Annotated in this window: 54 protein-coding genes (2 of these 54 running past the window's edge); 39 read left to right on the top strand and 15 right to left on the bottom strand. The window is 74.0% G+C overall.

Translation table 11 applies throughout. The features are described from left to right. The 25 genes from EYB28_RS11215 to EYB28_RS11095 all read left to right on the top strand — a co-directional run. On the top strand, positions 1–250 hold the 3' portion of the coding sequence (locus tag EYB28_RS11215) for a type II 3-dehydroquinate dehydratase (RefSeq protein ID WP_166847796.1). The gene continues 197 nt to the left of window position 1, outside the view; 250 of the gene's 447 nt are visible here — the last part of the coding sequence; the start codon falls outside the window, past its left edge; its stop codon occupies positions 248–250. An 84-nt stretch (positions 251–334) separates the two neighbouring features. Continuing rightward, on the top strand, positions 335–1,087 hold the full coding sequence (locus tag EYB28_RS11210) for a hypothetical protein (protein ID WP_166847794.1): 753 nt from the start codon (positions 335–337) through the stop codon (positions 1,085–1,087). A 112-nt stretch (positions 1,088–1,199) separates the two neighbouring features. Next, complete coding sequence (efp, locus tag EYB28_RS11205) at positions 1,200–1,763, top strand: elongation factor P (RefSeq protein WP_166847791.1); 564 nt, start codon at positions 1,200–1,202, stop codon at positions 1,761–1,763. A 16-nt stretch (positions 1,764–1,779) separates the two neighbouring features. Beyond that, positions 1,780–2,196, top strand: coding sequence for a transcription antitermination factor NusB (nusB, locus tag EYB28_RS11200; protein ID WP_166847789.1), 417 nt, complete (start codon positions 1,780–1,782; stop codon positions 2,194–2,196). 261 nt (positions 2,197–2,457) lie between these two features. Further along, positions 2,458–3,075: a bifunctional pyr operon transcriptional regulator/uracil phosphoribosyltransferase PyrR gene (pyrR, locus tag EYB28_RS11195; protein WP_166847787.1), complete on the top strand. Its 618-nt coding sequence runs from the start codon at positions 2,458–2,460 to the stop codon at positions 3,073–3,075. Next, entirely contained in the window at positions 3,072–4,124 is a 1,053-nt protein-coding gene (locus tag EYB28_RS11190; RefSeq protein WP_166847783.1) for an aspartate carbamoyltransferase catalytic subunit, read from the top strand. The genes pyrR and EYB28_RS11190 overlap by 4 nt, the downstream gene beginning before the upstream one ends. Next, complete coding sequence (locus EYB28_RS11185) at positions 4,121–5,455, top strand: dihydroorotase (RefSeq protein WP_166847780.1); 1,335 nt, start codon at positions 4,121–4,123, stop codon at positions 5,453–5,455. Before EYB28_RS11190 ends, EYB28_RS11185 begins: the two co-directional genes overlap by 4 nt. Beyond that, positions 5,452–6,003, top strand: a complete 552-nt coding sequence (locus tag EYB28_RS11180) for a hypothetical protein (RefSeq protein ID WP_166847777.1) — start codon at positions 5,452–5,454, stop codon at positions 6,001–6,003. Before EYB28_RS11185 ends, EYB28_RS11180 begins: the two co-directional genes overlap by 4 nt. Further along, a complete protein-coding gene (gene carA / locus EYB28_RS11175) occupies positions 6,000–7,286 on the top strand; it encodes a glutamine-hydrolyzing carbamoyl-phosphate synthase small subunit (protein WP_166847774.1) in 1,287 nt (428 codons plus the stop codon). The genes EYB28_RS11180 and carA overlap by 4 nt, the downstream gene beginning before the upstream one ends. After that, entirely contained in the window at positions 7,286–10,696 is a 3,411-nt protein-coding gene (gene carB / locus EYB28_RS11170; protein ID WP_166847771.1) for a carbamoyl-phosphate synthase large subunit, read from the top strand. Before carA ends, carB begins: the two co-directional genes overlap by 1 nt. Beyond that, a complete protein-coding gene (gene pyrF, locus EYB28_RS11165; RefSeq protein ID WP_255461510.1) occupies positions 10,693–11,589 on the top strand; it encodes an orotidine-5'-phosphate decarboxylase in 897 nt (298 codons plus the stop codon). Before carB ends, pyrF begins: the two co-directional genes overlap by 4 nt. 254 nt (positions 11,590–11,843) lie before the next feature. Further along, on the top strand, positions 11,844–12,155 hold the full coding sequence (gene mihF / locus EYB28_RS11160) for an integration host factor, actinobacterial type (RefSeq protein ID WP_166847768.1): 312 nt from the start codon (positions 11,844–11,846) through the stop codon (positions 12,153–12,155). Beyond that, positions 12,148–12,786: a guanylate kinase gene (gene gmk / locus EYB28_RS11155; protein ID WP_166847765.1), complete on the top strand. Its 639-nt coding sequence runs from the start codon at positions 12,148–12,150 to the stop codon at positions 12,784–12,786. The genes mihF and gmk overlap by 8 nt, the downstream gene beginning before the upstream one ends. A gap of 68 nt (positions 12,787–12,854) precedes the next feature. Continuing rightward, the gene (gene rpoZ, locus EYB28_RS11150; protein WP_240930509.1) at positions 12,855–13,214 is read left to right on the top strand and encodes a DNA-directed RNA polymerase subunit omega; all 360 of its coding nucleotides are present in this window, start codon (positions 12,855–12,857) and stop codon (positions 13,212–13,214) included. 16 nt (positions 13,215–13,230) lie between these two features. Then, a complete protein-coding gene (coaBC, locus tag EYB28_RS11145) occupies positions 13,231–14,475 on the top strand; it encodes a bifunctional phosphopantothenoylcysteine decarboxylase/phosphopantothenate--cysteine ligase CoaBC (protein WP_166847762.1) in 1,245 nt (414 codons plus the stop codon). Between the two features lie 76 nt (positions 14,476–14,551). After that, positions 14,552–15,757, top strand: coding sequence for a methionine adenosyltransferase (metK, locus tag EYB28_RS11140; RefSeq protein ID WP_166847757.1), 1,206 nt, complete (start codon positions 14,552–14,554; stop codon positions 15,755–15,757). Between the two features lie 205 nt (positions 15,758–15,962). After that, the gene (locus EYB28_RS11135; protein WP_166847755.1) at positions 15,963–18,344 is read left to right on the top strand and encodes a primosomal protein N'; all 2,382 of its coding nucleotides are present in this window, start codon (positions 15,963–15,965) and stop codon (positions 18,342–18,344) included. A gap of 1 nt (position 18,345) precedes the next feature. Next, positions 18,346–19,008, top strand: coding sequence for an HAD family phosphatase (locus tag EYB28_RS11130; protein WP_166847753.1), 663 nt, complete (start codon positions 18,346–18,348; stop codon positions 19,006–19,008). Between the two features lie 94 nt (positions 19,009–19,102). Continuing rightward, the gene (locus tag EYB28_RS11125; protein ID WP_166847752.1) at positions 19,103–19,621 is read left to right on the top strand and encodes a DUF1203 domain-containing protein; all 519 of its coding nucleotides are present in this window, start codon (positions 19,103–19,105) and stop codon (positions 19,619–19,621) included. Between the two features lie 129 nt (positions 19,622–19,750). Beyond that, positions 19,751–20,710 carry a methionyl-tRNA formyltransferase gene (gene fmt, locus EYB28_RS11120; protein WP_166847750.1) on the top strand — a complete coding sequence of 320 codons (960 nt, stop codon included), beginning with the start codon at positions 19,751–19,753 and terminating at the stop codon, positions 20,708–20,710. After that, positions 20,707–22,269: an RsmB/NOP family class I SAM-dependent RNA methyltransferase gene (locus EYB28_RS11115; RefSeq protein WP_166847749.1), complete on the top strand. Its 1,563-nt coding sequence runs from the start codon at positions 20,707–20,709 to the stop codon at positions 22,267–22,269. Before fmt ends, EYB28_RS11115 begins: the two co-directional genes overlap by 4 nt. A 92-nt stretch (positions 22,270–22,361) precedes the next feature. Then, on the top strand, positions 22,362–22,889 hold the full coding sequence (locus EYB28_RS11110) for a hypothetical protein (RefSeq protein ID WP_166847748.1): 528 nt from the start codon (positions 22,362–22,364) through the stop codon (positions 22,887–22,889). Positions 22,890–23,000: 111 nt separating this feature from the next. Beyond that, positions 23,001–23,264: a helix-turn-helix transcriptional regulator gene (locus EYB28_RS11105; RefSeq protein WP_166847746.1), complete on the top strand. Its 264-nt coding sequence runs from the start codon at positions 23,001–23,003 to the stop codon at positions 23,262–23,264. Continuing rightward, entirely contained in the window at positions 23,245–24,528 is a 1,284-nt protein-coding gene (locus EYB28_RS11100; protein ID WP_166847745.1) for a HipA domain-containing protein, read from the top strand. The genes EYB28_RS11105 and EYB28_RS11100 overlap by 20 nt, the downstream gene beginning before the upstream one ends. 168 nt (positions 24,529–24,696) lie before the next feature. After that, a complete protein-coding gene (locus EYB28_RS11095) occupies positions 24,697–25,662 on the top strand; it encodes an endo-beta-N-acetylglucosaminidase H (protein WP_166847744.1) in 966 nt (321 codons plus the stop codon). A 100-nt stretch (positions 25,663–25,762) separates the two neighbouring features. Here EYB28_RS11095 and EYB28_RS11090 read toward each other — a convergent pair whose 3' ends face one another. From EYB28_RS11090 to EYB28_RS11070, 5 genes are all read right to left on the bottom strand, one after another. Then, positions 25,763–28,933 carry a glycoside hydrolase domain-containing protein gene (locus tag EYB28_RS11090; RefSeq protein ID WP_205710893.1) on the bottom strand — a complete coding sequence of 1,057 codons (3,171 nt, stop codon included), beginning with the start codon at positions 28,931–28,933 and terminating at the stop codon, positions 25,763–25,765. Further along, positions 28,930–29,883 carry a carbohydrate ABC transporter permease gene (locus tag EYB28_RS11085; protein ID WP_166847741.1) on the bottom strand — a complete coding sequence of 318 codons (954 nt, stop codon included), beginning with the start codon at positions 29,881–29,883 and terminating at the stop codon, positions 28,930–28,932. Before EYB28_RS11085 ends, EYB28_RS11090 begins: the two co-directional genes overlap by 4 nt. Beyond that, complete coding sequence (locus EYB28_RS11080; RefSeq protein ID WP_166847739.1) at positions 29,880–30,770, bottom strand: carbohydrate ABC transporter permease; 891 nt, start codon at positions 30,768–30,770, stop codon at positions 29,880–29,882. Before EYB28_RS11080 ends, EYB28_RS11085 begins: the two co-directional genes overlap by 4 nt. A 45-nt stretch (positions 30,771–30,815) precedes the next feature. After that, the gene (locus EYB28_RS11075) at positions 30,816–32,120 is read right to left on the bottom strand and encodes an ABC transporter substrate-binding protein (RefSeq protein WP_166847736.1); all 1,305 of its coding nucleotides are present in this window, start codon (positions 32,118–32,120) and stop codon (positions 30,816–30,818) included. 258 nt (positions 32,121–32,378) lie between these two features. Further along, positions 32,379–33,425 carry a LacI family DNA-binding transcriptional regulator gene (locus tag EYB28_RS11070; RefSeq protein WP_166847733.1) on the bottom strand — a complete coding sequence of 349 codons (1,047 nt, stop codon included), beginning with the start codon at positions 33,423–33,425 and terminating at the stop codon, positions 32,379–32,381. A 142-nt stretch (positions 33,426–33,567) separates the two neighbouring features. Here EYB28_RS11070 and EYB28_RS11065 point away from each other — a divergent pair, with 142 nt between their 5' ends. Together EYB28_RS11065 and EYB28_RS11060 are read left to right on the top strand one after the other, a co-directional pair. Beyond that, positions 33,568–34,776: a cellulase family glycosylhydrolase gene (locus tag EYB28_RS11065; protein ID WP_166847731.1), complete on the top strand. Its 1,209-nt coding sequence runs from the start codon at positions 33,568–33,570 to the stop codon at positions 34,774–34,776. Further along, positions 34,769–37,801: a glycoside hydrolase family 38 C-terminal domain-containing protein gene (locus EYB28_RS11060; protein WP_166847730.1), complete on the top strand. Its 3,033-nt coding sequence runs from the start codon at positions 34,769–34,771 to the stop codon at positions 37,799–37,801. Before EYB28_RS11065 ends, EYB28_RS11060 begins: the two co-directional genes overlap by 8 nt. Positions 37,802–37,889: 88 nt before the next feature. Here the strand turns inward: EYB28_RS11060 and EYB28_RS11055 are convergent, their stop codons facing one another. After that, positions 37,890–38,441, bottom strand: a complete 552-nt coding sequence (locus EYB28_RS11055) for a GNAT family N-acetyltransferase (RefSeq protein WP_240930508.1) — start codon at positions 38,439–38,441, stop codon at positions 37,890–37,892. Positions 38,442–38,496: 55 nt separating this feature from the next. Here EYB28_RS11055 and rpe point away from each other — a divergent pair, with 55 nt between their 5' ends. The 4 genes from rpe to EYB28_RS11035 all read left to right on the top strand — a co-directional run bounded on the left by rpe (position 38,497) and on the right by EYB28_RS11035 (position 41,060). Further along, a complete protein-coding gene (rpe, locus tag EYB28_RS11050) occupies positions 38,497–39,159 on the top strand; it encodes a ribulose-phosphate 3-epimerase (protein ID WP_166847728.1) in 663 nt (220 codons plus the stop codon). A gap of 154 nt (positions 39,160–39,313) precedes the next feature. Beyond that, a complete protein-coding gene (locus EYB28_RS11045; protein ID WP_166847727.1) occupies positions 39,314–39,577 on the top strand; it encodes a phosphoribosyl-ATP diphosphatase in 264 nt (87 codons plus the stop codon). A 114-nt stretch (positions 39,578–39,691) separates the two neighbouring features. Next, positions 39,692–40,540: an ATP phosphoribosyltransferase gene (gene hisG / locus EYB28_RS11040; protein WP_166847726.1), complete on the top strand. Its 849-nt coding sequence runs from the start codon at positions 39,692–39,694 to the stop codon at positions 40,538–40,540. Positions 40,541–40,595: 55 nt separating this feature from the next. Continuing rightward, positions 40,596–41,060: a PH domain-containing protein gene (locus tag EYB28_RS11035; protein WP_166847724.1), complete on the top strand. Its 465-nt coding sequence runs from the start codon at positions 40,596–40,598 to the stop codon at positions 41,058–41,060. Positions 41,061–41,164: 104 nt separating this feature from the next. Here EYB28_RS11035 and EYB28_RS11030 read toward each other — a convergent pair whose 3' ends face one another. Next, positions 41,165–43,063: a DEAD/DEAH box helicase gene (locus EYB28_RS11030; RefSeq protein WP_370459469.1), complete on the bottom strand. Its 1,899-nt coding sequence runs from the start codon at positions 43,061–43,063 to the stop codon at positions 41,165–41,167. 264 nt (positions 43,064–43,327) lie between these two features. Here EYB28_RS11030 and EYB28_RS11025 point away from each other — a divergent pair, with 264 nt between their 5' ends. The 8 genes from EYB28_RS11025 to EYB28_RS10990 all read left to right on the top strand — a co-directional run bounded on the left by EYB28_RS11025 (position 43,328) and on the right by EYB28_RS10990 (position 49,504). Beyond that, positions 43,328–43,933 (top strand): CDP-alcohol phosphatidyltransferase family protein, encoded by a 606-nt coding sequence (locus tag EYB28_RS11025; protein WP_166847723.1) that lies wholly within the window; start codon positions 43,328–43,330, stop codon positions 43,931–43,933. Beyond that, positions 43,930–44,808: a DUF881 domain-containing protein gene (locus EYB28_RS11020; RefSeq protein ID WP_166847722.1), complete on the top strand. Its 879-nt coding sequence runs from the start codon at positions 43,930–43,932 to the stop codon at positions 44,806–44,808. Before EYB28_RS11025 ends, EYB28_RS11020 begins: the two co-directional genes overlap by 4 nt. Then, positions 44,805–45,137: a small basic family protein gene (locus EYB28_RS11015; RefSeq protein ID WP_166847720.1), complete on the top strand. Its 333-nt coding sequence runs from the start codon at positions 44,805–44,807 to the stop codon at positions 45,135–45,137. The genes EYB28_RS11020 and EYB28_RS11015 overlap by 4 nt, the downstream gene beginning before the upstream one ends. A 10-nt stretch (positions 45,138–45,147) precedes the next feature. Continuing rightward, positions 45,148–46,656 carry a DUF881 domain-containing protein gene (locus EYB28_RS11010; RefSeq protein ID WP_240930507.1) on the top strand — a complete coding sequence of 503 codons (1,509 nt, stop codon included), beginning with the start codon at positions 45,148–45,150 and terminating at the stop codon, positions 46,654–46,656. A gap of 164 nt (positions 46,657–46,820) precedes the next feature. Next, positions 46,821–47,297, top strand: a complete 477-nt coding sequence (locus EYB28_RS11005; RefSeq protein WP_166847719.1) for an FHA domain-containing protein — start codon at positions 46,821–46,823, stop codon at positions 47,295–47,297. Then, positions 47,294–48,043, top strand: coding sequence for a MerR family transcriptional regulator (locus EYB28_RS11000; protein WP_166847716.1), 750 nt, complete (start codon positions 47,294–47,296; stop codon positions 48,041–48,043). The genes EYB28_RS11005 and EYB28_RS11000 overlap by 4 nt, the downstream gene beginning before the upstream one ends. Before the next feature lie 90 nt (positions 48,044–48,133). After that, complete coding sequence (locus EYB28_RS10995; protein ID WP_166852196.1) at positions 48,134–48,667, top strand: bifunctional nuclease family protein; 534 nt, start codon at positions 48,134–48,136, stop codon at positions 48,665–48,667. Positions 48,668–48,910: 243 nt separating this feature from the next. Next, complete coding sequence (locus EYB28_RS10990; RefSeq protein ID WP_166847714.1) at positions 48,911–49,504, top strand: MerR family transcriptional regulator; 594 nt, start codon at positions 48,911–48,913, stop codon at positions 49,502–49,504. Positions 49,505–49,563: 59 nt separating this feature from the next. Here the strand turns inward: EYB28_RS10990 and EYB28_RS10985 are convergent, their stop codons facing one another. The 8 genes from EYB28_RS10985 to EYB28_RS10945 form a co-directional block, all read right to left on the bottom strand. Continuing rightward, entirely contained in the window at positions 49,564–50,856 is a 1,293-nt protein-coding gene (locus EYB28_RS10985) for a phosphatidylserine/phosphatidylglycerophosphate/cardiolipin synthase family protein (RefSeq protein ID WP_240930506.1), read from the bottom strand. Between the two features lie 4 nt (positions 50,857–50,860). After that, positions 50,861–52,075: a tyrosine-type recombinase/integrase gene (locus EYB28_RS10980; protein ID WP_166847712.1), complete on the bottom strand. Its 1,215-nt coding sequence runs from the start codon at positions 52,073–52,075 to the stop codon at positions 50,861–50,863. 136 nt (positions 52,076–52,211) lie between these two features. Beyond that, complete coding sequence (locus EYB28_RS10975; protein WP_166847710.1) at positions 52,212–52,763, bottom strand: methylated-DNA--[protein]-cysteine S-methyltransferase; 552 nt, start codon at positions 52,761–52,763, stop codon at positions 52,212–52,214. Between the two features lie 690 nt (positions 52,764–53,453). Next, positions 53,454–53,930 carry a hypothetical protein gene (locus EYB28_RS10970; RefSeq protein ID WP_166847707.1) on the bottom strand — a complete coding sequence of 159 codons (477 nt, stop codon included), beginning with the start codon at positions 53,928–53,930 and terminating at the stop codon, positions 53,454–53,456. Between the two features lie 70 nt (positions 53,931–54,000). Next, on the bottom strand, positions 54,001–54,516 hold the full coding sequence (locus EYB28_RS10965) for a putative immunity protein (RefSeq protein WP_166852190.1): 516 nt from the start codon (positions 54,514–54,516) through the stop codon (positions 54,001–54,003). 185 nt (positions 54,517–54,701) lie between these two features. Beyond that, positions 54,702–55,115 (bottom strand): VOC family protein, encoded by a 414-nt coding sequence (locus EYB28_RS10955; RefSeq protein ID WP_166847704.1) that lies wholly within the window; start codon positions 55,113–55,115, stop codon positions 54,702–54,704. A gap of 45 nt (positions 55,116–55,160) precedes the next feature. Beyond that, positions 55,161–55,937, bottom strand: coding sequence for an SDR family NAD(P)-dependent oxidoreductase (locus EYB28_RS10950; protein ID WP_166847701.1), 777 nt, complete (start codon positions 55,935–55,937; stop codon positions 55,161–55,163). Positions 55,938–55,941: 4 nt separating this feature from the next. Further along, positions 55,942–56,640: the end of an excinuclease ABC subunit UvrA gene (locus tag EYB28_RS10945; RefSeq protein WP_166847698.1), read on the bottom strand. The gene runs 1,698 nt beyond the window's last position; the window shows 699 of its 2,397 coding nt (coding positions 1,699–2,397); its start codon lies off the right edge, out of view; the stop codon is at positions 55,942–55,944.

Genomic DNA, 56,640 nt, shown 5'->3' with positions numbered 1-56,640 from the left:
CGCCCGCGCCCACGTGGTGCTGAACCCGGCGGCCTTCACCCACTACAGCTACGCGCTGCGCGACGCCGCGGCCCATGTGACGACGTCCGGGCTGCTGCTGGTGGAGGTGCACCTGTCGAACCCGGCGGCGCGCGAGTCGTTCCGGCACTACTCGGTGGTCGCGGGGATCGCGACCGGCACGGTCGCGGGCTTCGGGTTCGACTCGTACCGGCTGGCCCTGGAGGCCGTGGCGCACAAGCTCAGGGGCTAGACCGTGGTCCGCCAGCGATCCTGGAGCGGTGACGATCAAGGGCGGGATACCGGGATGGATCGATCAAGGCGCTAGCCTTGAGAAATGATCGTCATGGCAGCGGCCGCACGTTCGTCCGGCGGGGCCGACCTCGTTCCCGGCACGCTCCGGCGCCTGGCCGGGCCCGGCGAGGTCACCGACCTCGACGACGCCCCGCGCGAAGACCCCGGCGTCGTGGGCGGCGCCCCGCGCCCCGGCCTGGTCGTCGGCTTCGAACGTGCCGTCGGCGCGGAGATCCAGGGCGTGCTCGCCCCGGACGAGGACGGCGCGCGCCTCGCGGTGGACCTCACGCTCGACCTGCTGCGGGCCGACGCGTGGGCCGTGGGGATCGGGCTCGGCGCCGTCGACCTGCCGCTGCCGGACCACGCCAGGGCCGGCACCGGACCGGCCTTCACGCGGGCCCGCGGCGCACTTCGCCGGGCGCAGGGCCGCGGCCTCGCCGCGCCCGTCGTCGTCGAGGGCGAGCCTGCTGAGCCCTACGGCACCGTGGCCGGCGACGCGCAGGCGCTGCTGCGGCTGCTCGGCGCGGTGCTGTCCCGCCGGTCGGCCTCCGGCTGGGAGGCGGTCGACGCGGTCGCGGCCCGGCCGGACGACGGTGCCCCGCAGCGGTCGGCCGCGGGCGCCCTCGGCGTGAGCGAGCAGGCCGTCAGCCAGCGGTTGCGCACCGCGCTGTGGGCCGAGGACCGGGCGGTGCGCCCGCTGGCGGCGCGGCTGCTGCGCGCCGGCGCCGCGGGCGGCGCGGTGACGGGCTCGGTCGGGCCCGAGCCGGCCGACGGGGAGGCCGGGGGCGGGCTGTAGACTGGCGCGGGCTCTTTCGCGGCCGTGGATCGTCGACGTCCGTGCTCCGGCACCCGCGCCGACCCCTCCGAGCCCGACCCACCCGAACCCGAACTGAGGACGAACAGGAAACGTGGCTACCTCCAACGACATCAAGAACGGCACCGTGCTCCGTATCGACGGTCAGCTCTGGACGATCATCGAGTTCCAGCACGTCAAGCCGGGCAAGGGTGGCGCGTTCGTCCGCACCAAGATGAAGAACGTCCTGTCCGGCAAGGTGGTCGACAAGACGTTCAACGCGGGCGTCAAGGTGGAGACCGCGAACGTGGACCGCCGCGACTTCCAGTACCTGTACATGGACGGCACGGACTACGTCTTCATGGACACGGACACCTACGACCAGATCACGGTGACCCCCGAGACGGTCGGCGACGCGAAGGACTTCATGCTCGAGGGCATGAGCATCCTCGTGGCCTCCAACGAGGGCACGCCGCTGTACGTCGAGCTGCCGTCGTCGGTGGTCCTGGAGATCACCTACACCGAGCCGGGCCTGCAGGGCGACCGCTCCACGGGCGGCACCAAGCCCGCGACCCTCGAGACGGGTGCCGAGATCCAGGTCCCGCTGTTCCTCGAGCAGGGCACCAAGGTCAAGGTCGACACCCGCGACCGGTCGTACCTCGGCCGCGTGAACGACTGAGGGACCGAGCACAGCCATGGGCGCACGCACCAAGGCCCGCAAGCGGGCCGTCGACATCCTCTTCGAGGCCGAGCAGCGCGGCGTCGACCCGCAGGTGCTGCTGGCCGACCGCGTGATCGAGCCGCACACGGAGGCGGCGGTGCCGCAGTACGCGGCCGACCTCGTCGAGGGCGTGGTCGCGCACCGCGAGCGGATCGACGAGCTGCTGGCCACGTACTCGCGGGGCTGGACGGTGGACCGCATGCCGGCCGTCGACCGTGCCGTGCTGCGGATCGGCGCCTGGGAGCTGCTCTTCAACGACGAGGTGCCGGACGCCGTGGCCGTGGACGAGGCGGTCGACCTGGCCCGTGGGCTGTCGACGGACGAGTCGCCGGGCTTCGTCAACGGGCTGCTCGGCCGGCTGGTGGAGATCAAGCCGACGCTGCTGACCTGACCTGCTGCGGCCGGTACCCATCGGGCCGGGACCGGCACGACGCACGACGGCGGCGGGGACCATCGGGTTCCCGCCGCCGTCGTGCTGCGCCGCGGGGGTGTGACGGACGTCGCGCCCGGATCGTGGTCATCGGGGCGAGCCCGGCCGGTGCCGGCGCTACGCTGGGCCCAGCCCGTCCTGGGGGACGGGCGGCGAAGTGACACCCTTTAACACCGTCCCGTGAGGCGGAGAAGGAGGTCGCCAGTGCACTCTGGCACCGGTATGCCCGGAACACCCGACCACCCCGCCGGCAGGATCGACGACGCCGCCGACGGCGCTGACGGCACGGTCGTCCTCGGCGAGAGCGACGTCGCCCGTGCCCTGACCCGCATCGCCCACGAGATCGTGGAGCGGTCCAAGGGCGTCACCGACGTCGTCCTGCTCGGCATCCCCACCCGCGGTGTGACGCTGGCGGCGCGCCTCGCGCAGCGCCTGGCCGCGATCGACCCCGCGTTCGACCCCGCCGGCGACGTCGGCGAGCTCGACGTCACCATGTACCGCGACGACCTGCGCCGCCAGCCCACGCGGGCCGTCGGCATCACCCGGCTGCCGGAGGCCGGCATCGAGGGCAAGACGGTGGTGCTGGTCGACGACGTGCTCTTCTCCGGCCGCACCATCCGGGCGGCCCTCGACGCGCTCGGCGACCTCGGGCGCCCCCGCGCGGTGCGGCTCGCTGCGCTGGTGGACCGCGGGCACCGCGAGCTGCCGATCCGTCCCGACTTCGTCGGCAAGAACCTGCCGACGTCCACCTCCGAGCGGGTGCGGGTGCGCCTGAGCGAGGTCGACGGCGGCGAGGACGCCGTGGTCATCAGCGGCCGCGGCGAGGAGGGGGCGCGATGAGGCACCTGCTGTCCACGGCCGAGCTGAGCCGCGACGAGTCGATCCTGCTGCTGGACACGGCCGCCCAGATGGCGGCGACGCAGTCGCGGCAGATCAAGAAGCTGCCGACGCTGCGCGGCCGCACGGTGGTGAACCTCTTCTTCGAGGACTCCACGCGCACCCGCATCTCCTTCGAGACGGCGGCCAAGCGCCTGTCCGCCGACGTCATCAACTTCTCCGCGAAGGGCTCCAGCGTCTCCAAGGGGGAGTCGCTCAAGGACACGGCCCTGACGCTGCACGCCATGGGCGCGGACGCGGTCGTGGTGCGGCACTGGGCGTCCGGCGCGCCGTACCAGCTCGCGCACGCGGGCTGGCTCGACGCCGCGGTGCTCAACGCCGGCGACGGGACCCACATGCACCCCACGCAGGCGCTGCTGGACGCCTTCACGATCCGCCGCCACCTCGGCGGCCCGGACGGCGGGCTGCGCGGCGGCGGGACGGACGACGGCGTCGGCGCCGACCTCGCGGGCCTGAAGGTCGCGATCGTCGGCGACGTGCTGCACTCGCGCGTCGCCCGCGCGAACGTGCGCCTGCTGCACACGCTCGGGGCGGAGGTCACGCTGGTGTCCCCGCCGACGCTGCTGCCGGTCGGCGTCGAGACCTGGCCGTGCCGCACCTCCTACGACCTGGACGCCACGCTCGCCGACCGGCAGCCGGACGCCGTGATGATGCTGCGGGTGCAGCGCGAGCGGATGTCGGGCGGGGCCGGGGGGTTCTTCCCCAGCCCGCTGGAGTACACCCGCTACTACGGGCTCGACGCGCGACGCCTGGCGCTGCTGCCCGAGCACGCGATCGTCATGCACCCCGGCCCGATGAACCGCGGCCTGGAGATCTCCGCCGAGGCGGCGGACTCCGAGCGTGCCGTCATCGTCGAGCAGGTCGCCAACGGCGTCGCCGTGCGCATGGCCGCCCTCTACCTGCTGCTGTCGGGCGAGGAGCAGCCGCCCGCGGCGCCGCCCGTCACCCAGCCCGGAACCCAGCCCGGAACCGTCGAAGGGACCCCTCGTTGAGCACCACCTACGTCCTGCGGGGCGCCCGACCGCTCGGCGGCGAGCCCGCCGACGTCGTCCTGGCGGACGGCGTCATCGCCGAGATCGCCGCCCCGGGCACGGCCGCCGTCCCCGCCGGCGCCGTCGAGATCGAGGCCGCCGGTCACGTGCTGCTGCCCGGCCTGGTGGATCTGCACACGCACCTGCGCGAGCCCGGGCGCGAGGACGCCGAGACCGTGGCGAGCGGTACGCGCGCGGCCGCCGTGGGCGGGTTCACCGCGGTGCACGCCATGGCGAACACCTCCCCGGTGGCCGACACCGCGGGCGTCGTGGAGCAGGTCTGGCGCCTCGGTACGCAGGCGGGCTGGGCGGACGTCCACCCCGTCGGCGCCGTCACCGTGGGCCTGGACGGCGAGCGCCTGGCCGAGCTCGGCGCGATGGCCGACTCCGCGGCCCGCGTGCGCGTGTTCTCCGACGACGGCAAGTGCGTGCACGACCCGATCCTCATGCGCCGTGCCCTGGAGTACGTCAAGGCGTTCGACGGCGTCGTCGCCCAGCACGCCCAGGAGCCGCGGCTCACCGAGGGCGCGCAGATGAACGAGGGCGTCGTGTCGGCGGAGGTCGGCCTCGCCGGGTGGCCCGCCGTCGCCGAGGAGGCGATCATCGCCCGCGACGTGCTGCTCGCCGAGCACGTCGGCTCGCGCCTGCACGTGTGCCACCTGTCGACCGCCGGGTCGGTCGAGATCGTGCGCTGGGCCAAGTCCCGCGGCATCGACGTCACGGCCGAGGTCACCCCGCACCACCTGATCCTCACCGACGAGCTGGCCCGCACCTACGACCCCACCTACAAGGTCAACCCGCCGCTGCGCACCGCGAAGGACGTCGAGGCGGTCCGCGAGGGTCTCGCCGACGGCACCATCGACATCGTGGCCACCGACCACGCCCCGCACACCCGCGAGGACAAGGACTGCGAGTGGGGCGCCGCCGCGTTCGGGATGACGGGGCTGGAGACGGCGCTGAGCGTCGTGCAGCAGACCATGGTCGACACCGGTCGCCTCGACTGGGCCGACGTCGCGCGCGTCCTGTCGACGACCCCGGCCCGCATCGGGCGCATCGACGACACGCAGGGTCGCCCCGTCGCGGCCGGCGAGCCCGCGAACCTCGCCCTCGTCGACCCGTCGGCCACCCGGGTGGTCGACGGCGCCGCGCAGGCCACGACCAGCGGCAACACGCCCTTCCGGGGGCACGAGCTGCCCGGGCGGGTCGTCGCCACGTTCCTGCGGGGGCGGGCGACCGTGCTCGACGGCGCCCCCACCGGCAGCGCCGACGCCGCCGCCGGAGGTGCCCGGTGAACCTGCCCCTGCCCGTCGCCGTCGGCATCTGGGTGGTGCTCGGCGTCGTGCTGCTGCTGGCGGTCCTCGTGGGCCGGCGACGGCTCGCGAGCCGCAGCGACGCCACGGTGCCGCCGCCCCCCGGTGCGCCGTCCGACCTCGGTGCCGAGCGCCTGGCCCCGCTCGACGCCACCTACGTGTGCAGCACCCTGACCGGCGACTGGCTCGCCCGGGTGGGCGCCCACACCCTCGGCGACCGCGCCGCCGCCACCGTCTCGGTGCACGACGCCGGCGTGCTCATCGAGCGCCACGGCACCCGCACCGTCTTCGTGCCCGCCCACGCCCTGCACGGCGTCGGCCTCGCCCCCGGCATGGCCGGCAAGTACGTCGGCGCCGACGGCCTCGTCGTCCTCACCTGGGACGACGAGCCCCACCCCGACGCCCCGGACGTGCCCGCCGCACGGCTCGACACCGGGCTGCGCACCCGGTACGCCACCGACCGGTCCCGCCTGGTCGACGCCGTGCGCCACCTCATGACCTCCGCCGCCCAGCAGAAGGACGACTCGTGACCACCAGCCCCACCCCACCGCCCGCCCCGCAGAGCGCCGTCCTGGTCCTCGAGGACGGCACCGTCGCCCGCGGCCGCGCCTACGGCGCCCGCGGCGCCACGTTCGGCGAGATCGTCTTCTCCACCGGCATGACCGGCTACCAGGAGACCCTCACCGACCCGTCGTACCACCGGCAGATCGTCGTGATGACGGCCCCGCACGTCGGCAACACCGGCGTGAACGACGAGGACCCCGAGTCCGGCCGGGTCTGGGTGGCCGGCTACGTGCTGCGCGACCCCGCCCGCCGCGTCTCCTCCTGGCGCGCCGACCGGTCCCTGGAGGACGAGCTCGTCGCCCAGGGCGTCGTCGGCATCAGCGACGTCGACACCCGCGCGCTCACCCGCCACCTGCGCGAGCTCGGCGTCATGCGCGCCGGCGTCTTCTCCGGCGACGCCCTCGTGCGCGCCGACGGCAGCGAGCGGCCCGTGGCCGAGCTCCTCGACGAGGTCAAGGCGTCCCCGGAGATGGCCGGCGCCAACCTCGCGCCCGAGGTCTCCACCACCGAGGCCTACGTCGTCGAGCCCGCCGGCGACCACGCCGGCCGGGCCCCGGTCGCGACCGTCGTCGCCGTCGACCTGGGCATCAAGGCCATGACCCCGGTCCGGCTCGCCGAGCGCGGCGTGCGGGTGCACGTGGTGCCCGCCACCGCCACCATCGACGACGTCACCGCGCTGCTGCCCGACGACGGCTCGCCCGTCGGCGTGTTCTTCTCCAACGGCCCTGGCGACCCGTCCAGCGCCGAGCCCGAGATCGACCTGCTGCGCGCCGTCCTCGACCGCGGCATCCCGTTCTTCGGCATCTGCTTCGGCAACCAGCTGCTCGGCCGCGCGCTCGGTTACGGCACCTACAAGCTCGGCTACGGGCACCGCGGCATCAACCAGCCCGTGCTCGACCGCACCACCGACAAGGTCGAGGTCACCGCGCACAACCACGGCTTCGCCGTCGACGCCCCCGTCGACGTCGTCAGCACCGCGCCGTACGACGACGAACGCGCCGACGACGCCCGGTACGGCCGCGTCATCGTGTCCCACGTCGGCCTCAACGACCGCGTCGTCGAGGGCCTCACCGCCCTCGACGTCCCCGCGTTCTCCGTGCAGTACCACCCCGAGGCCGCCGCCGGACCGCACGACAGCGCCTACCTGTTCGACCGCTTCGTCGAGCTCATGACCACCCGCACGCCCGTGACCGTCCCGTCCAGCGCCCTCGCCGCGCTGGCCGGCGGGTCCACCGGTAAGGAGAACTGATGCCCCGCCGTACCGACATCTCCTCCGTCCTCGTCATCGGGTCCGGCCCGATCGTCATCGGCCAGGCCTGCGAGTTCGACTACTCCGGCACCCAGGCGTGCCGCGTGCTGCGCGAGGAGGGCCTGCGCGTCATCCTCGTGAACTCCAACCCGGCCACGATCATGACCGACCCGGAGTTCGCCGACGCCACCTACGTCGAGCCGATCACCACCGACGTCCTCACCACGATCATCGCCAAGGAGCGCCCCGACGCCCTCCTGCCGACGCTCGGCGGCCAGACCGCCCTCAACGCCGCCATCGCGCTCGACGAGGCCGGCGTCCTCGCCGAGTACGACGTCGAGCTCATCGGCGCCAACATCCCCGCCATCCAGAAGGGCGAGGACCGCCAGCAGTTCAAGGACGTCGTGGAGGTCTGCGGCGGCGAGTCCGCGCGGTCCCTCATCGTCCACACCGTCGACGAGGCCGTCGCAGCGGCCGACGACCTCGGCTACCCCATGGTCGTGCGGCCCTCCTTCACCATGGGCGGCCTCGGCTCCGGCTTCGCCTACGACGAGGCCGACCTGCGCCGCATCGTCGGCCAGGGCCTGCACTACTCGCCGACCACCGAGGTGCTCCTCGAGGAGTCCATCCTCGGCTGGAAGGAGTACGAGCTCGAGCTGATGCGCGACAAGAACGACAACGTCGTCGTCGTGTGCTCCATCGAGAACGTCGACCCCGTCGGCGTGCACACCGGCGACTCCGTCACCGTCGCGCCCGCCCTGACCCTCACCGACCGCGAGTACCAGAAGCTGCGCGACATCGGCATCGCCGTCATCCGCGAGGTCGGCGTCGACACCGGCGGCTGCAACATCCAGTTCGCCGTCGACCCCGCCACCGGCCGCGTCATCGTCATCGAGATGAACCCGCGCGTCTCCCGGTCCTCCGCCCTGGCGTCCAAGGCCACCGGCTTCCCCATCGCGAAGATCGCCGCCAAGCTCGCCGTCGGCTACACCCTCGACGAGATCCCCAACGACATCACCCGCGTCACCCCCGCGTCGTTCGAGCCCACCCTCGACTACGTCGTGGTCAAGGTGCCCCGCTTCGCCTTCGAGAAGTTCCCCGCCGCCGACGACACCCTCACCACCACCATGAAGTCCGTGGGCGAGGCCATGGCGCTCGGGCGCAACTTCACCGAGGCGCTCGGCAAGGCGCTGCGCTCCATCGACAAGGGCGGCGTCGGCTTCCACTGGGAGGGCGACGCGCCCTCCGGCCAGGCACTCGCGGACCTGCTCACCGACATCCGCCGGCCCACCGAGCACCGCATGGTCGGCGTGCAGCAGGCCCTACGGGCCGTCGTCGCCGGGAACACCACCCTCGAGGACGTCTTCGACGCCACCAAGATCGACCCCTGGTTCCTCGACCAGATCCTGCTGATCAACGAGGTCGCCGCCGAGGTCGCCGCCAGCGACACCCTCACCGCCGACGTCCTGCGCCGCGCCAAGCGCCACGGCCTGGCCGACGGCCAGGTCGCGCGCCTGCGCGGCATGGGCCCCGCCGGCGAGGCCACCGTGCGCGAGGTCCGCCACGCCCTGGGCGTGCGCCCCGTGTTCAAGACCGTGGACACCTGCGCCGCCGAGTTCGCCGCCGCGACCCCCTACCACTACTCGTCCTACGACAGCGAGACCGAGGTCGCGCCCCGCGAGCGCGAGGCCGTCATCATCCTCGGCTCCGGACCGAACCGCATCGGGCAGGGCATCGAGTTCGACTACTCGTGCGTGCACGCCGCCCTGACGCTCGCCGACCGGTACGACACCGTCATGGTCAACTGCAACCCCGAGACGGTCTCCACCGACTACGACACCTCGGACCGGCTCTACTTCGAGCCGCTCACCTTCGAGGACGTCCTCGAGGTCTACGCCGCCGAGGCCGCTGCCGGGCCCGTCAAGGGCATCATCGTCCAGCTCGGCGGCCAGACCCCCCTCGGCCTGGCCCAGCGCCTCGCCGACGCCGGCCTGCCGATCCTCGGCACCTCCCCGGAGGCCATCGACGCCGCCGAGGACCGCGGCCTGTTCGGCCAGGTCCTCGCCGACGCCGGCCTGCCCGCCCCCGCCTTCGGCACCGCCCGCTCCCTCGGACAGGCCCGCGAGGTCGCCGAGCGCATCGGCTTCCCCGTCCTCGTGCGCCCCTCCTACGTGCTCGGCGGCCGCGGCATGGAGATCGTCTACTCCGACGACCAGCTCACGGAGTACGTCACCAAGGCGCTCGCGGCCGCCGCCGCGGACGACCGCACGGCCGCGGGCCTGCTGCCGGCGCCGCTGCTCATCGACCGGTTCCTCGACGACGCGATGGAGATCGACGTCGACGCGCTGTACGACGGCGAGGAGCTGTTCCTCGGCGGCGTCATGGAGCACATCGAGGAGGCCGGTATCCACTCGGGCGACTCGGCCTGCGTGCTGCCGCCGGTGTCTCTGTCGGAGGCGGAGATCGAGCGCATCCGCCGCTCCACCGAGGCGATCGCGAAGGGCGTGGGGGTGCGCGGCCTGCTCAACGTGCAGTACGCGCTCGTCTCCGACGTGCTGTACGTGCTGGAGGCCAACCCACGGGCGTCCCGCACCGTGCCGTTCGTCTCCAAGGCGACGGGCGCCTCGCTGGCGAAGGCCGCGGCCCGGGTCATGGTCGGGGAGACGATCGCGGACCTGCGGGCCGACGGCGTCCTTCCCGCCGAGGGCGACGGCGGCACCCTGGACCTGGGGGCGCCGCTGGCCGTCAAGGAGGCGGTGCTGCCGTTCAAGCGGTTCCGGACCGCGCAGGGGTACGTCGTGGACACGGTCCTCGGCCCGGAGATGCGCTCCACGGGCGAGGTGATGGGCTTCGACAAGGACTTCCCGCACGCGTTCGCCAAGTCGCAGGCGGCGGCGTACGGCGGCCTGCCCACGGGCGGCGCGGTCTTCGTGTCCGTGGCCGACCGGGACAAGCGGTCCATCGTCTTCCCGGTCAAGCGTCTCGCGGAGATCGGCTTCGAGATCCTGGCGACGGCCGGCACCGCGCAGGTGCTGCGCCGCAACGGCATCGGCTGCACCGTGGTGCGCAAGTTCTCGCAGGGCACCGGGCCGCAGGGCGAGCCGACGATCGTCGACCTCATCACCGACGGCGCGGTGGACCTCGTGGTGAACTCGCCGTCCGGGCAGGGCGCACGGGCCGACGGCTACGAGATCCGTGCGGCCACCACGGCGGCCGACCGGCCCATGGTCACGACCGTGGACCAGCTCGCCGCGGCGGTGCAGGGCATCGAGGCGGTGCGCGGCGGCCCGTTCGACGTCGGGAGCCTCCAGGAGCACACGGCCGCGACGCGCGCCCGGCTGGCCGGGCGGGCCGAGCCGCGCCCGGTCGTCGCCGAGCCGGCCCCGGTGCTGCCGGAGGTGCTGACGTGACCGCGGCGCGGGCGGGCGCCCCGGACGGTACCGCGCGCGTCCCGTTCGGGGCGCGGCTCGCGGCGGCGATGGACGACGCGGGCCCGCTGTGCGTGGGCATCGACCCCCACGCGTCGCTGCTGGCGGCCTGGGGGCTCGCCGACGACGTCGCCGGCGTGCGGGAGCTGTCCCTGCGCGTCGTCGACGCGCTGGCGGGCCGGGTCGCGGCCCTCAAGCCGCAGGCCGCGTTCTTCGAGCGGCACGGCGCGGCGGGCGTGGCCGTGCTGGAGGAGGTCGTCGCGGCGGCGCGCGCCGCGGGCACGCTGACGATCGTGGACGCGAAGCGGGGCGACATCGGCTCCACGATGGCCGGGTACGCCGACGCGTTCCTCGCCGACGGCTCGCCGCTGGCGGGCGACGCGGTGACCCTGTCTCCCTACCTGGGCTTCGGCTCGCTGGCCCCGGCCGCGGAGCTCGCCGAGCGCACGGGCCGCGGCATCTTCGTGCTGTGCCTCACCTCCAACCCCGAGGGGCACGAGGTGCAGCACGCCCGCGGCGCCGACGGGCGCGCCGTGGCGGCGAGCGTCGCGGCGCAGGCCGCCGGGCTCAACGCCGGCGCGGTGACTGCAGGGCTCCCGATGGGCTCCGTCGGGCTCGTGGTCGGCGCGACGGTCGGCGACGCGGCGCGCGCCACCGGCACCGACCTCGGCGCGGTCAACGGGCCGCTGCTCGCCCCCGGCGTCGGCGCCCAGGGCGCGGGGCCGGCCGAGCTCGCGGCCGTGTTCGGCGACGCGCGCCGCCGGGTGCTCGCCTCCTCGTCGCGCGGCGTGCTCGGGGCCGGCCCCGACGCGGACGCGCTGCGGGCCGCCGCCCGGGCCGCCGCCCGCGAGGCCGCCGGAGCCCTGCGGGCCTGACCGGGGCCGGTGGAGTGCCGGGGGAGGCCCGGGCCGCCCGCGAGGTGCGCGGGGGCCCGGCCGGCGTCCGGGAGGCGCACCCGGCGGGGTCGGCTCGCCCGGATTCGCGTCGAATGGGGTGATTCGTGCCCGGAATCGTTGCTATTCCGGGGCGCGTCACCGATTGCCGACCGTGCAGGTCGTGGCTACTTTCTTAAGTGAAGTTCACACAGACCAGCGGCTCGACATGAGCTCGACACGAGTAGGTGACTTGCGTGGCCCTTCCCCCACTGACTCCGGAACAGCGTGCGGCGGCCCTCGAGAAGGCGGCCGAGGCACGACGCGTTCGCGCGGAGATCAAGAACCGGTTGAAGTACTCCCAGGGCTCGCTGAAGGACGTGATCGCCCAGGGGCAGTCGGACGACGTCGTCGGCAAGCTCAAGGTGGTCTCGTTGCTGGAGTCCTTGCCGGGTGTCGGTAAGGTGAAGGCCCGGGCGATCATGGAAGAGATCGGGATCGCCGAGACACGTCGCGTCCGCGGCCTCGGGCCGCACCAGCAGGAAGCGCTCATCGAGAGGTTTGGCTGACATTTCCGCTCCACCCGCCGGGCGCCCGGCACCGCACCACACCCCGACGCGCCTGACGGTGCTCGCCGGCCCCACCGCCGTGGGCAAGGGCACGGTCTCGGCGGACATCCGCGCCCGCTACCCGCAGGTCTGGCTGTCCGTCTCCGCGACGACCCGCGCCCCGCGGCCGGGCGAGGTGCACGGGGTGCACTACCTGTTCGTCACGCCCGAGGAGTTCGACCGGATGGTCACCGCGGGCGAGATGCTCGAGTCGGCGGTGGTGCACGGCCGCAACCGCTACGGCACGCCACGCGGGCCCGTCGCCGAGCACCTGGCCCGGGGCGTGCCGACGCTGCTGGAGATCGACCTGCAGGGTGCACGCCAGGTGCGCGAGGCCGTGCGCACGATGGGCCTCGACGCCCAGTTCGTCTTCCTGGCGCCGCCGAGCTTCGACGAGCTCGTCCGGCGCCTCGTGGGGCGCGGCACGGAGGACGCGGAGGAGCGTGCGCGCCGTCTGGCCACCGCCGAGGTGGAGATGGCGGCGGAACCCGAGTTCGACGTGACGATCGTCAACGACGACGTCACCCGCGCCACCGACGAGCTCGCCCGCGTCATGGGCGTGACGTCCGCGACACCGCAGGTGGCGGGCTGACGCCGCCCGCTCGTGTGCGCGTAGAATGACCCGTTGAACCCCGACACCTTTCTTGTGGAGAGTGACCCATGGCCGGAACCGTGGCCCAGCCCATCGGCATCACCGACCCGCCCATCGACGAGCTGCTCGAGCGCACCGACTCCAAGTACGGCCTGGTGCTCTACGCGGCCCAGCGTGCGCGGCAGATCAACGCCTACTACTCGCAGCTGAACGAGGGCCTGCTGGAGAACGTCGGCCCGCTGGTCGAGACGCGCAACCAGGAGAAGCCGCTCTCGATCGCGATGCGCGAGATCAACCAGGGCCTGCTCGAGTCCAAGCCGGCCGAGGAGAAGCCCGCCGCCCCCGCGGAGCCGGTCATCGACTTCGGCGACGCCGGCACCGACGTGGTCGACGGCGCCGTGACGTTCGGCGACGAGCCGACCCTCTGACCCGGCGCGACGCCGGATGAGGATCCTTCTCGGCGTCAGCGGGGGCATCGCCGCGTACAAGGCGGTGCTGCTGCTGCGGCTGCTGCGTGAGCAGGGGCACGCCGTGCGTGTGCTGCCGACCGCCTCGGCGCTGCGGTTCGTCGGGGCGCCGACGTTCGAGGCGCTGTCCGGCGAGCCGGTCACCTCGGAGGTCTTCGAGGACGTGCCCCAGGTGCCGCACGTGGCGCTGGGACAGGGCGCGGACCTCGTCGTGGTGGCGCCCGCCACCGCGGACCTGATGGCGCGGGCCGCGGCCGGGCGGGCGGACGACCTGCTCACCTCGGCGCTGCTCACGGCGCGCTGTCCCGTGGTGATGGCGCCGGCCATGCACACCGAGATGTGGGAGCACCCCGCGACGCGGGCGAACGTGGCGACCCTGCGCGCCCGGGGCGTGGTGGTGCTCGACCCCGACGCCGGGCGCCTCACCGGCGCGGACACCGGTCCGGGGCGGCTTCCCGACCCCGAGGACATCGCGCGGGCCGCGCTGGCGGTCGCCGCGGGCGATGCCGGGCGCGAGGAGCGGGCGGACCGGGGCGACCTGGCCGGTCGGTCGGTGGTCGTGTCCGCCGGCGGTACCCGCGAGCCGCTCGACCCGGTGCGGTTCCTCGGCAACCGGTCCAGCGGCCGCCAGGGCGTGGCCCTGGCGGAGGCGGCGCGGGCCCGTGGTGCGCGGGTGCGGCTCGTGGCCGCGAACCTCGACACGGACGCCGTCGCGGGCTGCCAGGCCGCGGGCGTCGAGGTGGTCGGCGTGGAGACCACCGCGCAGCTGCGTGAGGCGGTGCGCGCGGCGGCCGTCGACGCGGACGCCGTGGTCATGGCCGCGGCCGTGTCCGACTTCCGGCCCGTGACGGCGGCGGGGGCCAAGATCAAGAAGACCCCGGGGTCCGGTCCGGCGCCCATCGAGCTGGTGGAGAACCCGGACGTCCTGGCCGAGCTCGCCCGGGACCGGCTCCGCCCGGGGCAGGTCGTCGTGGGCTTCGCGGCCGAGACGGGCGACGCGGACGGCAGCGTGCTCGAGCACGGGCGGGCGAAGGCCCGGCGCAAGGGCGCTGACCTGCTCGCCGTGAACGCCGTCGGGCACGGCCGTGGGTTCGCCGTAGACACCAACGAGGTCACGGTCCTGGACGCGCGGGGCGAGACGGTCGCCGAGGCGGCCGGCACGAAGCGCGAGGTCGCGGACGCCGTGTGGACCGCCGTGACCACCCTCATGTCCGACATGTGAGATCATCTCATGATGTGGGCCACGTCTGGTGGCCGAGGGGCCGTCGGGGGCGGAGCGGGCCCGTAGGCTGTCGTGCATGACCGATGCACTGCGCCTGTTCACGTCCGAGTCCGTGACGGAGGGCCACCCCGACAAGGTGTGCGACCAGATCTCCGACACGATCCTGGACGCGCTGCTGGCCCAGGACCCGCGGTCGCGGGTGGCGGTCGAGACCCTCGTGACCACCGGCCTCGTGCACGTCGCCGGCGAGGTCACCACCGAGGCCTACGTCGAGATCCCGCAGCTGGTGCGCGACGTCGTGCGCCGCATCGGCTACACGTCCTCCGCCATCGGCTTCGACGGCGACTCGTGCGGCGTGTCCGTCTCCATCGGGCAGCAGTCGCCCGACATCGCCCAGGGCGTCGACAAGGCCCTCGAGCTGCGCGACGACGCCGGCGACATGGACCCCCTCGACGCGCAGGGCGCCGGCGACCAGGGCCTAATGTTCGGTTACGCCAGCGACGAGACCCCCACCCTCATGCCCTTGCCGATCTGGACGGCGCACCGGCTCGCCGAGCGCCTCGCGTCCGTGCGCCGCACCGGCGAGGTCACCGGGCTGCGCCCCGACGGCAAGACGCAGGTCACCATCGGCTACGACGGCGACCGCCCCGTGCGCGTCGACACCGTCGTCCTGTCCACCCAGCACGACGCCGACGTCACGCAGGAGAAGCTCGGCCGCGAGATGGCCGAGCAGGTCATCGGCCCCGTGCTGGCGCAGGTGGGCGAGCAGGTCGGCCTCGACACCGCCGGCGCCCGGCTCATCGTCAACCCCACAGGCAAGTTCGTCGTCGGCGGCCCCCAGGGCGACGCGGGGCTCACCGGGCGCAAGATCATCGTCGACACCTACGGGGGCATGGCCCGCCACGGCGGCGGCGCGTTCTCCGGCAAGGACCCCTCCAAGGTGGACCGCTCCGCCGCGTACGCGACCCGCTGGGTGGCGAAGAACGTCGTCGCCGCCGGGCTGGCGCGGCGCTGCGAGGTGCAGGTCGCCTACGCCATCGGCAAGGCCCACCCCGTCGGCCTGTACGTGGAGACGTTCGGCACCGCGCAGGTCGACCCCGCCCGCATCGAGACCGCCATCCGGGACGTGTTCGACCTGCGTCCCGCCGCGATCATCCGCGAACTGGACCTGCTGCGTCCCGTGTACGCCAAGACCGCCGCGTACGGGCACTTCGGGCGCGAGCTGCCGGAGTTCACCTGGGAGCGGACGGACCGGGTCGACGCTCTGCGTTCTGCCGTCTGAGCTCTTGGGGTCGCGTCTCTCGGGTTGGTACCGCCGAGGGGCACGACGTCGTCACCCTCGGCTCGTGCATCGGCTCACGGTCGGAGCGATTCTCGGCGTCGACGTAGCGCTGACTGTCACCACCCCGCGGGGTCATGACAGTCACCGCTACGTCGATCCGGTCCCGGGTGTGACGACTGTCCGGGGGACATGCTGAGATAGGCCGGTGAGCGACCTTCCCGAGCCCGAGCAGCCCGCGCTGCTCGGGCTCGACGACGTCCCGGCGCCGTCGAGCGGGGGCAGAGCGGGCAAGGGGCGGGGGCGGCGCAAGGCCGCGCTGGGGGCGAAGGAGATCGCCGACGAGCTGCCCGTGGCCCGGGTGGTGCTCGACCTGCAGCCCGCGCACCTGGACCGCGAGTACGACTACCTCGTGCCCGCCGACGTCGCCGCCGACGCCGTGCCCGGGGTGCGGGTGCGGGCCCGGTTCGGGCCGCAGGAGGTCGGCGGGTACGTGGTGGCGCGGGCCGAGTCGTCCGCGCACACGGGCCGCCTGGTGCCGCTGCGCCGCGTCGTGTCCGGGGACCCGGTGCTCTCCGAACCGGTGCTGCGCCTGGCGCGCGCCGTCGCCGACCGGTACGCGGGCACCCTCGCCGACGTCCTGCGCCTCGCCGTCCCGCCCCGGCACGCCCGCGTGGAGAAGGAGGTGCTGGCCGCCCTCGCCGACCGCCGTGACGACACCGGCGACACCGGCGACACCGCGGGCCCTGCCGGTTTCGGCACGGAGGGTTCCGCCGGCTCCGGCGAGGGGAGCGACGTGGCGGACGAGGGCCGGGATGCCAGCGGTGCCGCGCCCGCACCCCCGCCGGTGGTCCCGCCCGGCGGGGGAGACGACGGCGCCGCGCCCTGGGCGCCGTACCGGGGCGGAGAGGCCTTCTGCCGGCATCTGACGGCCGGGGAGGCGCCTCGGGCGGTCTGGACCCCCCTGCCCGGCCTGGAGGCGCCCCAGGGGGCGCAGGACGGCCGTCACGGCGGTCGTCCGGGCGACGATCCGGGCGCCGGCCCTCGCGCGGATCCCGGTACCCGGCCCGGCGCCGGGGAGCCGATGGCGACGCGTCCCCACTGGACGGTCGCGGTCGCGCACGCCGTGCGGGCCACGCTCGCGGGCGGGCGGCGGGCCCTCGTCGTCGTGCCCGACGCCCGCGACGCCGAACGGGTGTGCGACGCCCTGCGCGGCGCCGGCCTCGACGACGACCAGGTGGCACGCCTCCTCGCCGACGACGGCCCCGCGCCGCGGTACCGGGCCTTCCTGCGGGCCCGGCACGGCCTGGCCGACGTCGTCGTCGGCACCCGCGCCGCCATGTTCGCGCCCGTGCCCGACCTCGGCCTCGTCGTGCTGTGGGGCGACGGCGAGGACACCCTCGCCGAGCCGCACGCCCCCTACCCGCAGGCGCGGGAGGTCCTCGCGCTGCGCAGCGACCTGGAGCGCGCCGCCTACCTGCTCGCCTCGCCGGGGCGCACCGTGCAGGCGCAGGCACTGCTGGCTGCCGGGTGGGCGCGGGAGATCGCCGCCCCGCGCGACGTGCTGCGCGCCCGCGCCCCCCGCGTGCGCGCCCTGACCTCCGTGGAGCTCGCCGCCGAAGGACCCGGCGCCGCCGCCCGCCTGCCGTCCGCGGCCTGGCGGGCCGCGCGCGACGCCCTCGCCCGCGGTCCCGTGCTCGTGCAGGTCCCGCGCACCGGCTACCTGCCCGTCGTCGCCTGCGGCCGCTGCCGCACCGCCGCCCGCTGCACCGCCTGCCACGGCCCCCTCGGGCTGCGCGGGCGGGCCTCCGCCCCCCAGTGCTCCTGGTGCGGGCGCCTCGCCGGCGGCTGGCGGTGCGACGAGTGCGGCGACACCCGCCTGCGCGCCGTGCGCGTCGGCTCCGACCGCACGGCCGAGGAGCTCGGCCGCGCCTTCCCCGGCACCCCCGTGCGGGTGTCGGCCTCGACCGCGCCCGGCGGCGTCCTGGACCGTGTCGGCGCCGGCCCCGCGCTCGTCGTCGCGACCCCCGGTGCCGAACCCGTCGCCGACGGCGGGTACGCTGTCACCCTGCTGCTCGACGCCGCCGTCTCCACCGCCTCCACGGGCCTGGCCGCCTCCACCGAGGCGCTGCACCGGTGGCTCGCCGCCGCCGCTCTCACCCGTCCCGCCCCCGACGGCGGGCAGGTGCTGCTCGTCGGCGACGCCGCCCCCGCACCGACCGGGGCCCTCGTCCGCTTCGACGCCCCCGGCCTCGCGGACCGCGAGCTGGCCGAGCGCCGCGAGCTCGCGCTGCCGCCGGCCGTGCGCGTCGCCGCCGTCACCGGGGACCGCGGCCCCGTCGAGGCGGTCGTCGGCCGGGTGGAGCTCGCCACGGGGGAGGCCGTCCTCGGCCCCGTGGAGCTGCCCGGGGACGACGGCCCCGGGGGCGCGGCCGGGACCCTCGAACCACGCGTCCGCGTCGTGCTGCGGGTTCCGCTCGCGCGCGGGCACGAGCTGTCCGCGCAGCTGCGCGCCTCCCTCGCCGTCCGCTCCGCCCGCCGCGAGGGTGGCACCGTGCGCGTGCACGTCGACCCCAAGGAGATGCTCTGACATGACCGCCGCCGACAGGACCTCCGACGGGGCTTCCGGCAGCGCCGTCGACACCGTCGTCTACGACTTCGGCAACGTCCTCGTGCGGTGGGACCCGTACGGCGCCTTCGGTGACCGCGACCGCGCCGAGGTGGACGCGTGGATGGCCGAGATCGACTTCCCCGCCTTCAACCGCGCCCAGGACGCCGGGCGCACCTGGGCCCAGGCCCGGGAGGCGCTCGCGGGCCGCCCCCACCTGCGCACACTGATGGACGAGTACGTCGCGAACTTCCCCGGCACGCTCACCGGGCCGGTCCCGGGATCCGCGGCGCTCGTGGACGAGCTGCGGGCGGCGGGCCTGCGCCTGCTGGGTCTGACCAACTGGTCCGCCGAGCTGTTCGAGCACGCCGCCACCGCGGCCCCCGCGACGGCCCGTATGGACGGCGTCGTCGTCTCCGGCCGGGTGGGCCTGGCCAAGCCCGACCCGGAGATCTTCCGCCACCTCGAACGGGTGTTCGACGTGGACGTGCGGCGCGCCGTGTTCGTCGACGACAGCCCGGCGAACGTCGCCGCCGCCCGCGACCTCGGGTTCCACGCCGTCCACTTCACGGACACCGATACCTTCCGGGCCGCTCTGCGCGACCTGGGCGTGCCCGTCCGCCCGGCAGGCCCGGGCCCGCGGTGACGGCGAGGGCGTCCCGTAACGCCCGCTGCCGCGCGGCGAGCGCGACGTCCGATTCCTGCCAGCAGAGGCACCCGCGGCGCACCAGCATGGGTGCATGACCAGGTACACCGCGCTCCCCATCGACTCGACCGCCCTCGCCCAGCTGCGCGTGGTCGACGACGCCGGGCAGCCCTGCGCCCCGTACACCACGACCCGTGACGACGCCGGCTCCCCGCTGCGCTGCTGCCTGCGCCCCGCCCGACCCGGCGACCGGATCGCCCTCGTCTCGTACGCCCCGTTGCGCCGCTGGGCCGCCGAGACCGGTGCGCGGCCGGGCGCGTACGACGAACAGGGCCCCGTCTTCGTCCACGCCGACGACTGCGCAGGGTTCGTGCCCGGCGTGACCTACCCCTTCGACCGGCCCGGCGCCCTGCGGACCCTGCGTCGCTACGACGCCAGAGGTCACATCGCCGGTGGGCGCCTCCTTGAGGTCCCCGCGGACGCCGCTGCCGGGTTCGACGAGGCGCTCAACGACGCGTTCGCCGACCCCGGCGTGGTGCTCGTGCACGTGCGAGCGCTGGAGCACGGGTGCTTCCACTTCGAGGTCCGACGGCCCGCCGGCGCGGCGCGGTAGGGCATGGTCGCCGCGCGAGGGCCGCCTTCGACGGCCGGTCCGGCCTCCGGGATCGAACGCCGGTTCGACGGGCGGCGGGGAGAAGGTCGGCACACCTGGGGTCGGCGTCCACCCGACTAGGATCGTGTGGTGCGTCTGCTCTTCGCCGGAACCCCTGAACCCGCCGTCCCGTCCCTGCACGCCCTGCTGCGCTCGTCCCACGAGGTCGCCGCCGTCCTGACGCGCGCGGACGCCCCCGCCGGGCGAGGCCGCCGCCTCGTGCCCAGCCCCGTGTGCGTCGCCGCCGAGGAGGCCGGTATCCCCGTCCTCACGGACCGCCCCCGCGGCGAGGAGTTCCTGCGCACCCTGCGCGACCTGGAGGTCGACGCCGCCCCCGTCGTCGCCTACGGCCACCTCCTGCGCCCCGACGTCCTCGCCGTGCCCCGGCTCGGCTGGGTCAACCTGCACTTCTCCGTCCTGCCCGCCTGGCGCGGCGCCGCCCCCGTGCAGCACGCCCTCCTCGCCGGCGACCAGGTCACCGGCGCCACCACCTTCCTCCTCGACGAGGGCATGGACACCGGGCCCGTGCTCGGCACCGCCACCGAGACAGTCCGCCCCCGCGACACCTCAGGCGACCTGCTCGCACGACTCGCCACCAGCGGCGCCGAGCTCCTCGTCGCCACCCTCGATGCCCTCGAGGCCGGCGCCCTACAGCCGCAGGCCCAGCCCGCCGACGGCGTCAGCGTCGCCCCCAAGATCACCACCGACGACGCCCGCGTACGGTGGGACGACCCGGCGCTCGCGGTCGACCGCCGCGTCCGCGCCGTCACCCCCGCACCCGGCGCCTGGACCACCCTGCCCGACGGGTCGCGCCTCGGCCTCGGGCCCGTCACCCCCCGCCCCGACGCCCTGCCCGACGGCGACACCCTCGCCCCCGGACAGGTCCGCGCCGGCAAGAAGGAGGTGCTCGTCGGCACCGCCACCGGCCCCGTCGCCCTCGGCGACGTGCGCCCCGTCGGCAAGAAGGCCATGCCCGCGCCCGACTGGGCCCGCGGAGCCGGTCGCGCCCTCCTGGCCGACGGCGACCTCGTGCTCGGGGACGCCCGATGAGCGGCCGCGACGACCACCGCAGGGACGGCCGGCACGACGACCGCAGGGACGCCCGCGGCCGCCAGCGGGGCGCCGCCCGCACCCGCGGCGACCGCCACCGCAGCAACCAGGCCCCCTCGCAGCGCAGCCGCCGCACCGACCCCGCCCGCGCCGTCGCGTACGACGTCATGCGCGAGGTCGACGCCTCCGACGCCTACGCCAACCTCGTCCTGCCGCCCCTGCTGCGCGAGCGGCGCCTCACCGGACGCGACGCCGCCTTCGCCACCGAGCTCACCTACGGCACCCTGCGCCTGCGCGGCCGCTACGACGCGATCCTCGCCCACCGCGTCAGCCGCCCCCTCGACCAGCTCGACCCCGAGATCCTCGACGTGCTGCGCCTCGGCACCCACCAGCTCCTCGGCATGCGCGTGCCCCCGCACGCCGCCGTCTCCGAGACCGTCGCCCTGACCCGCGACCGCGTCGGCGCCGGACCCGCCCAGATGGTCAACGCCGTCCTGCGCGCCGTCGGCCGCACCAGCCTCGACGACTGGCTCGAGCAGCTGCGCGACGACGCCCCCGACGAGCTGCACGCCCTCGCCACCAGCCGCTCCCACCCGCTGTGGATCACCCGCGCCCTGCGCGAGGCCCTCGCCGGCGCCGGCCGCGACCCCGACGAGACCGCCGCCCTGCTCGACGCCGACAACACCGCCCCCCGCGTCACCCTCGTCGCCCGCCCCGGCCTCGCCGACCCCGACACCCTGCGCGACGAGGCCGACCAGGCCGACCTGCGCCTCGAACCCGGACGCTGGGCACCCACCGCCCTCGTCATGGCGGGAGGCAGCGACCCCGCCGCCCTGCCCGCCGTCGCCGACGCCCGCGCCGGCGTCCAGGACGAGGGCTCCCAGCTCGTCACCCTGGCCCTGGCCGCCGCACCCCTCGACGGCCCCGACGACACCGACCGCCGATGGCTCGACCTGTGCGCCGGCCCCGGCGGCAAGTCGGCCCTCCTCGCGGCGCTCGCGGCCGCCCGTGGCGCGCGGCTCGTCGCCAACGAGGTGCAGCCGCACCGGGCGCGCCTCGTCTCCCGCGCCCTGCGCGCCGCACCCGACGGCGTCGTCGAGCAGGTCCGCACCGGCGACGGCCGCGACGTCGGCGCCGACGAGCCCGGCGCCTTCGACCGCGTGCTCGTCGACGCCCCCTGCACCGGCCTCGGCGCCCTGCGCAGGCGCCCCGAGTCGCGGTGGCGGCGCACCCCCGCCGACCTCGGGGTGCTCACCCGCCTGCAGGGCGAGCTGCTGGACTCCGCCCTCGACGCCGTCCGCCCCTGGGGAGTCGTCGCCTACGTCACCTGCTCGCCCCACCAGGCCGAGACCCGCCTCGTCGTCGACGACGTCCTGCGGCGCCGCGACGACGCCGAGCGGATCGACGCGCGCGCCGCCGTCCGCTCCGTCCTGGTCCCCGACGCCGACATCGACCTCGGGCCCGACGACGGAGGAGCGGGCGGCCTCGACGTGCAGCTCTGGCCCCACGTCCACGGCACCGACGCGATGCACCTCACCCTCATGCGCCGCACCCGCTGAGCCGTACCCGTCCAGCCAGGGCGCGACGCGGGCCGCTACTCTCGTCCCCGAGAGCCCACACCCAGACCGCCCGAGTCCAGGAGGTCGACCGGGTGACCGTGTCCCTCGGCGGTGTGCCGCCCGCTCTCGTCCTGATCGGCCTCGGCGTGCTCGTCGTCTTCCTGCCCCTCGCCCTGTTCACCGTCGGACGCCGCGTCATCGAGGCGCTGCACGACCGAGGCGGGCGCGCCTCCCGCGTGCTCACCGCCGTCTCCGACTGGTTCTCCTTCTCCACGCCCCCGGCGTCCGAGGGGCGCACTCACCGGAGGCCCGGCATTCACCAGGTGCGACGCCGGATCGTCCTCGACAGCATCGTCGTCACCGTCCGTCGCACCTGCGACGCATACCGGGCGCTGGGCCTCGACACGCTCGACGAGCGACTCCCGCCCGCACGATTCGCCGCGACGGTGGGCAGGCGAAGCGACACGCGCGATCTCCTGCGCACCCTCCAGGCCGAGCTGCGTGAGCTGTCCACCTACGAGACAGGCACTGCGGCTCTCAGACTCCCGCACCAGCCGACGTACGACGAGCTCCTCAGGCTCCGCACGACCCTCACGAGGCTGCACCAGCAGCCCGGCTGAGGCACGACGGCGTCCGTTGCGCAGTGTGATGTCAGGATCTTCTTGCACATTCCACAGTGTCGGGATAACCTGACTACGACGAAGTCGGAATATCCTGACCAAGGAGCCCGGATGGACGAGCAGAACTCCACCACCCGCTGGGCCCGCGTCCGCAGTGCACGCGACATCGGCCGCTTCATGAGACAGGCCCGCCGACGCCGGGGAACGAGCCAGGCGGCGCTCGCGGACGAGCTCGGCCTGACGCGGCAGTACGTGTCGGAGGTCGAGTCCGGCGTCGACAACCTGTACATCACCCGCCTGTTCGAGATGTTCGACGAGCTCGGGATCGACGTCCGGCTCGCCGAGAGGGGGACCGGTGGCGGCGACGACGACTGATGCCTGGCTGTACGGGAGCCGCATCGCGCGGTTCGCCACGACCCGCACCTCGCGCGGGCTGCCGCGCGTGAGCCTCGAGTGGGACTCCGGCGCCGCCGACCGCTGGGGCTACGGCTCACGGATCCTGTCGCACCTGCTGCCGATCGACGACGACGCACCCACGCCGGCGGCGCGCGTCACCGCCTGGCTCGACGGCCTCATGCCGGAGGGCCGCGTGCGCGAGACCATGGCGATGGAGGCCGGCGTCGACCCGGACGACCCGGTCGCGTTCTTCGGCGCGTACGGCGGGGACACGGTCGGCGCGCTCGCGTTCGTGGCGCCCGGCAGCACCCCGTCCCGGTCGCACCGGTCGGCCGTGCGCCTCGACGACACCGGTGTGGGCCGGCTGCTCACCGAGAGCCTCGCCCGTGCGGGCGGGCACGGCCGCAGCACGCACCTCACCAGCTCGCTGCCGGGCATGGAGCCGAAGATCGGCCTCGTGCGCGACGGCGGGGCCTGGTGGCGGGCAGGGCCGACCGACGCGACCACGCACATCCTCAAGGTCGCGCGGGCCGCCGGGTCGCCCACGGCCGACCTCGTGGACACGGAGGCGGCGGCGATCGACCTCGCCCGCCGGGTCGGGCTGACATCGATCGATGCCACCGTCGAGACGTTCGACGGCGTGCGCTGCATCGTCGTCTCCCGCTACGACCGCGTGCCCGACGACGACGAGCCGGGCGGGCTGCGCCGCGTGCACCAGGAGGACGCCGCGCAGGCGCTCGGCATCAACACCCGCGACCCGGAGCGCAAGTTCCAGCACGGCCGGGCCCTGCCCTCCCTGGCCCGGATCGCGCGCGTGCTGCGCGACGACGGGGCACGCCCGGACCCGCTGCTCGCCCTGACGACGTTCAACCTCGCCGTCGGCAACACCGACGCCCACGCGAAGAACGTGTCGATGCTGCGCCGCGCCGACGGCACGGTCGCGCTCGCGCCCGCCTACGACGTCGCCATGCACCTGCACCACGACCACGCCTCGCGGGTGTTCGCGATGGACGTCGCGGGGGAGCGGGACATGGACCGCATCGACGCCCCGGCCCTCGTCGCCGAGGGGGAGTCCTGGGGCCTGCCCGGACGCCGCGCCCGTCGCGTCGTCGCGCAGACCCTCGACGCGATGCGGACGGCGCTCGACGAGGTCGACCGCGGTGCGCACCCGGGCGTGCGGGCCGGTGCCTGGCGCACCGTCACCGAGCGTACCGACGCGCTGCGGCGCGGGCTCGTGCCCTGACGAGCGAACGTATTGCTCATGCGCTTAAGTGCTCCACGAGCCTTGAGTGACTTGAGGGAGGGTTTTCCTCGCTCAAGTGCAACTCAAGCGCTACGGTCGTGGACATCACGACGACGTGATCGTGACGGCCGCCCACCCGGTGGCCCACGCGACCGAGGAGGAACACCGATGTCCCACGACCGTGAGCACCGCCGCCGGACGACGGCCCTGGCCGCCGTCACCGCGACCCTGACCGCCGCGGTGGCCCTGGCTCCCGCCGCCGGCGCGACCGCCGAGGAACCCGTCGACGTCGAGCGCGTCGCCTACGTCGAGGTCAACTCGAACGACCTGCGCAACGTCGCGGACTACCGCCTCGAGGGCACCGGCGAGCCGGCCTTCGACACTGCCGTCATCTTCGCCGCGAACATCAACCACGACGGCGAGTCGGCCTACCTGCACCTCAACGACCGCGTCACCTGGACGCTCGAGAACGCCGACACGCAGATCCGCCCGCTGCAGGAGCAGGGCACCGACGTGCTGCTGTCGATCCTGGGCAACCACGACAGCGCCGGTCTGGCCAACTTCGAGACGTACGCCGAGGCCGACGCCTTCGCGGCCCAGCTCGCGGACGTCGTCGAGCGGTACGACCTGGACGGCATCGACTTCGACGACGAGTACTCCGACTACAGCTCCCGCCCGGCGAACGACTACTCGTTCCTCTACCTCGCCAAGGCGCTGCGCGAGCGGCTCGGCCCGGACAAGCTCATCACCTTCTACGCCATCGGCCCGGCGTACGCCACGACCGAGTACGACGGCCTGCGGCTCGGCGACTACGTCGACTACGCCTGGAACCCCTGGTACGGCACCTTCGACCCGCCGACGGTCGCCGGCCTCGGCAAGGGCGAGCTGAGCCCGGCCGCCATCGACCTGTCGCGCACGTCGCTGGGCACCGCTGTCGCGCTGACCGAGCGCACCGTCGCCGAGGACTACGGCGCGCTCATCACCTACAACCTCACCGCCACGAACCAGGAGGCGTATCTCTCCGAGATCACCCGGCGCCTGACCGGACACGACACGGTGCACGTCTCGTCCGAGGGCTCGGCGCCCACCTCCACCGGGGAGGCGGCCACCGGCGGCATCCCGGCGATGCGCTGACGACGACGCGCTGACACCGACGCGCGGCCCGGTGCCGCATCCTGCCGATGCGGCACCGGGCCGCGCGGTTTCCTCCGGCGGGGATGACGCGCCGGTCGGCTCAGTCCAGCGCGAACAGCTCGACCTGGCGGAGTGTCACGGCGCGCCGGGCGCCGACGCGGACGGCGACCACGGGCACCGGGTGCGCGAGCCGGAACGGCGTCGTCCGGTCGCCCGCGAGCCGTTCGTCGTGGGACGTGGCGACGCGACGCCAGGTGCGGCCGTCCACGCTCGTCTCCCACACCAGGTCCGTGGAGTCGAGCTCGACGGGGCTCGTGACGGCGACGTCCGTGACCCGGACGGGCTCCGGCCAGCGCCACCCGACCCACTCGCCGGCACGCAGCGCGACGTCCGTGCCGGAGCGGCCGTCGTCGGCGAGGCACGCGGGTGCGGCGACGTCGTCGTGGGCGACCAGCTCCGCGCTGTCGGTAAGTTCGGGGTGCCAGGGGAGCGCGGCGATGGTCGGCCAGAGATCTGCGGCGGGCGCCTCGGCGAGGTCGAGCTCCACGTCCACGTCGCCCGCGAGGTCCTCCGGCGTCAGGACGGCCTCGGCGCGCCCGGTGCCGTTCACCCGCACGCCGGCGAGCACGTCCGACGCGGGTGTCTCGCGCCGGGTGCGCACGCGGACACGGCCGTGCGCGGTGCGCACCGTGACGTCGTCGTACAGGGGCACGCCGACCAGCAGCCGCCCGGACGCGAGCTCCAGCGGGTACAGGCCGAGTGCGGCCCACAGCCACCAGGCGCTCATCTCGCCGTTGTCCTCGTCGCCGGGGAAGCCCTGCCCGATCATCGCGCCGGCGAAGAGCCGCCCGGCCAGGTCGCGCGTCACCTGCCCGGCGCGCCACGGCCGGTCGCTGTGGACGTACATGGCCGGGATGTGATGGGCGGGCTGGTTGGAGACGGCGCACATGCCAGACCGCAGGGCGCGAGCCTCGCGCTGCTCGTGGATGACGGTTCCGTAGCTCCCGGCGAAGGCTGGGTCGGCGGTCTCCGGTTGCGCGAACAGCCGGTCGAGGTGGTCGCCCAGGGCCGCGCGCCCGCCGAACAGGCCGGCCAGCCCCGCACCGTCGTGGACCGCCCCGACCGACAACCCCCACGCGTTGGTCTCGACGTAGTCGCCGCCCCAGACGCGCGGGTCGAAGTCCCCGGGAGCGAACCTGCCGGCGTCGTCCCGCCCGCGCAGGAACCCGGTGCGCGCGTCGAACAGGCCGCGGTACGCGCGGGAGCGGTTGCCGAGGTACCGCGCGAACGCGTCGTAACGGGCCGCGGCGGCGGGACCGGCGTCGTCGGCGAGCCGGTCGGCCATGCGGGCGAGCGCGGCGTCGCTGACGGCGTTCTCCACCGACCAGCTCAGTCCCTCCGGCACCGACGACGCGATGTAGCCCGTGAACCGGCCGCGCGCCAGGCCCTTGCGCCCCCGGAGGGCGTCGGGTGCGGGGCGGCAGGCGTTCTCGACGCCGCTCTCGAACGCCTCGGCGGCACCGAACGGCACGCCCCACCGCTCGGCGTCGGCCACGATCTGATCGCTGGACGTTCCGACCATCGAGTCGACGTAGCCGGGGGCGCTCCACCGGGCCATGAAACCGCCGCCGCGGTACTGGCCGAGGAGGCCGTCGAGCAGCGACCCGGTGCTCTCGCGGTCGAGGAGGGCCAGCAGCGGCCACACCGTGCGGTAGGTGTCCCAGTAGCCGTTGTTCACGGTGAGCCGGCCGTCGCGGACCGGTGCGCCCGTCGCGCGGTCGCCGTGCGGCCCCGCGGGCACCATCGGGTCGGCGTACCGCCATGCCGGCCGTGCGGCGGTGCCGGCGTTCTCCTCGGCCCGGTTGGGGTACAGGTGCAGCCGGTACAGCGCGGATGCGATGCGCGCCCGGTGCTCGGCGTCGGCGAGCCCCCGGTACGGGCGCTCGGCCTCGGGCAGCTCTGGGATGGTGACCCGGCCGCACACGTCGTCCCACGCGCGCCGCGACGCGTCGCGCAGCGCGTCGAACCCGACGGTTCCCGGCGCCTCCGCCTCGAGGGAACGCCAGGCCTGGTCGATCGACAGGAACGAGATCGCGACCCGCACCTCGACGCTCGTGTCGCCGCCGACATGACCGGTCACGGCGGGCCGCGGTGCGCCCGGGACGGCGCCCCAGGCGCGCGCCCCGCCCACGACGCGGCCGGCGACGTAGGTGCGCGGGGCGTTGCCCCAGGCGGGGTCGCCCTCGGGAACCCAGCCCTCGAACCCGCCGTCGGCGGTGAACCACAGCGCGCCGTCGTCGGTGAGCTGGTCGAGGACGAAACCGATCCCGGCGCCGGGAGCGCGCGAGCCCACGCGGAAGGCGCCGACGCGGTCGGTGGTGGTCATCTCCACCGACAGGCCGTCGCCCAGCTCGGCGCTCCACCCGTGCGGGCGCGCGCGCTCCGTGCCCGGGACGATCCATCGCCGCCGCTCCTCGCGGCCGGCGCGTGGACCCCCGAGGTACGGCATGAGCTGCAGCACCCCGCGGTCGCCGATCCACGGGCTCGGCTGGTGCGAGAACTGCAGCGCCTCGAGCCGCCGCCCGGCGGCGTCGTCGTGCACGAACGGGCGGTAGGGCCAGCGTGCGTCCGAGGCATCCGTCGCCGGGACCAGGAACGTGAATCCGTGAGGGACCGCGACGGCCGGGACGGTGTTGCCGCGGGAGAACCGCGGGCCGGAGTGCGTGCCGCGCCGCGTGTCGACGCGCTCGGCGGGCGGGAGGTCGCGGGACGCCGGGCGGCGTCGCAGACGGACCTCGACGAATCCGGTCACCTGGGTCGTGACGTGCGCCACCGACGCGTCGCCCAGCACCACCTCGAGCGTGCCCCGCCGCCCGGCCACGGGGGCGAGTCCGACGCTGTCGGCGTTCCACTGCTCGGGCATGCTCCAGCGGGCCGCGAACTGGGCCTCCGCGGTCAGCGGCACGTCGTACCGGTCACGTACCGGCTCCACGTCGCTCAGGCGGGAGCCGTCGTCGAGCCGGACGTCGACGGCGACCGCCAGCGACGCGTACGGCGCGGTGACGGCGTGGGCGTCGTCGGCGTAGAAGGCCCAGTCGAGCACGTCGTCGGGCCCGAGCGGGACGTCGGCGAAGCCCGGCAGATCGAGGCGCGCCACGCCGTCCGACGGGTGGAAGCGGTAGGCGAACACGGTGCCGCGCAGCACGCCTGCGCGGGGCGCCGACGACGGCGGGTCGGCCGGCCCGGCCGCCGGCCGGATCAGTGCCCTCACCCCTTGACCGCTCCTTCGGCGACACCACGGAAGAAGAACCGCTGCAGGGACGAGAACAGGACGACGATCGGCACGAGCGCGATCATCGTGCCCGCGGCGATGAGCCGCGGGTCGGCCTGGAAGTTGCCGTTGAGGTAGGCCATGCCCACCGTCAGCGTGTACTTCGACGGGTCGTTGAGGACGATGAGCGGCCACAGGAAGTCGTCCCACGCCCCGATGAACGCGAAGATCGCGACCACCGACGCCATGCCCTTGACGTTGGGCCACACGATGTGCCGGATGCGCTGCCAGGTCGTGGCGCCGTCGACGATCGCCGCGTCCAGCACCTCGTGGGGGATCATCCGGCACGCCGTCGCGATGAGCAGCACGTTCATCGCGCCGATCGCTCCGGGGAGATACACCCCGACGAGGGAGTCGGCCAGGCCGAGGTTGCGGATGGTCAGGAAGTTGCTCGTCACCGTCACCTCGCCCGGCAGGAGCATCGTCGACAGCAGGACGCCCATCACGACGATCTTGCCGCGGAAGCGCATGGCCCCGAGCGCGTAGCCGGCGAACACCGACAGCACGACGTTGCTCAGCACGGTCGCGACGGAGACGAGGAGCGAGTGCCAGGCGTAGCGGTACACCGGGATGAAGTCCGTGACCCGGACGTAGTTCTCCGCGGTCGGGTCGGTGGGCACGATCGCGGGCGGGAACGAGTAGATGTCGTCGAGCGGGCCCTTGAACGACGTCGACAGCTGCCACACGAGCGGGCCCACGACGATGACGGTCACGAACGCCAGCAGGCCGTAGCGAGTGACGAGCCCCGGGAGGCTCGGCTTCGTGAAGTCGCCCGACCCCTTGCGCCGGTAGAGGGGCTCGCGGTGGCGCCGCCGGCCGGCCTGCTGGGGCCGGCGGCCCGGTGGGGTGGCCGGCGACTGCGTGGACGGGGCGAGGTCGGTGGTGGTCATGCCGCGGCTCCCGAGGTCTTCCGCTCGCGATTCATGAACGCGATGGCGCCGAGGGGCACCAGGGTGAGCAGGAACAGGGCGACGCTGAGCGTCGACGCGTAGCCGATGTCGCCGTTGAGGCCCTGGCCCACCTGGCGGATCAGCATGACGAGCGACAGGCTCTGCCCGCCGGGGCCGCCCGTGCCGTTGGAGAGGACCTCCAGCTCGGTGAACACGCGCATGGCGGCGACGGCGACGAGCACGGAGATGAGCAGCATCGCCGTGCGCACGCCCGGGATGGTCACGGACCGGAAGCGGCGGACCGCGCCCGCGCCGTCGAGCATGGCGGCCTCGTGGAGCTCGCGGCCGACGTTACCGAGCGCCGCGAGGTAGACGACCATGTAGTAGCCGAGTCCCTTCCACACCGTCAGCAGGATGGCGACGAACAGCAGCCCCCAACGGTCGACGAGGAACGGGAACGGGGAGTCGATGACCCCCAGCCACTCGAGCGCCTGGTTGACGACGCCGCGCGAGTCGAAGAGCCATGTCCAGATGAGGGCCACCACGACGACGGAGGCGATGACCGGGAAGTAGAACGTGGTGCGGAAGAACGTGATGCCGGGGAGGGTCTTCTCCACCAGGAGCGCCAGCAGCAGCGGCAGGACCGTCAGCAGCGGGACGCACACCACCACGTAGACGAGGCTGGTGGTCAGCGCGTAGCCGAACAGGTCGTCGTCGGCCATGCGGCGATAGTTGTCGAGGCCGACGAACGCGCCGGGGCTCAGGGGGCGGGCGTCGGTGAAGCTCAGCCCGACCGTGTTGAGGAACGGCCACAGCGCGAACACCACCACCCAGACGACGGCGGGCGCCACGAGGAGCCAGGGCGTGAACCAGCGGTGCGATCTCATGTCGTCCCTTCCGTCGTCCGGGCGATGGTGCGCGTCACGGCGTCGTCACTGCTCGATCCGGTTGGCGTTCGCGTACTCGACGGCCTTGTCGAGGGCCTCCTGGCCGCTCAGGTCGCCCTTGATCGCGAGGGCCAGCTGCTGGTCCATGAAGGTCTTCATCGCGTCCGTCCACTGGAACGGAGTGAGGATGCGGGCGTCGGTCATCGCCTCCGAGACGATCTCCATGGCCTGCTTCTGCAGCGGGTCGTCGACCGACGCGCTGAGCGCCTCGGCGTCCGCGCTGCCGTCCACCGTGCCGGGCATGAATCCGAGCGCGAGCTGCACGAACTCGACCTGGTTCTCGGTGTTGGTGACGAACTCCGCGAAGGCGAGCGCGGCGGCCTTGTTGTCCGAGTCGTTGGACACGTTGATGCCCTGGACGAACAGCGGGGCCGCGCCGATGCGGGCCTCCGGCACGACGGACTCGCGGATCGTGGGGGCGTCGCTGGCGAGGTCGCCGGCGAACCCGGAGCCCGCCGTCGTGTAGGCGACCTTGCCCTGCTTGAACATGTCGGCGTTGCCGCCGTAGTCGCCCGTGAGGGCCTCCGGCGGGAGCGCGCCGGCGGCGTAGGCCTCGGCGTAGTCGTCGACGATGGCGGCGGCCTCGGGCGTGTTGAAGACGAATTCGCCCTGGTCGTCGAGGATCTCGATGTCGTTCGAGGCGAACTGGTCGATCGTCGGCATGGCGCTGAGCAACGGCATGCGGCCGTCGGAGGCCTTGCCCATCTCGACGGCGAGTGCGAGGAAGTCCTCGTCGGTGGTGGGTAGGTCGTCGGTGGAGAAGCCGTACTTCTCGAGCGCGGAGCCGTTCCACCAGCCGAGGTCGGTGCCGAGGTACCACGGCAGGCCGAAGACGCCCTCGACGCCTGGGTACGTGTACGCCTCCCAGGCTCCCGGGACGTACGTCTCGGCCAGCGTCGGGTCGGCGGCGTCGAGGTCGATGAGCTTGCCGGCCGTGACGAGCGGGTAGGCGATGTCGGGCGGCAGGTTCAGCACGTCGGGCAGGGTGCCCGAGTTGGCCTGGCTGAGGATCTTGTCCTGGTAGCCGTCGCCGGGCTGGTCGAGCCACTCGACGGTGACGTCCGGGTGCTCGGACTCGAACCGGTCGATGAGGTCTTCGAAGTACGGCGTGAACGTCTCGTTCTTCAGCGACCACGTCTGGAACGAGACGGTGCCGCTGAGCTCGCCGGTGGTGTCGATGTCCTCCTGGCCGGTGGCTCCGGCGCCGCCGGCCGTCCCGGTGCAGCCCGCCAGGGCGGCGGCTGCCAGGAGACCCGTGGCAGCGGTGGTGATGCGGGTGCTGTGCTTCATCGTTGTCCTTCTTCCTCGAAGTAGACAAAGGCAGCCGAGTGGGTCGAGCCGATGTCTCGGCGACGTACTGCAGCGCTTGAGTTGCGATCAAAGCATCGCCGGAGATCGCGTGTCAAGAACGCGGCGTTTGCGGGACCGGCTCATCCGCTTGAGGGGTTGTGGCAGGCCGGCGCGACCACGCGACCGCGCACACGCCACGGGTGGCGCGGCACGGTCGGGGTGTGGTGGTGCTGCTGCGGTGCTGCGAGTCGTGCGGCGTCAGGAGCGCGCCGGCGCGGCGGTCGACTCCCGGGCGACGACGGTGACCTCGACGGGGGAGTGTTCCACGCTCTGGTGGTCGAGCAGCTCCAGCATCTCGGCCGCAGCCATGCGGCCGAGCGAGACGGCGTCGCGGTTGAGTGCGGTGACCGTGGGGTGCAGCACCTGGCAGGTGGCCGAGTCCTCCCATGAGACGACCGACACGTCGCGCGGCACGGCGTAGCCCAGGGCCGTGAGCTCGCCCAGGCCCGCCACCGTCATCACGTCGCTGTCGTAGACGATGGCGGTGGGCGGGTGCGGGGAGGACATGAGGCGCGCGGTGGCCGAACGGCTCATCGACGGGTCGAAGTTGGCCGCGAGGCTCTGGCCCCAGATGCCCCGGTCGATGCAGAACTGGCTGAAAGCGTCCATGCGTTCCTGGGTGTGGCGGAAGTTCTGGTCGCCGGTGACGAAGGCGATGCGGGCGTGCCCGAGCTCGTCCAGGTGCTCCATGACGAGCCGCATCGCGGCGCCGTTGTCGACGCGCAGGCTGCGGACGCTGCCCTGGTCGATGTCGCCGCCGACGACGACCGTCGGGTGGTCGAGCCCGGCCAGCGACTTGATGCGCGGATCGTCGATGCGCGGGTCGAGGACGAGTGAGCCGTCGACGCGGCCGTCGGCGATCCAGCCCGCGTGGATGGTGATCTCGGCGGTCATGTCCTGGGCCATCTGCAGCAGCAGCGAGTAGCCGCGCTCGCTCAGGCTCGCCTGCACCCCGGCGATGAACTTGGCGAAGAAGATCTCCTCCCCGATGACCTCGGGCGGGCGCGCGAGCACCAGCCCGACGGCCTCGGCGCCCTTGCCCATGAGCGCCTGCGCGGCGTGGCTCGGCCGCCAGTTGAGCTCCCTCGCGACCTCGAGGATTCGCGCACGAGTCGCGTCGGACACGCCCCGCTTGCCGTTCACGGCCAGCGACACGGCGCTGCTCGTCACGCCGGCGCGCTCGGCGATGTCGGCGATCGTGGCGCGCTTGCGCCGGCGCGGCTCGGGACGCGCGGGTTCGGACATCGTGGGCTCCTCGGAGTTCAATCGCTTGAGGTTTGACACTATCGCTCCCCGCGTCCGAAGGTAGGGGCCAAGAGCGCTCAAGCGCTATAGTTCTATCGCCGCACCTGGCGCCCACGACACCGCAACGAGGCAGGACGGACACATGAGATTCGGCGTCAACTACACCCCCCGCGAGGGGTGGTTCCACCACTGGGTCGACTTCGACGAGTCCGAGGTCGCGCGCGACCTCGACACGATCGCGGGGCTGGGGGTCGACCACGTCCGGGTGTTCCCGTTGTGGCCGGTGTTCCAGCCGAACCCGACGATGGTGAGCCCGGCGATGCTGGCGCGCCTGGAGTCCGTCATCGCGTTGGCCGGCGCGCGGGGGCTGGCCGTCGCGGTGGACGGCCTGCAGGGCCACCTGTCGAGCTTCGACTTCCTGCCGTCGTGGCTCGTGACGTGGCACCGTCGCAACATGTTCACCGACCCCGACGCGATCGCCGCCACGGTGCGCTACCTGTCCGAGGTGTCGGCCGCGGCGGCCCGCCACGACAACGTCGTCGCGATCACGGTCGGCAACGAGGTCAACCAGTTCACGGGCGACGTGCACCCCGACCCGCACCCCGCGAGCACCGAGGACGTCACGCGCTGGCTCGACGCGACGATCGGGGCTATCCGCCGGGGCGCCCCGGGCGTCCCCGCCCTGCACGCGTGCTACGACGCGTCGTGGTTCTCCGACGCCCAGCCGTTCACCCTGGAGCACGTGGCACGCGCCGGCGACATGACGGTCGTGCATTCCTGGGCCTTCAACGGCACCGGGCAGCGCTACGGGGCGGACGCGTTCGAGACCCGGGCCCTCGCCCGGTACCTGGTCGAGGTGGCGCGAGCGTTCCAGAGCGACCCCGACCGGCCGGTGTGGATGCAGGAGGTCGGAGCGCCCCGCAACGTGGTCCCCGAGGAGTCGGTACCCGGCTTCGTCCGTGGCACCGTGGCGAACCTGGCCGGCGCCGAGCATCTCTACGGCATCACCTGGTGGTGCTCGCACGACGTGGGCCGGGCGCTCGGCGACTTCCCGGAGGTGGAGTACGACCTGGGGCTCATCGACTCCGACGGGGTCGTCAAGCCCGAGGGCAGGCTGCTGCGCGAGGCGATCGAGGAGGCCCGGAGCACCGTCCCCGGGACCGGGGGAGCATCCACGCGGCCGGAGCTCGTCCTGGACCCGGCGCGGGGCCGGTCCGTCTTGGCGCCCGGTGGGTCGTTCTTCACCGAGTACATGACGGCGGCACGCGAACAGGGGCACCCTCGGGTGCGGCTGACGACACACGAGGCCGCACCCGCGGGTGCGGCGACGGGGGGAGCACGGCATGCATGAGAACCAGGCGCTCACCATCGGGCGGGTGACCCGGGTCCTGGAGGAGCGGTTGCGGCCCGCCGTCCACGGCTCGCCCGTGCCGATCGCGGTGGAGCGGTACGTCGTCGACGGTGAACCGATCGCGGTCGCCGACGGCGTCGCCGCGTCGTACGAGCCCGCCGCGGTCGGCGACCGGTGGGGCCGCGCATGGGACACGACGTGGTTCCGGCTCACCGGCACGGTGCCCGAGCGGTTCGCCGGCCGGCGCGTCGAGATCGTCGCGGACCTCGGCTTCGACCCGAACATGCCGGGGTTCCAGTGCGAGGGCCTCGTCTACCGTGCCGACGGCACGCCGGTGCGTTCCCTCAACCCGCGCGCGACCTGGATCCCGGTGGCCGAGCAGGCCGTCGGCGGCGAGGAGATCGAGCTCTTCGTCGAGGCCGCGTCCAACCCGGTGCTGCTCGACTACCACCCGTTCCTACCGACCGAGCAGGGGGACCGGGACACCGCCGGCGCCGAGCCGCTCTACCGCCTGCGGAGGTTCGACGTCTGCGTGTTCGAGCCCGAGGTGTTCGAGCTGGTGCACGACGTCGAGGTCCTCGTCCAGCTGGCCCAGCAGCTCCCCGAGGAGTCGGCCCGTCGCGCGAGGATCCTGCGGGCCCTCGACGACGCGCTCGACCGGGTCGACCTGCAGGACGTCGCCGGCACCGTCGCCGTGGGGCGCGCCGCCCTGGCGGGCGTGCTGGCCAGCCCCGCCGAGGCGAGCGCCCACCGGCTCACCGCCGTCGGGCACGCGCACATCGACTCGGCCTGGCTGTGGCCGCTGCGCGAGACCGTGCGCAAGGTCGCGCGGACGTCGAGCTCGATGGTGACGCTGCTGGAGGAGGACGACGAGTTCGTCTACGCCATGTCCAGCGCGCAGCAGTACGCGTGGCTCAAGGAGCAGCGCCCGGAGGTGTACGCGCGGGTCCGCAAGGCGGTCGCGGACGGCCGGTTCGTGCCGATCGGCGGCATGTGGGTGGAGCCGGACGCGGTGCTGCCGTCGGGGGAGAGCTTCATCCGGCAGATCAGCCAGGGGCAGCGCTTCTTCCGTGAGGAGTTCGGCGTCGAGTGCGCGGGCGCCTGGCTGCCGGACAGCTTCGGCTACTCGGGGGCCCTGCCGCAGATCCTCGCCGGGGCCGGGTTCGAGTGGTTCCTCACGCAGAAGATCTCCTGGAACCAGACCAACCGGTTCCCGCACCACACGTTCTCGTGGGAGGGCATCGACGGGACCCGGATCTTCACGCACTTCCCGCCGATGGACACCTACAACGCGCAGCTCTCCGGCGAGGAGGTGGCGCGGGCCGCGCGGCAGTTCAAGGAGAAGTCGGTGGCGCGGTCCTCCCTCGCCCCCACCGGGTGGGGCGACGGCGGTGGCGGCACGACGCGCGAGATGCTGGCGCGGGCGAAGCGCCTGGCCGACCTCGAGGGCAGCCCCCAGGTCGTGCTGGAGTCCCCGAACGAGTTCTTCGCGCGGGCGATGGCCGAGCTGCCCGAGCCCGACGTCTGGCGCGGGGAGCTCTACCTGGAGCTGCACCGGGCCACGTTCACCACCCAGCACAAGACGAAGCAGGGCAACCGGACCAGCGAGCGGCTGCTGGCCGAGGCGGAGCTGTGGGCCGCCACCGCGGCCCTGCGCGCGGGGTACGAGTACCCCTACGAGGCGTTCGACGAGCTGTGGCAGGAGGTCCTGCTGCTGCAGTTCCACGACATCCTTCCGGGCACGTCGATCGCGTGGGTGCACCGGGAGGCGGAGGAGTCCTACACCCGGATCGCCGAGCGTCTGACGGGGATCGTCGCCGACGCGCTCGCCGCGCTCGGGGTGCGCGCCGACGAGGACGGCGACGGCGGCCTGCTGGTCAACGCGTCGCCGTTCGCGCGCCGCGGCGTGGCCGCCGGCGCGGTGGCGGCCGCGGAGCCCGCGGCGCCGGTCACCGTGTCCGGCGCCGGGGCCGGTGCGACGTCCGACGACGGCGCCGCGTTCGTGCTGGCCGGCGCGGCGCTGCGCGTCGAGATCGACGGGCAGGGTCATGTCCGCCACCTCGTCGACCTCGCCACCGGGCGCGACGCGATCCCGGCGGGTCGCCGCGGCAACCTGCTGCAGCTCCACCAGGACTTCCCGAACATGTGGGACGCGTGGGACGTCGACGCCCACTACCTCGACATGCGCACCGACCTCGACGGCCCGGCCGACGTCTCCCTGGACGGGGACGCCGTCGTGGTACGGCGGGCGTTCGGGGCGTCGCAGATCACGCAGCGGCTCACGCTGTCCGACGACGGGCGGACGCTCGTCGTCGACTGCGACGTGGACTGGCAGGAGGAGGAGAAGTTCCTCAAGCTGGCCTTCCCGGTCGACGTGTTCACCGACGAGGTGCTGGCCGAGACCCAGTTCGGTTACCAGCGGCGCACCAACCACACGAACACCTCGTGGGAGGCGGCCCGGTTCGAGACGCACGCGCAGCGCTGGTTCATGGTGGCCGAGCCGGGCTTCGGTGTGGCGTTCCTCAACGAGTCCAGCCACGGCTTCGACGTGCGGCGGGAGCGCACGACCGACGGCGGCGTCGTGCAGGACGCCCGGTTCTCGCTGCTGCGGGCGCCGAAGTTCCCCGACCCGCGCGCCGACCGGGGGCGGCACCACCTGCGGTTCGGCGTCCGTCCGACCGCGGACGTGCTGGACGCGACCGCGGCCGGGGCCCACCTGCAGGCGCCCGTCCGCCGTGCGTCCGGCGGGCTGGTGGCGCCGCTCGTCGTCAGCGACTCGGACGCCGTCGCGGTGAGCGCGCTGAAGCTGGCCGACGACCGGTCCGGCGGCCTCGTGCTGCGGGTGTACGAGGCCCGCGGTGCCCGGTCGTCCGCCCGCCTGACGCTCGACGTGCCCGGGCTGCGCGAGGTCGTGGCCGCCGACCTCGTCGAGCGTCCGGCGGGCGACGAGGCGGCGTTCGACGGCGACGCGCTGAGCGTCGCGCTGCGCCCCTTCGAGATCAGGACGTTCCTGCTGCGGCGCTGACGCCCCGCGAGCACGACCTGGCGGCCGTCACCCGCGTCGGTGACGGCCGCCAGGTGTGCTCGGCGATGTGCGCCGGCGTGGCCGCCGGTCAGGAGAGGGTGCGCTGCAGCAGCATGGTGCTCACGCTGCGGCCGTGCTTCACCCCGACGTCCCGCAGGACCCCGGCGACCTCGAAGCCGAGCTTGCGGTGCAGCGGCAGCGACCCGGCAGCCTCCGGGGCGTCGGCCACGACGGCCACCACCTGGCGCACCCCCGCCACGGCGCACGCGTCCAGCAGCGCGGAGAGCAGGCGCGTGCCGATCCCGCGCCCCTGCGCGGCCGGAGCCAGGTAGACGGTGTCCTCCACGGTGTAGCGGTAGGCGGCCTTGGGACGCCACGGCGAGGCGTAGGCGTACCCGACGACCTCGCCGTCGAGCTCGGCGACGAGGAACGGCAGCCCGCGCGCGGCGAGGTCGGCCAGCCGGTCGGACCAGTCGGCGGCGGTCGGGGGCTCCTCGTCGAACGTCACGGCCGTGCGGTGCACGTACGGGGCGAGGATGTCCGCGACGACGGGCAGGTCCTCGGCGGTGGCGGGGCGCACGCGCGGACGGGCGGCGGGCTGCCGGTCGTCCACGGCGTCGGGGGAGGGGTTCAGGCTCACCCGGGCGAGCGTAGTGGGTGCCGGCCACCGGGTCGGTGCCGCTTAGGCTGTGCGCATGCCTGCGCTGATCAACCCGAGCATCCTGTCGGCCGACTTCGCGAACCTCGAGCGCGACCTGGGCGCGATCGGCACCGCGGACTTCGCGCACGTCGACGTCATGGACAACCACTTCGTGCCGAACCTCACCCTCGGGCTGCCGGTCTTCGAGCGCCTCGCGCAGGTCTCCCCGGTCCCGCTGGACGCCCACCTCATGATCGAGGACCCCGACCGGTGGGCCCCGCAGTACGCCGAGGCGGGCGCGGCGTCGGTGACGTTCCACGCGGAGGCCGCGCAGGCTCCCGTGCGCCTCGCGCGGGAGCTGCGCCGCCAGGGTGCCCGGACCGGCGTCGCGCTGCGCCCGGCGACGCCCGTGGAGCCCTTCCTGGACCTTCTGACCGAGGTCGACATGATCCTCGTGATGACCGTCGAGCCGGGCTTCGGCGGCCAGTCCTTCATCGAGGGCACCCTGCCGAAGATCCGCCGGGCGCGCGAGGCGATCAGCGCCGCCGGGCTGGACGTGTGGATCCAGGTCGACGGGGGAGTGTCCCGGTCGACGATCGAGCGGGCGGCCGAGGCGGGCGCGAACGTCTTCGTCGCGGGGTCGGCCGTGTACGGCGCGGACGACGTCCCGGCGGAGATCGAGACGCTCCGGCGCCTGGCCGGTGCCCACGCGCACTGACCGACAGCCCCGGGAGAGCGGACGAGCGGGAGCGGAGGGTCGTCAACTCTCATCGTCAAAATAGTGTGCCAAGCGTCTTGAACCGCTGTGACCTCCGTCCCGCACAGCGAAACCCGGCCCTGACGGGCCGGGGCCGACGTCTAGGCTGGTCGCCGTGAAGACCTTCGACGCGCTGTTCGCCGAGCTGTCCCAGAAGGCCGCCACCCGACCCGAGGGGTCGGGGACCGTGGCCGAGCTGGACGCCGGCGTGCATGCGATCGGCAAGAAGATCGTGGAGGAGGCCGCCGAGGTCTGGATGGCCGCCGAGCACGAGTCCCAGGAGGCCGCGGCCGAGGAGATCTCGCAGCTGCTCTACCACCTGCAGGTGCTGATGCTGGCCAAGGGCATGACGCTGGAGGACGTGTACGCGCATCTGTGAGCGCCCGGGCCCGTCCGCCCGTCGGCCCTCGTGGTGCCGCCGGGTCCGCGTCCGCCGAGCGCGCTCCGTGACCGCCGTACTCGTCGTCCGACCGACCTGACCGAAGAGGTTTCCGTGCTCCGTATCGCCGTCCCGAACAAGGGATCCCTGTCCGGCCCCGCCAGCGAGATGCTGCGCGAGGCCGGCTACCGCCAGCGCCGTGACACGCGCGAGCTCGTGCTCGCCGACCCCGACAACGGCGTGGAGTTCTTCTTCCTGCGCCCCCGCGACGTGGCCGTCTACGTCGGGTCCGGCACGGTCGACGCCGGGATCACCGGCCGCGACCTGCTGCTCGACTCCGGGGCTGACGCCGTCGAGCACCTGCCCCTGGGGTTCGCCGGCTCGACGTTCCGGTTCGCGGCCCCGGCGGGGACCGTGACCGAGGTCGCCGAGCTCGCAGGCAAGCGGGTCGCCTCCTCGTACACGCGCCTCGTGCGCGACCACCTCGCCGAGCGGGGGATCGAGCCGGCGGCCGTCGTCCACCTCGACGGTGCCGTGGAGAGCTCGGTCCGGCTCGGCGTCGCCGACGTGATCGCGGACGTCGTGGAGACCGGCACGACGCTGCGGGCCGCGGGCCTGGAGATCTTCGGCGACCCGATCCTGCGCTCGGAGGCCGTCCTCATCCGCCACGCGGGTTCCCCGGAGCCTGAGGGGATGCACGTGCTCACCCGGCGGCTGCGCGGGGTCATCACCGCGCGCGAGTGGGTGCTCATCGACTACGACGTACCGACCGAGCTCGTGGACGCCGCGGTCGCCGTGACGCCCGGCTTCGAGTCGCCGACCGTCTCGCCGCTGCACAACGGCGAGTCGTCGGCGGTGCGGTCGATGGTGCGGCGCGGGGACACGAACCGGGTGATGGACGCGCTGTACGAGGTCGGGGCGCGAGGCATCATCGTGACCTCGATCCACGCCAGCCGCCTGTGAGCCGGGCCGGCCGTCCGGCTGTCGGGTGGCCGGCCGGCGTGGCAGCGTGACGGGCATGAGCGTGCCGGGCGACGTCGACGACGCGCGCTGGCGCGTCTTCCGCCCGCTGTGGGGGCGCGTCGCGGCCTGGGTCGTCTGGGTCCTCGCGGCGGGCGGCAGCCTGCTGGTCGGGCTCACGGCGAACGGTCCGCTCGGTGGCGCCGCCGTGAACAAGCTGTCCTTCGTGGCCTTCGCCGTCGCCGTGACGTGGCTCCTGTGGCGGCTCGGCGGCGTGCACGCCGTCCCGTCGGCGTCGGGCCTGGCCGTGCGCAACCTTATCTACACCCGCCGTCTCGAGTGGGCGCAGATCGTCGAGGTACGGCTCGGCCCGAACGACCCGTGGGTGCGGCTCGACCTCGCGGACGGCGGCACCCTCGCGGTGATGGGCGTCCAGCGCGCCGACGGTGAGCGGGGGATGGCCGAGGCCCGTCGCCTGCGGTCCCTGGTGACCGAGCTGGGGGAGACGCACGGCCCGGCCTGACCCGGCGTCGCGACGGGAGCCGCTCCCTCGGACGCCGGACGGGAACACACGAAGGCCCGGCTCGCGCACGCGAGCCGGGCCTTCGCCGTCAGAGCCTCAGCAGATCAGTGCGCGTGCGCGGGACGCCGCTCGGCGCGGGGCCCACCACGACGCTCCGGGGCGCCCTTGTCGACGGCGATCCGCAGGGCCTTGCCCGCGACGTGCGCCTTGCCGATCCGGCTCATGTCCGAGTCGTCCAGCGGGCGGATGATGTCGACCAGCGAGAAGTTGCCGAAGATGTCGATCTTGCCGATGTCGCTGCCCGAGAGCCCGCCCTCGTGCGTCAGCGCCCCCACGATCCCGCGGGGCTGGGCGCCGTGCGTGTGGCCGACGGAGATGCGGTAGCGGGTGCCCTGGGCAGGGCGGCGGATGCCCCGCTCGCGGGACCGGTCCTCGGGACGGCGGTCGGCACGCGGGTGGCGCCCGGTCCGGTCGCCGTCCCGCTCGCCGCGCTCGGCGCGGTGCGTCTCGCGGGTACGGCCGCCACGGGCCTCGGCACGCTCCCGCTCGTGCTCGTCCTGCGCCGCGCGCTGCCCCGGGCCGTCGTCGCCGACCGCGAGCGCCAGGAGGGCGGCCGCGACCTGCAGGACGTCGGACTCGCGCTCGGTGGGGGAGGCGGGGTTCTCGGAGTCCTGGGTGTCGTCGGGGGCCGTCGCGGTGGCGTGGGCGCGGAGCATCTCCGTGTACAGGTCGAGGCGGCCGGCGGCGACGCGCGTGCCGACGGCGTCGAGCAGGCGGCGGGCGCGGTGCTCGGAGACGTCCCGGGGGGAGGGGATCTCGGCCTCGGTGAGCTGGGTGCGGATGGTGCGTTCGATGTGCTTGAGCTTGCCGCGCTCGTGGGGGGTGACGAAGGAGAGTGCGCGGCCGGTGCGGCCGGCGCGGCCGGTGCGGCCGATGCGGTGCACGTAGGCCTCGGCCTCGCGGGGCAGGTCGAAGTTGACGACGAGGCCGATGCGGTCGACGTCGAGGCCGCGGGCGGCGACGTCGGTGGCGACGAGGACGTCGAGGGCGCCGGAGCGCAGGCGCTCGACGATCTTCTCGCGCTCCTTCTGGGCGACGTCGCCGGAGATGGTGGCGGCGGAGACGCCGCGCTCGACGAGGGCGGCGCCGACCTCCTCGGCGTCCTTGCGGGTGCGGGTGAAGACGATGGTGGCGTCGGCGTCGGAGGTGGCGAGGACGCGCCCGAGGGAGCCGACCTTGTGCCGGTACGGGACGACGGCGTAGGTCTGCTCGACGGTGGAGGTGGTGGAGGACTGCCGGGAGACGGCGATGGCGACGGGGTCGGTCAGGTGCGTCTCGGCGACCCGGCGGATCGCGGGCGGCATGGTGGCGGAGAAGAGGGCGACCTGCCGCTGGGCGGGTGCCTGGCCGAAGATCGTCTCGACGTCCTCGGCGAAGCCCATGCGGAGCATCTCGTCGGCCTCGTCGAGCACGAGGAACTTCACGCCGTCGAGGGAGAGGGTGCCGCGCTCGAGGTGGTCCATGACGCGGCCGGGGGTGCCGACGACGACGTGGACGCCGTCGCGCAGGGCGCGCTGCTGGGGGCCGTAGGGGGAGCCGCCGTACACGGAGGTGACGCGGACGCCGGGCAGGTGGGTCGTGAAGGACTCGACGGCGTCGGACACCTGGAGCGCGAGCTCGCGGGTGGGGGCGAGGACGAGGGCCTGCACGTGGCCGCCGCGGACGTCGGCGGCGGGGTCGAGGGCGGCGAGCAGCGGGATGGCGAACGCCGCGGTCTTGCCGGTGCCGGTCTGCGCGACGCCGGTGATGTCGCGGCCCGCGAGGAGCTCGGGGATGGCGCGTGCCTGGATGGGCGACGGGGTGGTGAACCCGAGGTCGTCGACCGCGGCCTGGAGCGGGGCGGGCAGCTGGAGGTCGGCGAAGGTGGTCTCGCCGGTCCGGGTGTCGCGGGTGCTCTCGGCGTCCGGGGTGGTGGCGGTGGGCAGGGGGGAGTCAGTGCTCAAGAAGGTGCCGTTCGTCGGTGGGGTACGGGAGTCCTGCGTCGCCGGCGGGCGGCGAGGCGGTCGCTGGTTCCCGAACACACACCTGACCTGGCTCTGTGGCCGAGGTCGCACGAACACGCGGGAGGGCACGACGAACTCCGAGGGATGTGCTCCATCGTACGGGGTCGTGGCGGCCGGGGGGAGTGGTGGGGGTGTGCGGGTGGTGAGAGTTCGGCCACTGGTCGCCCGGCGTGGGGGGTGGTGGTCGCTGCGTAGGATGTGCGGGTGCAGCCAGGCCAGCAGATCAGCACCGCGGTGCTCACGGTCCCGAACCTGGTGAGCATGGTGCGTCTGGCGCTGGTGCCGGTGTTCGCGGTGCTGATCGTCGTGGGTGAGGACGTGTGGGCGCTGGCGGTGCTGGCGGTGTCCGGGTTCAGCGACTGGCTCGACGGCGTGCTGGCGCGGCGGCTGCGCCAGGTGAGCCGGCTCGGGGAGCTGCTCGACCCGGCGGCGGACCGGCTGTTCATCCTCGTCACGCTGGTGGGTCTGGCCTGGCGCGACATCGTCCCGGTGTGGCTGCTCGTGGTGATCGTGGCCCGGGACGTGGTGCTGGCGTGCCTCATGCCGGTGCTGGCGCGGCACGGGTACGGGCCGTTGCCGGTGAGCTTCGTGGGCAAGGCGGGCACGTTCGCGCTGCTGTACGCGTTCCCGCTGCTGCTGCTCGCGGAGGCGCCGGGTGCGCTCGGCGACGTGGCGCACGTCGTGGGGTGGGCCTTCAGCTGGTGGGGTGTGGGCCTGTACTGGGTGGCGGGTCTGCAGTACGTGCGGCAGACGCGTGCCCTGGTGTCGGCGCCGGAGGGTGCCGGGGACGACGGGGGAGCGGCGGCATGAGCGCGCGTCGGCGTCTCGACGAGTCCATGACGTTGCTCGTGGAGGTCATGGAGAAGCCCCTCGACGCGGGCTACGCGGAGGCCGCGGCCCGGCGCGAGGCGGGTGTGGTGCCTCGCCGGCGGTGGACGGGCGCCGTCCTCCTCGTGCTGCTGGCCGTCCTGCTCGGCCTGCTGACGGTGTCGGCCGCGCAGGAGCTGCGAGCGCCGCAGGCCGAGGTGTCGCAGGCGCGGGCGGTGCTCGAGGACCAGATCGTGGAGCGGCGGGAGGCGGCGGACGCGTTGCGTGGCCGGTCGGTGGAGCTGAGCGCGGAGATCGAGGATCTGCAGCACTCGGCGCTGTCGCAGCGGGATCCGGACCTGCTGGAGACGCTCCGGGTCGACGGCGTGGTCAACGGGTCGACGCCGGTGGAGGGCCCCGGCCTGGTGGTGACGCTGTCGGACGGGGAGTCCGGCGACCTGTCCGGGTCGGACGACGGTGGCTCCCGGGTCCGGGACACGGACGTGCAGACGGTGGTGAACGCGTTGTGGGCGTCGGGCGCGGAGGCGATCGCGGTGGACGGCGAGCGCCTCACGTCGATGTCGGCGATCCGCAACGCGGGGGACGCCATCCTGGTGGACCTGGTGCCGCTGCCCGGTCCCACGTACGTCATCCGTGCCGTGGGTGACGTGGAGGACATGCAGACCGCGTACGCTCGGACCGGCGCCCCGGCGTACCTTCAGCTGCTGGGCTCGCGCTACGGGATCTCGTCGAGCGTGGTCCCGCAGAGCGAGCTCGAGCTGCCGGGCGTCGGGACGCAGTCGCTGCGCCACGCGCAGCCGGTGGACGCCGGCGGCTCGGGCGAGTCACCGGACGAGATCCAGGAGGAGACCCCATGATCGCCGTGGTCGGGCTCGTGGTCGGCGTCGTCGCCGGTCTGGTCCTGCAGCCGACAGTGCCCGTCGCGCTGCAGCCGTACCTGCCGATCGCCGTCGTGGCCGCGCTGGATGCCCTGTTCGGGGGCCTGCGGGCCAAGCTCGACGGGCTGTTCGACGACAAGGTCTTCCTGGTGTCGTTCCTGTCGAACGTGCTGGTGGCCGCGTTCATCGTGTTCCTCGGTGACCAGCTGGGCGTGGGGTCGCAGCTGTCGACGGCGGTGGTCGTGGTGCTCGGCATCCGGATCTTCTCGAACGCGGCCTCGATCCGCCGGCACCTTTTCAAGGCGTGAGCGGCGCGGCATGAGCACGAAGGACGAGGGCGGCGCCGTCGGTCGGGCTGACGACGAGGGCACGGGCGCGGGGATGGACGAGAAGGGCACCGTGCGGGACGAGCGCGACGACGCCTCGCCGGCCGACGCACCGATGGACGCGGCGGCGGCCGAGGGTCCGGACGGGCCCGCCGACGAGACTGCCCCGCAGGATCCTGCCGAGCAGGACGACGACGCGCCCGCCCGCCTCGCGGACGAGCCACGGCGCACCGGTCCCGTCGCGGGCGGCGAGGACCCGGCCGGTGGCGACGTGGAGCACGAGACCGACGAGCCCGAGGAACTGTCGGACGGGCACGGCGGCGAGGGTGTGGCCGGTGCCGAGGTACCGGCCGACGACGTCTCTGCGGACGCACCGTCGGGACCCGACGTCGGCGAGGGGGCCGACACCCCGCCGTCGGCGTCGGACCACGACCGGCCCCGCCCGCAGGACGACGTCGAGGACGACCCGGCGTCATCGGACCCGCTGCCCGCGGACGACGTCCGAGACCCTGAGCCGGACGGTGCCGGGCAGGACGAGCCCGACGACCCCGAGTCCGAGTCCGAGTCCGAGGGGCAGGACGGCGCGGCCCAGGAGGACACGTCGCAGGGGGACCTCGGGGACGGCGCCACGCCGGGCGCCGACGTCGCCGAGGAGCACCCGGCCTCCGATACCCTCGCGGCGGGGGAGCCGGCGACCGGCGACGAGGCCGGTGACCGGGATGGCGACCGGGACCTGGACGGTGACGACGCGACCGGTGACGACGGTGCGGGCGTGACGGAACCAGGGGCCTGGCACCGGCTCGGCGCGGCGTTCAAGCCCGGCTTCTCCCGGTCCCAGGTGCTCGCCGGCGTGCTCTGCGCGGCACTCGGCTTCGCTCTGGTGGTCCAGGTGCAGCAGTCGTCGTCGGACCAGCTGTCCTCGGCGCGGCAGGACGACCTGGTGCGGCTGCTCGACGAGGTGACCGACCGTGCGGAGCAGCTCTCCAGGGAGGTCTCCCAGCTGGAGACCACCCGTGACGAGCTGCTGTCCGGCTCCAACAAGGCCGCGTCGGCGCTGGAGCTCGCGCAGGAGCGCGCCTCCTCCGAGGGGATCCTCTCGGGCCGACTGCCCGCGGAGGGCCCAGGTGTCCGGCTGCGGATCACCGACCCGGGGGGCTCCCTCGAGGCGGCACAGCTGTTCAACGTCCTCGAGGAGCTGCGCAACGCGGGCGCCGAGGTGGTCTCCCTCAACGGCGTCCGCCTGATCACGACGACCTGGTTCCGCGACCAGGACGGACAGATCGTCGTCGACGGCCACCCCCTCCAGGCGCCCTACGAGTGGACCGTCATCGGCGACCCGGACACCCTGGACCGGGCGCTGGAGATCCCCGGCGGCGCCCTCGCGACGGTGCGCAACGCCGGGGCGAACGCGTCCACGACGCAGCGCGACCAGGTGACGATCACCGAGGTCCGTGAGCCGGCGGAGCCGGAGCACGCCACGCCCCGCGACGACGAGGGCTGACCACCGCGGACCAGGCGTCGGGCTTCACGCTCGCGCGCCGGACGGGGTAGGTTGGGCGGACGACGGCGCACGTCGGACGCACCGCCTTGCGCAGGCTCCCGCGGACGGGCCGCCTGCCGGGGCAGCGTCGCCCGACCACCCGGCCCTACCTCGATGGAGGACTGATGACCGACCCCCGTGCTCTTCCGCCGCAGCAGGCGGCCGCCGACACGACGGCCCACCTGGGTCGTGTGGGCGCGCCCGCGGAGGAGCAGGCGCACCGGATCCCCCTCACCGCGGAGGAGGCTGCTGCGGTCGCGGCGCTGCCACGGCACTCCGCCCTGCTGGTGGTGCAGTACGGTTCCGGCGCCGTCGGCGAGCGGTTCCTCCTCGACTCCGAGCGGGCCGTCGCGGGACGCAGCGAGAGCGCGGACATCTTCCTGGACGACGTGACCGTCTCGCGCAAGCACGCGGAGTTCGTCCGCGACGGCGAGCGGTTCGTGGTGCGCGACATCGGCTCCCTCAACGGCACCTACGTGAACCGCGAACGCATCGACGCGGCGACGCTGAGCACGGGCGACGAGGTCCAGATCGGCAAGTTCCGCATGTCCTTCCACGCCAGCCCTCAGGCGCCGCGGGACACGCAGGCGCCCGGCTCATGAGCGGTGCGCACGCTGCGCACGAGCTGCAGGGGCTCGGCGACGGCGCGCCCGAACCCTGGCCGCGGGGCATCTCGCGCCAGGCGACCATGCGGATCTCCGACGTCCTGGCACAGCTGGGACCGGAGTTCCCGTCGGTGTCGCACTCGAAGCTGCGCTTCCTCGAGGACCAGGGCCTCATCGACCCCGTCCGCACCCCCTCCGGGTACCGGCAGTACAGCCCCGCCGACGTCGAACGGCTGCGCTTCGTCCTGACCGAGCAGCGGGACTCGTACCTGCCCCTGAAGGTCATCAAGCAACGACTCGCCGAGATGGACGCGGGCGAACCCGCACCCGGCCCCGCGCCCCGGCTCGCCGACGCCCCGCACGCGACGGCGCCCGCCCGCCGCCGCTGGACCGCGGAGTCCGTCGCCGAGGAGACCCGGACCTCCGCGGCGTACGTCACCGAGCTCGTGCACGCCGGCGTCCTGCGCGCGGGCGTGGGCGGGCAGCTCGACGCCGGCGCCCCCGACGTGGTGCGGATCGCCGTCCGGCTCGCCGAGCACGGCATCGAGCCGCGCCACCTGCGCTCCCTGCGCACCTCCGCCGACCGGCACGTGGACCTGGTCGACCAGCTCGTGGCCCCGTACCGCAGCCAGCAGACACCCTCCGCCAGGGCGCAGGCCGCAGAGCTCGCCACCGAGATCGGCGAGCTGCTCGCCCGGCTGCACACCGCCTGGGTGCGCCGCGGCACCGACGGCCTCGTCTGAGCGCGCCCTGCGAGCCCGCCCCACGAGACGTACGGCCCCCGGGCGTCGTACCGTGGATCGGTGGACGGCAACGAGCCGAACGACGCGCCGATGGTCCCCGTCGAGGTCATGGGGGTCCGTCAGCAGCAGCGCGACCAGGAGATCGTGGTGCTGCTGCTCGACGCCGCCGCGAACCTGGCCGTGCCCATCGTCATCGGCGCCCGGGAGGCGTCCGCGATCGCGATGGCGCAGGCCGGCCTGGTCACGCCCCGCCCGATGACGCACGACCTGCTGCGCGACCTGCTCGGCGCCGTCGGCGTCGCGCTCGAGCGCGTCGAGATCGTCGCGCTCGACGGCGGCATCTTCTTCGCCGAGCTGGTGCTGTCGAACGGCACCCGGCTCGACTCCCGCGCCTCGGACGCGATCGCCCTCGCGGTGCGGACCGAGAGCCCGGTGATGTGCTCGGCCGAGATCGTCGCCGTCGCGGGGGTGGAGGTCGTCGACACGGAGCAGCAGCGTGAGGTCGAACGCTTCCGCGACTTCCTCGACCACGTCACCGCCGCGGACTTCACCGCACCGGGCGGCCCGCCGGACCCGGGGACGCCGGGAGAGGGCGGCGACCGCCCCGACGACGCCCCACCCTGACCGTCCGCCGGCGCCTCGCGCCACGCCCGAGGGACGTTCGACCTCCGGTCGACGCCGACGGTCGGCTACCGTGGCACCAGAACCTTCCAGTTGAGGTCGAAGGTTCACGTCGTCGGCCAGCACGGCGACGGACCTCGCGACTCGGCAGCGCACGAGGCGCGACACGCCGAGGCCTTCGGGCCCCGCGTCGTTGACGACCCCCACGGGCCGCCCTAGCGTGGAGACGACATCTCAGGAGGCACAGTGAACAGCAGCGGTGAGGCAAGTGTCCCCACGGGTGCCACCGTGCCCCACGGCGCCCAGGGTCTCCTCTTCGGGGAGGACCTCACGGAGCAGGACGCCGGGACCGGCTATCGCGGCACCACGGCGTGCCGCGTCGCGGGGATCACGTACCGCCAGCTCGACTACTGGGCGCGGACCGGGCTCGTGGAGCCCTCGATCCGCCCCGCGACCGGCTCCGGCACCCACCGGCTGTACAGCTTCCGCGACATCCTCGTCCTCAAGGTCGTCAAGCGGCTGCTGGACACCGGCGTCTCCCTGCACCAGATCCGCACCGCCGTCACGCACCTGCGTGAGCGCGGGGTCGAGGACCTCGCGCAGATCACCCTGATGAGCGACGGGGCGTCCGTCTACGAGTGCACGTCACCGGACGAGGTCGTCGACCTCGTGCAGGGTGGCCAGGGCGTGTTCGGCATCGCCGTCGGCCGCGTGTGGCGTGACATCGAGGGCACGCTGTCGGAGATGCCCACGGAGTCGCTCGAGGACCTGGAAGCGCCTGCCGGGACGCACGAGGGCGACGAGCTCGCCGCCCGCCGCCGGGCCCGCCACGCCGGCTGAGGCTCCACCACCACGCACGAGGCCCTGCCGGGCCGGGCCCGACGCCGCCCTTCACGCGGTCACAGCAGCGGCCGCAACGGCGCCATCACCCGCTCCGCGACCTTCGACAGCGGGTGGCGCCGCTCCCACTCGTCGAGCGTCAGCTCCCGCGAGTTCGACTCGTCCATCCGGAACGCGGCCTCGAGCTGGGCCGCGAGCGCCGTGCTGACGACCTCGAGGTTGATCTCGTAGTTGCCGGTCAGGCTGAGCCGGTCGATGTTCGCGGTGCCGACCGTCGTCCACCGGCCGTCGATGGTGGCGGTCTTCGCGTGGATCATCGCCCCCTGGTACAGGAAGATGCGCACCCCGCCCCGCAGCAGGGTCGAGTAGTGGCCGCGGGCGAGCCAGTCCGCGACCACGTGGTTCGACCGTTCGGGGACGAGCACGCGCACGTCCACGCCGCGTGCGGCGGCGGCGAGGAGCGCAGCCAGGATGTCCTCGTCGGGGATGAAGTACGCCTGCGTGATGGACACGTGCGAGCACGCCCGGTCGATCGCGTCGAGGTAGATGCCCCGGATGGGGAAGACGAGCTCGGACGGGGCGTTGCGGGCCGCGCGCAGGCTGGGCAGCCAGTGAGCCGTGCCGACGTCCTGCAGCACGGGCAGCGCGGGCGAGCGCCAACGGTTCCAGAAGTCGACGAAGGCGTTGCGCAGCTCCCAGGTGGACGGGCCGGTGATCCGCAGGTGGGTGTCGCGCCAGCGGGTGGCGTAGAGGGACCCGATGTTGTACCCGCCCACGAAGGCGACGTCCTCGTCGACCACGAGGATCTTGCGGTGGTCCCGCCCGGAGCGGCGGACGTTGAGGAACAGCAGTCCCGGGCGCATCGCGGGGAAGCGCAGCACGTGGACACCCGCCGGCATGTCGTAGAAGCTGCGCGGGATGACGAGGTTCGCGAAGCCGTCGTAGACGATGTAGACCTCGACGCCGCGTGCGGCGGCGTCCGCGAGCGCCTGCTTGAACTGTTCGCCGACCTCATCGTTCTTCCAGATGTAGGTCTCGAGGAACACCTGGTGGCGGGCGCTGCGGATCGCGTCGAGCATCGCGTCGTACAGGTCGGCCCCGTAGGTGTAGAGGGTGGCCGTCGACTGCTCGACCTCGGTCGAGGCCGGGGGTGCGGTGGGGAAGGGCGAGTCGAGGGGGTACTGCTTGCGCCGGATGCGTTCGAGGCCCATGACGGTGGCGGCGGCGGCGACCGGTGCGAGCGCGGCCAGGAGGGCGGTGCGGGACGCGTACCGCCGGACGGTGGGCCAGTTCACCTGGACGCGGATGGGACGGACCGGGCGGGCTGACCAGGAGGGGCGGCGGAGGGGCACGCAGTCACCGTAGCGAGGCTCGGGGGCGGGCGCTCGTCGACCTGTCGGGTAAGGGCGGTTCGCCGGATTCGTCGGGTGGGTCGACCTCGTCACGCTCGAGGAGGCCGGCGGCGAGGGGGTGGGTCCGGATCGCGGCGGCGAGCTCTCCCTCGATGCGGTCGAGATAGACGCCGGTGGTGGCGATGGAGCGGTGGCCGAGGAGCTCGGCGACGACCTTGACGTCCCAGCCGTCGGCGACGAGCAGCGTCGCGGTGGTGTGCCGCAGCGCGTGCGGGGTGGCGGGGCGGCGGTAGGGCGCGGGCATGCGCTCGACGGCGCGGGCGAGCAGGGCGCGGATCGCCTGGGTGTCGATGCGCCGTCCGCGCCAGGTCAGCAGGAGGGCGCGTTGGGCATCGGGGTCGTCGTCGCGGCGGGCGGCGAGCCGGGGGCGTAGGTGGGTGAGGTAGTCCTCGAGCGCGCGGGCGAGCGGGGGCGACAGGGCGACGGTGCGGGTGGCGCCGCCCTTGCCGACGATGCGCCAGCGGGTCTCCTCGGGCTCGCGGGAGAAGTCGGCGACGTCCGCGCGGGCGAGCTCGGAGACGCGTGGCCCCAGGACGAGCAGGAGGGCGACGACGAGCCGGTCCCGCAGGGCGAGCCGCTGGTCGTGGCGCGGGCGGCGACCGTGGGTCGACGCGGTGCCGCCGGTGGTTCCGGGCGTCGTCGGCGTCGGTGGGGTGCCGGGGGCGGGCGGGGGCGGCGCGCCCGGCCCGGGGGAGCCGGTGACGGTGGCGAGCAGGGCCTGTGCGGCGGTCTCGGACAGGGCGGTGCGCTCGACGCGGATCCGCTCGCGGACCTTGGCGGGGGGAGCGGCCCACTGCATGGGGTCGGCCTGGACCCAGCACTGACGGGCGGCGTGGGTGAAGAAGCGCGTGACGGACTGGCGGAACCGGTTGACGGTCGCGGTGGACCTGCCGGGCGCGCCCTTGCGTGCCGGGTCGCTGTACCGGCCGTCGGGCTGCATCTGGTAGCGGACGAGCGCGTCGTCGACGTCGTCCCCGGTGACGTCGTCGAGCACCCGGCCGGCACCGAGCAGGGCGACGAGCTCGTCGACGTCGCGCTCGTAGGACCGTGCGGTCGTGGGGGACAGGACACCCCGGACGGCGTCGACGCGCACGGCGGCCAGGTACCGTTCCGCGGCCTGTGCGACGGTGACACGGTCCAGCCGTGGTGGCGCGACCATCGAGTGCGTTCCTCCCTGCCTGGTGCTACGACCGGTGACCGATGACTCGTGGCGCCGTGACCTGCGCCGACGCCGGGTATCCGGTGCACACGCTAGGTGTCGCCACCGACATCCGTGCGGCGGCGTGGCGCGGACGTCACAGGTCGAACAGGGCGGACTGCTCAGGCAGCGCTCCTTCGGTCTCCAGCATCCGCCGTTTGGTGTGCGCCCCGCCGCGGGCGGAGAAGCCGCCGATCCCGCCGTCGGCGGCCAGGACGCGGTGGCAGGGCACGATCGGCGGGAACGGGTTGCGGCTCATGGCCCGCCCGACGGCCTGGGCCGCGCCGGGTGCCCCGAGCCTGTCGGCGACCTCGCCGTACGTGAGGGTGCGTCCCGGCGGGACGGTCCGCACGATCTCGTACGTCCGGCGGTCGAAGGCGGGGACGTCGGTCATGTCGAGCACGACGCCGGACAGGTCGCCCTCGCCGTGGGCGAGCAGGCGCTGCAGCTCGGCGACGGTGGCGGCGACGCCCGGGGGAGCAGGAGGCTCGTCCGCGCCGGGGAACCGCGCCAGGAGGGCGCGGCGGACCGCGGGGGAGCCGCCCTGGGGCAGGCTCGTGCCGTGCACCGCGCCGGCCGCGTCCCAGACGATCCCGCAGGGGCCGACGGCGGTGGGGAAGACCGCGAGGTGGAGCCCGGTGGTGTGCACGACGCCACGCTAGGCCGGGGGACCGACACGACGATCCTCAGCAACACGACTGTGTTGTGGCATACACAATGGTTTAAACCATATGTCCGTTTCAGCCTAGCGGAGCTGAGGGTGTGGCGCCAGGTGTTGCGTGGTCACCGTTGCCGGGAGGCCGCCGGGTGTGCCGGGTGGTCGTGGCCGGCGACGCGCGCCGAGAGGCGGGCGCCGTGGACGCGAGCTGCGGCGCAGGAGTCCAGGGGAGAAGCCGTGCGCCGCACGCGCAGCCGTCCATCAGGCGTCACAGGGGCGATGCGCCAGCAGCACGTCGTCCGGTGTCGTGCCGCCAGGTCGACGGTTCGTCGAGCGTCGAGCGGCGACGTGACGTCGTGGAGATGTCCGAGACGTCGGTCGGCGCGGCTCATGAGCCGTCAGCGATGCACGTCGCCAGCACGTGTCGGGCGCCGGGCGCGTGGCCCGTCACGGGCATCGCGCACCCGAACGAGTCGCGACAGGCGGTACGGCGGTCACTGCACGTGGGCCATCGGACAAGGGGCGTGCTGTCGGGGCGCCGAGAGAGCCGGGGGACCCCGCTCCGAGGCCTGCTCCTTCTTCGTAATGACATAATGTGCATTATCGGCGTACTCACGATGCCGGCTCGACCGGGGTCGACGACCTCGTCGGACGCCCGGTCGACGGAGCTCTCGTCATCCGTCACGCCCCGTTGCTCGTGCGCTCGAAGATCAGGTCGAAATCCTTGCGCCAGGTGCTGCCGCGGTCGTCGGACGCCTCCCAGCGCCCGGCGATGCGGTCCGTCGTGACGTCGGCGACGAAGCGCTGGAACATGTCCGGGTCCTCGCGCGTCAGCACCCAGCGCGCGGCGCCGGACGCCGAGCCGGCCGGGTCGAACGTCATGTCGAGGACCCGGCTGACGCCGCGCTCGTCGTGGTACAGCGCCGCGTGCGCGTCGCGGACGTCGCTGCGCCCCAGCGCCAGGACCATCTCGCTCGTGGCGGGCCCGACGTCCCCGCCCATCGTCCATCGCACGACGACGAACGCGTCGGCGAGCCACTCGATCTTCGCCCGGCCCGGGACCGGCTGTTCCTCGGGGCCGAGGAACCATGCGTCCCGCATCGTCACGTCCCAGTCCCCCGTCAGGACGTCCAGCCGGCGCATCGCCTCGCTGCGCATCGTTCCTCCTCGTGCACCTGTGGTGTCATGCCTACGGACCTCCTCGGGCCCCCGTCGCTCGCCGCCCGCGTCATGGCTCGAAGACGGACCAGCAGATCTCGTTGCGTCGCCGCTGGTCGTCCAGCACGAGCTCGCGGACCGCGTCCGGCAGCTGCGCGCGCTGCCAGGCGCACTCGCGCCGGCCCGCAGTGCCGGCGTCCTGGGTCGGCGCGGCGGCGCGCACAGCCTTGATCGCGTACGCCGCCGCACCGAGGTCGTGCGCCGCCACGTGGGCCACCACGCCCGCCTGCCCGGCTGCGAACGCCGCGTGCCGCGCGGCACCGCGCAACGGCCGGGCCGCGGCCATCGCGTGCCCGCCCGCTGCCCGCGCGTCGGACATGCGGACCTCTCCCCCGGCCCACGCGCGGATCCGCTGGATCGCCTCGCGCGGGCGCGGGTCCGTGGGCTGCACGGACTCGAACAGCGGCAGCACGTGCTCGGCGCACGTCGCCGCCCACAGCGCCAGCAGGCGATGGTCGTCGTCGGTGAGCGTCCCGCCCCGCCGGATCGTGATGAGGCGTGGGTCGCGGTCTGCCGACAGGATCACGACGTCGCCGTCCGTGAGGACATCCACCCAGCCTAGAGCCACCTCTCCCCTGCAGGCCGGAACCAGGTCGGTGGCGGCGACTGGTCCGCCCGTGGACGAGTTCCGGGTCCTGGTCGAGCACGGCTTCGACCCCTTCGCCCCGGGGTGCGAGGTCGACGTGCTCAGGGCCCGGCGGTGAGGAGGCGTCAGCGGGCGTCGACGGGGATGAGCGGTTGGTCCGCCCGCGCCGCGATCTCCTGCACCGCCCAGGCGTTGCCGTCCGGGTCGGCGAAGCCGAAGAAGGTCCCGCCGTCCCCGGGGGCGATCTGCTGCACCTCGGACGCCTCGACGCCCCGGGCGACGAGCGCGGCCCGAGCGGCCTGTGCGTCGGCGACGACGAGCTGCAGACCGCGCATCGTGCCCGGTGCCATCTCCCGCTGCGCGGGCAGGTCTCCGATCACGACGGAGCAGCCGGAGCCCGGTGGGGTCAGCTGTACGACGTGCATCTGCTCGTTCCGGGTGTCGTGGTCGAGGCGGAACCCGACCTGGTCGCGGTAGAACCGCACGGCACGGTCGATGTCGCTCACGGGCAGGACGACGACCTCCAGCGTCATGTCCACGGTGGTTCTCCTTCTCGTCGGTGGTCGGGATGTCGGTCTCAGGACTCACGGAGCGGGAGCGAGCATCCTCTGCAGCGGTCCGGCCAGCGCTCCCCCGTCGACGGGCAGGGTGACGCCGGTGATCCACGCGGCGTCGTCCGAGGCGAGGAACGCGATCGCCGCGGCGACGTCCTCCGGCTCCCCCACGCGCCCGAGCGGGTACAGAGGCTCCATCCGGCCCGGGCCGCCCTGGTGGTCCCACACGCGGGTGCGGACCGTACCCGGCGCGACCACGTTGACCCGGACCTGCCGTGGTCCGAGCTCGACGGCAAGGTTCTGCGCCATCGAGCTCAGGCCCGCCTTGGCGGCCGAGTACGCCTCGTCGCCGAAGGCCTGCAGCCCGTTGACGGAGCTGACCAGCACGATCGCCCCGCCGCGCGACGTCAGATGCGGGATCGCGGCCCGCACGCAGCGCGCCGGGCCGGTGAGGTTGAGGTCGACGGTTGCCGACCAGTCGGCGTCGCTGACTCCGCCGGCGAGCCCGGGCTGGGCGCGTGCCCCGCCGGCGACGTTGACGAGCGCCTCCAGTCGGCCGAAGCGATCCACGGCGGCTGCGACGGCCGCGTCCACGGACGCGGTGTCGGTGAGGTCGCACGGCACGGCGAGGGCGCGGCCCGGGCCGTTGCCGTCGAGCTCGTCGGCGACCCGTCGTGCCGCGTCCGCGTCGACGTCGGCGAGCACCACGGCGGCGCCCTCGGCGTGGAGGCGGCGGGCGGTGGCGGCCCCGATGCCGTGGGCGGCGCCGGTGACGAGCACGACGCGGTTCTCGAATCGGTGGGTCATGCGCTCACTCGCCGACGTACTCGGCGAGGTGCTGCCCGGTCAGCGTCGACCGGTCGGCCACGAGCTCGGCCGGCGTGCCCTCGAAGACCACGGTGCCGCCGTCGTGCCCGGCGCCGGGACCGATGTCGATGATCCGGTCCGCGTGCGCCATGACGGCCTGATGGTGCTCGATGACGACGACGGTCTTGCCGGAGTCGACCAGCCGGTCGAGGAGCCCCAGCAGGTTCTCGACGTCGGCGAGGTGCAGGCCGGTGGTGGGCTCGTCGAGGATGTAGACGCCGCCCCGCTCCCCCATGTGCATGGCGAGCTTGATGCGCTGGCGTTCGCCGCCGGAGAGCGTGTTGAGGGGCTGGCCGAGCTTGATGTAGCCGAGGCCGACGTCCTCCAGGTGCGCGAGGATCGTGTGCGCGGCGGGGATCTTCGCCGCCCCCTCGCGGAAGAAGGCGTGCGCCTGGGCGACCGACAGGTCGAGCACGTCGGCGATGTTCTTCCCCGCGAGCGTGTAGTCGAGCACCTCGGCCATGAACCGCTTGCCGCCACAGTCCTCGCAGGGCGTCTCGACGGTCTCCATGAAGCCGAGCTCGGTGTAGATGCGGCCGTTGCCCTTGCAGGTGGGGCAGGCGCCCTCGGAGTTGGCGCTGAACAGGGCCGGCTTGACGCCGTTGGCCTTGGCGAAGGCCTTGCGGATCGGCTCGAGGAGGCC

Origin of the sequence: Isoptericola sp. BMS4 (assembly GCF_011634835.1) — a bacterium.
Lineage (GTDB): Bacteria > Actinomycetota > Actinomycetes > Actinomycetales > Cellulomonadaceae > Isoptericola.
The sequence above is the reverse complement of the archived record's forward strand: the minus strand, read 5'-3'. Positions and strand labels throughout refer to the sequence as shown.

What these genes read in the sequence shown, in the direction of transcription:
- EYB28_RS10970 (WP_166847707.1), bottom strand. Translation starts at nt 53,930, where the DNA reads ATGCGCAGCGAGGCGATGCGCCGGCTGGACGTCCTGACGGGGGACTGG.
- EYB28_RS11000 (WP_166847716.1), top strand. Translation starts at nt 47,294, where the DNA reads ATGAGCGGTGCGCACGCTGCGCACGAGCTGCAGGGGCTCGGCGACGGC.
- EYB28_RS10980 (WP_166847712.1), bottom strand. Translation starts at nt 52,075, where the DNA reads ATGGTCGCGCCACCACGGCTGGACCGTGTCACCGTCGCACAGGCCGCG.
- EYB28_RS11210 (WP_166847794.1), top strand. Translation starts at nt 335, where the DNA reads ATGATCGTCATGGCAGCGGCCGCACGTTCGTCCGGCGGGGCCGACCTC.
- coaBC (WP_166847762.1), top strand. Translation starts at nt 13,231, where the DNA reads ATGAGGATCCTTCTCGGCGTCAGCGGGGGCATCGCCGCGTACAAGGCG.
- EYB28_RS10995 (WP_166852196.1), top strand. Translation starts at nt 48,134, where the DNA reads ATGGTCCCCGTCGAGGTCATGGGGGTCCGTCAGCAGCAGCGCGACCAG.
- EYB28_RS11035 (WP_166847724.1), top strand. Translation starts at nt 40,596, where the DNA reads ATGAGCGTGCCGGGCGACGTCGACGACGCGCGCTGGCGCGTCTTCCGC.
- rpe (WP_166847728.1), top strand. Translation starts at nt 38,497, where the DNA reads ATGCCTGCGCTGATCAACCCGAGCATCCTGTCGGCCGACTTCGCGAAC.
- EYB28_RS11075 (WP_166847736.1), bottom strand. Translation starts at nt 32,120, where the DNA reads ATGAAGCACAGCACCCGCATCACCACCGCTGCCACGGGTCTCCTGGCA.
- EYB28_RS11095 (WP_166847744.1), top strand. Translation starts at nt 24,697, where the DNA reads ATGTCCCACGACCGTGAGCACCGCCGCCGGACGACGGCCCTGGCCGCC.
- EYB28_RS11085 (WP_166847741.1), bottom strand. Translation starts at nt 29,883, where the DNA reads ATGACCACCACCGACCTCGCCCCGTCCACGCAGTCGCCGGCCACCCCA.
- EYB28_RS11125 (WP_166847752.1), top strand. Translation starts at nt 19,103, where the DNA reads ATGACCAGGTACACCGCGCTCCCCATCGACTCGACCGCCCTCGCCCAG.
- nusB (WP_166847789.1), top strand. Translation starts at nt 1,780, where the DNA reads ATGGGCGCACGCACCAAGGCCCGCAAGCGGGCCGTCGACATCCTCTTC.
- EYB28_RS11060 (WP_166847730.1), top strand. Translation starts at nt 34,769, where the DNA reads ATGCATGAGAACCAGGCGCTCACCATCGGGCGGGTGACCCGGGTCCTG.
- pyrR (WP_166847787.1), top strand. Translation starts at nt 2,458, where the DNA reads ATGCCCGGAACACCCGACCACCCCGCCGGCAGGATCGACGACGCCGCC.
- EYB28_RS10950 (WP_166847701.1), bottom strand. Translation starts at nt 55,937, where the DNA reads ATGACCCACCGATTCGAGAACCGCGTCGTGCTCGTCACCGGCGCCGCC.
- EYB28_RS11190 (WP_166847783.1), top strand. Translation starts at nt 3,072, where the DNA reads ATGAGGCACCTGCTGTCCACGGCCGAGCTGAGCCGCGACGAGTCGATC.
- rpoZ (WP_240930509.1), top strand. Translation starts at nt 12,855, where the DNA reads ATGGCCGGAACCGTGGCCCAGCCCATCGGCATCACCGACCCGCCCATC.
- EYB28_RS11020 (WP_166847722.1), top strand. Translation starts at nt 43,930, where the DNA reads ATGAGCGCGCGTCGGCGTCTCGACGAGTCCATGACGTTGCTCGTGGAG.
- EYB28_RS11080 (WP_166847739.1), bottom strand. Translation starts at nt 30,770, where the DNA reads ATGAGATCGCACCGCTGGTTCACGCCCTGGCTCCTCGTGGCGCCCGCC.
- EYB28_RS11070 (WP_166847733.1), bottom strand. Translation starts at nt 33,425, where the DNA reads ATGTCCGAACCCGCGCGTCCCGAGCCGCGCCGGCGCAAGCGCGCCACG.
- EYB28_RS11065 (WP_166847731.1), top strand. Translation starts at nt 33,568, where the DNA reads ATGAGATTCGGCGTCAACTACACCCCCCGCGAGGGGTGGTTCCACCAC.
- EYB28_RS11010 (WP_240930507.1), top strand. Translation starts at nt 45,148, where the DNA reads ATGAGCACGAAGGACGAGGGCGGCGCCGTCGGTCGGGCTGACGACGAG.
- EYB28_RS11130 (WP_166847753.1), top strand. Translation starts at nt 18,346, where the DNA reads ATGACCGCCGCCGACAGGACCTCCGACGGGGCTTCCGGCAGCGCCGTC.
- metK (WP_166847757.1), top strand. Translation starts at nt 14,552, where the DNA reads ATGACCGATGCACTGCGCCTGTTCACGTCCGAGTCCGTGACGGAGGGC.
- carB (WP_166847771.1), top strand. Translation starts at nt 7,286, where the DNA reads ATGCCCCGCCGTACCGACATCTCCTCCGTCCTCGTCATCGGGTCCGGC.
- EYB28_RS11105 (WP_166847746.1), top strand. Translation starts at nt 23,001, where the DNA reads ATGGACGAGCAGAACTCCACCACCCGCTGGGCCCGCGTCCGCAGTGCA.
- EYB28_RS11015 (WP_166847720.1), top strand. Translation starts at nt 44,805, where the DNA reads ATGATCGCCGTGGTCGGGCTCGTGGTCGGCGTCGTCGCCGGTCTGGTC.
- EYB28_RS11115 (WP_166847749.1), top strand. Translation starts at nt 20,707, where the DNA reads ATGAGCGGCCGCGACGACCACCGCAGGGACGGCCGGCACGACGACCGC.
- EYB28_RS11005 (WP_166847719.1), top strand. Translation starts at nt 46,821, where the DNA reads ATGACCGACCCCCGTGCTCTTCCGCCGCAGCAGGCGGCCGCCGACACG.